The organism is Bacteroides xylanisolvens (assembly GCF_018289135.1).
Lineage (GTDB): Bacteria > Bacteroidota > Bacteroidia > Bacteroidales > Bacteroidaceae > Bacteroides > Bacteroides xylanisolvens.
The window spans coordinates 2,768,225-2,825,895 of record NZ_CP072216.1 but is presented as its reverse complement, the minus strand read 5'-3'; the positions used below and the strand labels follow the sequence as shown (position 1 = coordinate 2,825,895).

Here is a 57,671-nt window from a genome sequence, read left to right as displayed (position 1 = left end):
TCAGGCGGGTAACGTCTCCGTAACCGGAGTTGCGTGCCAGGTTTTGCAGAGCGATGTTTACCGCTTTCTTTTCGCTTTCCTGTCTTTGAGCACCGAATTCCTTGCTCTCTTTCAGGAACTTTTGCAGGTATTGATAACGATCCAGCAGTTCTTTATCCGGCTTCCGTCCCAATGGGATGAGGCCGTAGCTCATCAATAAGTCTTTGTTGCGCTTGGCTATTATTTCTTTCTTTATATCTGCCGCCTTCACTGCACCGTTGGTAGCATCGGCAAACTTACGGGCACGGGTATGGCTGTTGCTGCATGAAATATATTTGGCGGCATTGTAGACCACTTCGAAGCGTTGCTTGCCAATTGTCTTAAATGCATCTTTGAACCAGTCGATGTCAAAAGCACCTTCCCGCAGGTCATCTACGTCGATGGGGGTGTAGCGGGCGATAATCGCTTTCTTCTTGTCGTCACACGTTTCATTGGTGTGGGCGTGGAAATAATAGGCTGCACTTGTCAGTCCTTTCCAGCCTATTGCCTTTTCAGTCAGTTCAATCCATTGTGGGGCGAACATGGCGGCTTCTACCAGTCGCTCGTCGCTGATTTCGGCTTGTTTCGCCAGTTTCTTCAGATTCTCGCTGGTGTCCGTAGGCAGGGGATGGCAAGCATGGAGCAGACTGCTCAATACACCCCGTTTGGTGCTGCCCCAGTTGTAACTGTCACGTATGAAAGTATCTTTGCCAAATGCTTGCAGAATACGGATAAATGTTTCGGCTCCATAGACGTAGCTTAGTTCTTCTGCAAGGGAGGTGACTTGTGTCTCGGAGTCTCCACGTTTTAATTCAATTTCAAGAATCCGGTCTACCACCTTTTGGGCGAGGGAACGGAAGAGGGAGAAGTCGATGTTTTTGATATCGGCGTATCTTTCTTTTTCCTTGTTGAAACGAACGTTGTCGTTCAATACCATGGTGATTGCTTTGATCTGGCTGGGAGAGCTGATGCGTCCCATCATTTCACGGTATACTTCCTCTGTCGGGATGATTCCCAGCATCCAGGCACGGGCGAAGTCTGTGGCATGAAGATAAGAGTCTGTTTCCTCTAGTTCGGGGGTGTGCTCCATGTAGTTGGTGAGCTTATAAAGCTGATAGCGCACTGTGAAGTAACGGATAAATAGATCATCATTCATGGGCTTTTGAGGCATTTCGAGCCAGAAGTTCACGAATTTGTTGTTATGTATCGGATAAACGACCTGTTTTTCTCCGTATTCCAGTTTGTCCCGAAGCCATGCATGCTTACTGGTGTACTGGCGGAAGATGTTTTTGGTATTTAGCAAAGGCAATAGTTGGAGCAGCATATTGACGGCCAGTCGTTGATAGACGGCTTCATCTTTGTATTCGTATGCCAGTGCTTCGATGATGTCACTCATCTGTTCATAGTACGGCATCTTGCGGAGGTCTTTTTGCAATCCGCGGTAAGTGATGCCGGCATACATCCGGTTGACAAGCGGCTCAAAAGTATTACTTGATTTCTGGTCTGCCCTGATGTCTTCTTCATCTTCCTCGTCGGAGTCGTCTTCGTCTTTAGCGGTACCTGTCGATGCAAGCATGAAACTCATCATCAGCAATTTGTCGTAGCTTCCTATTTCTTCTTCGTAGAAGGCTTTCCACAATTCCGGGAATCCGAGTCCGCTCAATCCTCCGTAGTTGCTCCAGTTTATCAGGACACTGTTACCTACCAGACGTGCTTCTCCGTAACCATTTTTGAATTCTTCATTCTTGTAGGTTTCGATGTATTTGCTTAGTTTTTTGAAAACGAGTTTGGCCCTTCCAAAGCAGATGAATTCGAATGCTTTTTTAACGTTGAATCCTTTGTCCTGGGTAATTTCCGGCAGATTGACTTCAAGAGCCGGGTCGTACAGACCGAAGCCGTTATCTTTGGTATAGTGCTGTGCGGTGTTTTCTTCCGTTCCGTCTCCAATCAGAGATTCTATCAACACTTTTTCTTTCGCGTTCGGTTTCTGAATTTCTTTGACGGTGGGGATCAGTTCCTGATAGGTATCTTGCAGAAATTCTATGTTGTGGATAGTCTTCATCATATCCAATCCGGCTAGGCGGCGTTCGGCCACCTTGTCTGTTAGTAAGCGGCGGATACTGCCGGACAATTGTTCTTTCGGCTGTTTCATCAATAGATTGATGGCGTTGATACGCATCTCACTATATTTGAAGCGCAGCAACTCTTCTACTTTCTGATTCTGTTCGGGCGACAAAGTCATCTCGGACAATACTTTGTAGGCTTCGTCACGAACGTCCTGCGAACGGTCGCCCAGTGATTGCAGCACATATTCTTCCTGTAAATGGCTGGTCGGGGGATTTAATACGACGCCGATATAGCCTGCCCGCATATAGGTATCCAAAGAAGGCAGACAGGTGCAAAGATCGTCTTTTAATGCAGAATCGTTGGTCATCCAGGTGATATACGCCATCTTGAGAACGATTTCCGAACGGGTGAGCTCTGTACTTTCCCATGGGAATACGTATGGAGAATAAATCTCTTTGGCAGAGATGGACTGATAGACGTTCTTCAGATAGTCATAATGACGGATCGCTTCTTCTTTGCTATCAAAATAATCATGGAGCGACGGGGCGTCCTTATGTCCTCCGTACCGGCTAAGATAGAGTCCGGACAGATACAGTGGCAGGATAGCCGCCACTACCGACGGTTCGTTATACCATTTTTCAAAAGCATCTTTACTGATGCGGTGGTTCATGCCGGAGTATTGCGTACAGCGTAAAAAGTAAAGTAAGGTCTGCACCTGATATTTGGCACCGTCTTTAATTATTCCCGGAACAAGTGCCTGGATTTCTTCCGTATTGTAGAATCCGATACTCCATAGAGCCAGATAAAGTTCGACCGTATCTTTGCTTTGGAGGGCTTTGCGTGCTTCTTCCCGGTCGTTCAGAAAACGGCGGATCAGTTCCACATATTTGTTGGTGATACGCTCGCTGCTGTCTTGTTCTCCAATACCCGTACAGACTGCAATGCCGCGTTTCACGGAGGCAAATCGTTGCAGGCCGTTGTCGCAGATCACCGAGAACAGATGGAGATAACTTTCGGGGCATCCTTCGTCCATCGTTTCCACGATAGCTTGACGGAGACCTTCCTGCAGTTTGGCTGCCAGCAGTAACTTCCCTTCCAGTTCCAGCAACGGGCGGTAACCGCTCACGGCGATAGCCTGGAGATGTCCCTGGTTGAGGCGGTTGGCATTATTCTCGCTGGTCAATACGTTGTTGAGGTATTCAATGACAGTCTGGTTGCCTTCTGCTATTTGGGCGGCCATCCAGTTTTGGCAGTTCATCGCATCCTTGTATGTCTCTATTTCTTCCGGAGTGTTTCCTCCGTTCAGTATGGCTTGTTCGCTGAATCCGGTGGCACGTAGTTTTAGAAATTCCGTCAGCGCATCTATGATGTGACTGAAATGCAGAAGGGGATTCGCCGACCGCTGTGACCGGCGCGAATATCCATGAGTGTACGGACACCGTGCTTTGAGCTTCAGATAGGTGTGGAACAGGTTGGCATATTCGTCTCCCAATAGATAACGGAGCACTTTGTTCAACTTTCCGTCGAAAAGATTGGCAACACTCTTTATCTTCTCTTCCTGAATAATATGTATGATGCAAGGCTCTAGTTTATCGCTGTATGTGCCATACCGGGTATCCATGTTGAAGTATTGCATAAATACATCCAACAGTGTCATTGTCTCTTTGTCTAAACTGGTTCTCTTTTTCGTTAACCTTTCCAGGTACGGAGCAATCCGTTTGTTTAATGCGTCATTATAAATGAGTCTCATGATTATTTTCGTTTTAAGTGTGTTTATAAGAAAATGATTACCAAAGTCTTCCCGACAGCATAGCCAATCGGATGAAGGTGATGGTAGATTCTTCTTTGAGTCCGGTGGGAGAGGATAAGTCTTCAGTTTCCGTATCGTCAATGAAGATACGGAAAATTCCGTCCTCGTAAGATTGCAGGGCGTTGGTGATTGCTTCTACTTCTGCGGCAGGTTTGCCGTTATAGTTTACTGCAAAACCAACCTTGCCGGAAGCTGTTTTATTTTCCACTTCTTCCTGTGTGAGGTATTTCAGTACTTCGCTTTGTTGCAAGCGTTCATTATATTCACAGACTTGCCAACTGACGATGGCTTCAATCAACCCCTGTACATCGACAGGCGGAACAGGAAAATCGACAGGAATCTTTTCGATATTGCACTTTCGCTTTCCTAATTGTTTGACTTGGACATATACTCTCATATTCTCTTTATTGGGTGATCTGAATGCTTGATGTAATAGCATTCAGATCGGTTTCGGCTTCTTCGTCATAGACAAGCATAACAATGGTAAAAGTTCGCTTCTTGCTTTCTTGGAAATAGTGTAATACAATTTGTTGTATGTCTTCTCCCGGTTCATCAGGAGCTCCGATGTGCAGAGGGTTTGTAGTTCTTGTCATGGATAGCCCGTTGATGTTGACATTGCTCTGCTTATAGTCTTCCGCTGGTTCTCCTTGTGCATTTCGCGGGAGAGTGAGCGATAACTTCTTGATATGTTCAAACTCTTTTTGTGTATCGTAGGTCAGAGCGGTAACCGTCAGTTGGTTGGCGCCGTTGACGAGCCTAAGCAACGGAGGTTCTGCGCTGGGAGTCAATCCTTTCGCTCCTGTTATTTTCCTCCAGTTGGTAGGATACTGGCAACTGAAATTTGTTTCTGCATCGTAATAAGAAAGCCATGTATCGTTATTACCTACCGGAACGTATGGAGGATATTGGCTGGTAGAAGAACTGTTGGCAGTCTTCCTGCCAGCTTGGTTGCCGTTCTCGTTTTCTTCTTCCAGTTCACCATTCAGATAGGCTTCTACAATACCGCTTTCCCATTCGCCGCGTATGTCCTGATAAAGAGGGGGAACGTTCTTGCAAAGCATCAAGAAGCTGAACAGGAAAATGCAAAAGATACCAAGCTCCCCAAGGATTGAAACGGTACGTTGCGCATCTGCCTTTTCAAATTTATAGCTGCATACATAGATGATTCCCAGTAGGAAACCGCTTAATAATCCGCCAATATGTGCGGCGTTATCAATCCCGGCTTTCATGCCATAAACCAGATTGTAACCGACAAAAATAAGGATACTGGTCAATAATGCTTTTCGTTGTTCCTTTGCGATGCGATGGAAGAACAGGAAGGCGAGGAATATACCGTAAAGTCCGAAGATAGCTCCGGAGGCTCCGGCACTGATTGTCTCGCCGTGCATATAAAGACTGAATACTGCCGAACATAGTCCGGTCAGTAAATAGGACATGAACATCCGACGGCTTCCTATCAGATCTTCCAGTAGAAGACCTACATACATGAAGGCATACATATTCATCAGGAGATGAAAAGCACCGATGTGTATGAAGTTGCAGGTCACTGCACGCCACCAGTCGCCTGTAAGGGTCAGCGGTCCGAAGTCGGCTCCCCATTTCAGCAGTGATAAGGTGGAAGGAGACATGATTCCCACTCCGGATGCAATCATCACAATAAATACAAGGATGTTGAGGTCTATCAGGATAGGCGTTGCTATAAAACCTTTGCGGGGAATAAAGAACGACCAGAAAGAGTTCCTCTTCTTTTCTTCTTCCAGATAGGCTTTCTCTTCTTCTGTGAGCGGACGGTTACACTCTTCCTCGAAATCTTTTGCCTTTTGGGTTAGCTCTTCCGGGGTAAGGGATGTTTTTATTTCTTCCATCGTCTCGCGTAGCTTTTGTATATTTTTTCTGTTCTTTCCATAGTCTACAAATTGTACGGAAGAAGATTGGCTGCGCACAGCTACTTCTCCGTCGCTTCCCGGTTCTATGGTAAAGGTTATTTCCTCTCCATGAGAATACATATTGAACGGGACTTCGAATCGTGCTCCTTCCGGAGTCACTTCCTCGATATTCCACTCCAGCTTTTGCGAAGCTTCAAGAGCCAGTATAAGGATTTCTGTTTTTGATAAACCCGGTAAATGCAGTTTGTCGTTATATGAAGGTTTGAGTGCCATATTTCTATTCTTACCTTAATTCCGCAACACTATTATAAATTAAACTTTTTAAGTACCTGAGCAACAAAAAGTTGCTCAGGATTTTGCCATGTCAGAATTTTCACTTATCTTAGTGTTGCAAAAAAAACAAGAGAATCCGACGATAGACATGGCGAAGATACAAATTAAATCTGAGAGACTCACTCCTTTTGGGGGATTATTTTCAATCATGGAGCAATTTGACTCCACATTATCATCTGTAATCGACTCAACCCTCGGTCTAAGGTGTAGATCGTTCGGTTATCAGTACAGCGAAATCATCCGTTCTCTCATGAGTATCTACTTCTGTAGCGGTTCATGTATTGAGGATGTCACTACTCATTTGATGAACCACCTCTCGCTTCATCCGACACTTCGCACTTGTAGCTCTGATACTATCCTCAGGGCGATAAAGGAGTTGACGCAAGAAAACATTTCATACACATCAGATATGGGCAAGACCTACGATTTCAATACGGCTGACACTCTCAATACTTTATTGCTCAATTGTATATTTGCATCTGGCCAACTGAAAGAGGGTGAGATGTATGATGTTGATTTCGACCATCAGTTCATAGAGACAGAGAAGTATGATGCAAAGCCTACATACAAGAAGTTCCTTGGTTATCGCCCTGGCGTGGCGGTTATTGGCGATTTGATAGTCGGTATAGAGAATAGCGATGGTAACACAAATGTTCGTTTCCATCAGAAGGACACGCTGAAGAGGTTCTTTGCGAGATTTGAACAGAATGGGCTCACTATCAATCGCTTCAGAGCTGATTGTGGATCATGTTCCGAGGAAATCGTGGAGGAAATAGAAAAACACTGCAAGTCCTTCTATATCCGTGCTAACCGCTGCAGTTCGATCTACAATGACACCTTTGCTCTCAAAGGCTGGAAAACTGAGGAAATCAATGGCATTGAGTTTGAATTGAACTCTATCCTTGTTGAGAAGTGGAAAGGTAAGGCATATCGACTTGTGATTCAAAGACAGAAACGGATGGATGGTGTGCAGGATTTTTGGGAAGGAGAATACACATACCGTTGTATCCTGACTAACGACTATGATTCTTCCGTAAGAGAAATTGTCGAGTTCTATAACCTTCGTGGAGGAAAGGAACGTATCTTCGATGATATGAACAATGGTTTCGGGTGGGACAGATTGCCCAAATCCTTCATGGCAGAGAACACAGTGTTCCTTCTTCTTACAGCACTTATCCGTAACTTTTACAAGGCCATTATTCAAAGACTTGACGTAAAGAAGTTCGGGCTCAATGCAACAAGTCGCATAAAAGCGTTTGTCTTCAGGTTTATCTCTGTACCAGCCAAGTGGATCAGGACATCAAGGCGGTATGTGCTGAACATCTATACCTGTAATAATGCTTACGCAGATGTTTTCCAGACTGATTTTGGATAATGCCTACAACTTATGGGAATGATATTGTGTATTGCCTCAAGTCACATTGTGGGGTAAGGGGATATTGTAGGCAGAAGTGGGTGCTTCAAGTTCAAATTATCTGCAAATTCAGTAATGAGAGGACGTGTAAACGCAATAAGGACGTTCAAGGGCTTAGTTGCGGATTTGAGGTCTTATATAGAGTCGTCGATTAAAAATTACTTATCTCACTGACAAATGTATAGAATAATAATGAAAAATAATAGAATGTGACAAATAAAAAAGCATCCACTTCCTAAGAAGGGATGCTTTTATGAGATTTGATAGAGTATTTATTACTTTTTGTAGAATGCCAAGTCTTCTTTATCGAAGTTTTCGATGAAGTTTGAGTGCTTTTCTACTTCCGCTTCTGCATAGTTCAAATATACATGTGCGGATTTGGAGAACAGTTCGGAAGACTTGCTGGCATCTTGAATCAACAGGTGACACATGATAATGTCAGCAGCCATTTCCACCAGTTTGCGAGCGGTGAAGTCAAGCAATTCCTGGTCTTGTACTTCTTTCACTGCATTGGTGCTTGCTTCGAATTTGTCAGCCATCTTTTTCAGACGAGACATCAGCGGTTCCATTTCCGGTGAGCAAGGAATGGTTTCAAACTCGCGAATAGTAGCGATGTACGAACCATTGGTTACGTAACGGATAGCGGCTACTGTCTGCAACTGGGTAGTTCCTTCGTAGATGCTGGTGATGCGTGCGTCGCGATAGATGCGTTGGCAAGCATATTCCATCATGAAACCTGAACCGCCGTGAATCTGAATACAGTCGTAAGCGTTTTGGTTGGCATATTCAGAGTTCATACCTTTAGCCAGCGGAGTAAAGCTGTCTGCTAATTTAGCATATTTCTTTTGTTCCTGGCGTTCTTCCGGAGTCAGTTTACGTTCGCGGGCGATGTCGTCCAATGCTTTGTAGATGTCTACGTAGCGAGATGTTTGATACAGTAAAGCACGTCCGGCATCCAGTTTACCTTTCATGATAGCCAGCATGTCATATACAGCCGGGAATTCGATAATTGCTTTTCCGAACTGCTTACGGTCTTTGGCGTATGCCAAACCTTCATTGTAAGCTGCCTGGCTCAATCCTACAGATTGTGCGGCAATACCCAGACGGGCACCGTTCATCAGAGCCATTACGTATTTAATCAAACCGAGTTTGCGGTCACCGCAAAGTTCAGCTTTTGCATTCTTATATACCAATTCGCAGGTAGGAGAACCGTGGATACCGAGTTTGTTTTCGATACGACGTACGTTCACGCCACCCTGACGCTTGTCATAGATGAACATAGACAAACCACGGCCGTCTCTCGTTCCTTCTTCCGAACGTGCCAGTACGAGGTGAATATCCGCGTCACCATTTGTGATGAAACGTTTCACACCGTTCAGTAACCAGCATCCGTCTTTTTCGCTGTAAGTAGCTTTCAGCATAACAGATTGAAGGTCGGAACCAGCATCCGGTTCTGTCAAGTCCATTGACATCGTTTCACCTTGGCAGATGCGTGGGATAAAGCGGCTGTGTTGGTCGGGATTGCCAAACTCATAAAGAGTTTCGATACAGTCCTGCAATGACCAGATGTTTCCGAAACCTGCATCGGCAGCAGCCACGATTTCTGCACACATGGTGTACGGGGTGATCGGGAAGTTCAGACCGCCGAACTTACGTGGCATGGTCATACCGTTCAAGCCGGCTTTTACCATTGCGTCCAGGTTCTGTTTGGTTCCTGATGCATATTCTACGCGACCATTGGCACAGTGAGGACCTTCTTCGTCTACACCTTCTGCGTTAGGGGCAATGATTTCTCCTGTGATTTCTCCGGTAATCTCCAACACTTTGTCATAAGAGTCTACAGCATCTTCGAAGTCCAGCGGAGCATAATCGAATTCATCTTTATCTCTGTAATTGCGTTCTTTGAGTTCGCAAATACGTTTCATCATCGGATTGTTCAAGTGAAACTTGAGTTCCGGTATGTCTGTATAATAATTAGCCATCTTTCCTTACTTGCTATTTTGTTTATAATACTTAATCATCTTCGGCACAACTTCTTCGATAGTTCCGTTGATTACGTAATCGGCAATCGTGTTGATCGGAGCATCCGGGTCGTTGTTGATGGAGATGATGATACCACTTTCCTGCATACCGGCAATATGCTGAATCTGTCCGGAGATACCGCAAGCGATGTAGAGTTTCGGACGAACCGTTACACCTGTCTGACCGATTTGGCGGTCGTGATCTGCAAAACCTGCGTCAACAGCAGCACGGCTGGCACCTACTTCTGCGTGAAGTTCTTTAGCGAGGTCGAACAACAGGTCGAAGTTCTCTTTCGACCCTACACCGTATCCGCCGGCTACGATGATCGGAGAACCTTTCAGGTTGTTCTTTGCCTTTTCTACGTGGCGTTCGATTACTTTCACTACATAGTCCGTATCGGCTACGTATTTTTTTACATCGTGACAGATCACTTCTCCCTGATAGTTCGGAGAGAGGATTTCTTTCTTCATCACACCTTCGCGAACGGTTGCCATCTGCGGGCGGTGTTCCGGGTTCACAATCGTAGCAACGATGTTACCGCCGAAAGCCGGACGGATCTGATACAACAGGTTCTTGTAAGTCTTGCCTTCTTTCTTGTCTTCGTGGTCACCGATTTCAAGTGAAGTACAGTCGGCAGTCAATCCGCTGGTCAAAGCAGAAGAAACGCGCGGACCGAGGTCACGGCCGATCACAGTAGCACCCATCAGACAGATTTGTGGCTGCTCTTCTTTGAAAAGGTTCACCAGGATAGCTGTGTGAGGAAGTGAAGTATAAGGGTAAAGTCCTTCGCCGTCGAAAACGTGAAGTTTGTCTACTCCGTAAGGAAGGATTTGTTTTTCAATATCTTTGAGGCCGGTTCCGGCAACCACTGCTTCGAGTTGACAGTTCAACTGGTTGGCTAACGAACGACCTTTGGTCAGAAGTTCGAGGCTGACGTCTAAAACGTTACCTTCTTCTATTTCGCAATATACAAATAAGTTATTCATGATTATCCGATGGTGTGGTTAGCTAATAGTTCAACAATCAGGTCTTCCACGTCACGGTCGCTGCCGCTGATGGTTTTGCTCTCTTTAGCCTGGAACACGATGTTCTGGATGGCTTTCACTTTTGTCGGCGAACCGGACAGACCGCATTGTGCGAGGTCACCGTTTACGTCGGCTACGCTCCATTCTGCCAGATTCAGATAATCGCGCTTGTCGTACAGGTCGGTATAATCAAGATTGCCTTGCTGTTTTTCAGTCACAGTTTTGGCATGCTTGTATTTCTGAACCAATTTAGCGTTACGCGGACGGCAAGGAGCTGCAGAACCGTTGACAGTAATCACGATAGGCAGCGGGCCTTCTACAGTTTCAACACCACCGTCGATGTGACGTTTCACCTTAATCTTACCATCGCCTACTTCCAGAATTTCTTCTGCGTATGTGATTTGCGTCAATCCCAGCTTTTCTGCTACCTGCGGACCTACCTGTGCCGTGTCACCGTCGATTGCCTGACGGCCACCGATAATAATGTCATACTCACCGATTTTGCGGATGGCAGTGGCAAGTGCGTAAGACGTAGCCAGTGTGTCTGCACCAGCGAAAGCACGGTCGGTTAATAAGTAACCGTTATCTGCACCACGGAAAAGTCCTTCACGAATAATGTCGGCTGCCCGTCCCGGTCCCATTGTCAGAACGGTTACGGTAGAGCCTGGATGAGCATCTTTCAATCGGAGAGCTTGCTCGAGAGCATTCAGGTCTTCGGGGTTGAAGATGGCGGGGAGTGCCGCACGGTTAATCGTTCCGTCGGCTTTCATGGCATCTTTCCCAACGTTACGTGTGTCGGGAACTTGTTTTGCCAATACAACAATTTTCAAACTCATGCTATAAATTTTAGTATTAGTATTTCTACAAGTTAGCAGCCAGTAGTAAAGTAGTAATCTCTTGCTATCCAAACTATCCGGTTAACTATCAGCGTGCAAATTTACTCAAACACTTGGTTCTGACAAGAAATCCGAGTAAAAAATGCACAGGTTTAAGAATTTTGAGCAAAATAGGAGGGTTTTTATAGGGTTCTTAAAATGGCGGAATAGAAATGGAAGTTACAAATATAACATCCTTTTATTCCTTCAGCAGAACTTCGATGGCTTCAATAAAGTCAGTTGCTTTAGGCAGCAATTCGTCTATTTCTTCCTCACTTGAATAGGCAAAATCATCATAATCACTACTATGCCGACGTTCGAAAAGTAAGGAAAAACAACGTCCCAATTCACGTGACATACGACCGGTAGCGACGAAATGCAATCCTATCATCTGTTTGACACCTGCATGGGTACCAGGATTTATCTCGTGTTTAATAAGCAGAGCGACTGCTGCATAATAACAGGCATAATAAAGACGGTTTACAGCTGTATTATAATAGCCTTGTTGTTTTAGATAGGGTATTTCTTTCAGCGTTTCTTTAGCACGTAGAAAACGGTAAGCTGACAGTGCCTCAATATTTTCCCTGTTTAATTGTTCTTTCATAGTACGATCCCCTCTTTCATTACATTCATACCAAAAGGTGTCTGAAAAGGACGGTTTTCCCAAATCTTTTTCAGCAAGACACGTGCATTTATTTGCACTCCCGTTTCTATTTCTATATCGTAGAGCGGAGTGATGATACGGTCTTCTTCTTTGACGGTCAATTTATTACCGTCAACCAATATCAGTAAATCAATATCGCTATCAGGACGGGCATCCCCACGTGCCTCACTACCATATAAAATGGCTTGAGCTTCCGGTGCCACCTGTGTTAAAGCCTTCCGTATTCGTTCTACAATTTGTGGACGTTTCATATTTATTGCTTTTTATTTACGAACAAAGTTATATAAATTATTCGAGAAGTCAAGAGATACAGCTATTTATTCTCTTTAAGTGTTAAAATGACAGTTACTTATTTTATTGTATACCGATTTCGGCCAGTCCCATTGGTTCACCATCATGTATCATCCGTGTTGCTTTCAGTTGTACATAGCGGGCGTTAACCGGAGTAAAGTAAACCGATTGCAGAATCGGATTATTCTTTATATTGGAAAATTCATCTTTGGCTACTACCTGATTGACAGCATTACTATCCGTTCCGACAGAGATTTCATAAGAGCTGATTATTCCTTATATTATATTCACTCTGGTCGGGAAGATAGTGGAATGAGGTGATTGTGCGTTCCTCTCCCAAATCAATTAATAATGTATTTCTGTTGATGAAGCAGGTGGTCTGATTGTTTTTATCCATACATTTCTGTGCTTCCTCCGCATCTACTCCAATGAGCGTGAACGGATAACTCTTCAACTCTTCTGCTTTTGCAGTATATGTATCGGAAGTCTCTCCTGCATAGTAGGCTTCTATGTTATTGATACAGAGGCAAGCTCGCGAATCTGTAAAACGGACACGGATCTTATCTGTGGTGACTGTCTCGAAACGAAGAAGACGTTTATATCCGATAGTGGTCGTTTCTTCATTCAATTTTACCGGAAGCCATTCGCCTTCCTGGTTGTATTCTACAACGAATGATTTGACACGTTGCCCCAGAGGTATATATTCCTGTAACATCATGCGGTTAATCTTTTCCGTTTGAGGCAGGTCAAACTCGATGGTGGCAGAGTTGACGCCGTCATTGGTAGCCCAATAAGTATCATACTCACCATCGGTCACCGCTTTTGCAGAGAATGTTTTCCCCCGTTCGTCCGATGCTTTGGGAGAAAGTCCCGCCAATAGGTTGTGTGCCAGTTGCTTTTGTACGTTCTGGTGGAAGTTTACGGCGTTGGCAGAGTCTGTCGGATGAATCAGTCCGTCACGATCGACCGGGAAGTTGAGTAACAATGTTGCGTTATGACCTACGCTACGGTAATACAGATCGGTCAATGCATCTGCTGTTTTCACACGGTCGTCTTCTTCCAGATGATAGAACCATCCCGGACGGATGGATACATCACATTCTGCGGCTACCCATTGGTTGCCGTCGGCATGGCCATATTGCAATTCACGATATTTGGGGTAACCCGGATAAACTTCTCCGGCACGGAGAAAAGACCAGTTGGTAGCTCCTGCAAATCCGTTTTCGTTACCTACCCAACGGCAGCCCGGACCTCCATCCGAGAAGATAACAGCCTGTGGCTGCAACTCGTCGATCAACTTATAGGCTCGCGGATAATCGTAATAAGTTTTGCGGTCGATAGTACGACTGTCTTTTGCTCCGCCATACCAGCCGTCTCCGCCATTGGCACCGTCAAACCAGATTTCAAAAACATCACCATAGTTGGTTAATAGCTCGTTGAGCTGTTTATAGAAGTATTCTACGTATTCGGGAGAACCATAGTTGGCTTGATGCCTGTCCCAGGGAGACAGATAAACAGCGAATTTAATGCCGTACTTCTTGCAGGCATCCGATAGTTCGCGAATGATGTCGCCTTTTCCGTCTTTATACGGGGTGTTACGGATGCAATATTCTGTCAGTTGAGTAGGCCACAGGCAGAATCCGTCGTGATGTTTGGCTGTCAGGATCACTCCTTTCATGCCGGATTTCACAAACGTCTGTACCCATTGCTCGCAATCCAGTCGGGTGGGATTGAATGTTTTAGGATCGGAATCACCGTATCCCCATTCGCGGTCGTTGAATGTGTTAAGTCCGAAGTGTACGAAAGCGTATGTTTCCATTTTTTGCCATTCTACCTGCTTGGCTTCGGGAATGGGCAGGATAGCTTCCGGTGCTTTGACCGAATTACAGGCACTTAATAGAAGGAGGCCTGCTCCGAAAATAAGAAAGTGTTTTTTCATGGGGGTAATTTATTAGTTAATAATTGAGTGTAAGAATCATCTACAACGTAATTCCGAATACAAAATAAAGTTGCTCTTCATAGGGGTTGGCTATTAGTTTTCCGAATATGGGCAGAGAGAAGTTGGATGTTATTTTGATTTCTTTCGTTGCGGATAATCCGATATTGACTACATTGAATTTGTCGGAGTACATACTTTCCCAAGGGGTAAAACCAGCTTCGACGCTCATGTTAACATCCTTCACGCTGAACGGATAACTCAATTCGCAATAGCTGGACCAGGCACGTTTTCCGTTTTCACGGTAGTCGTTTCCGGCAAAGGTGGTGTACCAGCTGACTGATAATGGAAATTTCTCGCTAAGCATATATCCGGCTCCTACTTCAAAAGTATGTCCGGTGGAATGTGAACTGTAATTGAAGTATTTGAAAGGTTCTTCTTCTGTTTGGGTAAAATAGTTGTTGGCGTAGAGAGTCAGGTTTTTGTATTCGTACTCCAGTGACAAGTCTATCTCATTATTCTTTTCGCGAAATTCGGTGGAACCCCATGCATAGACGGTCAGGCCTTTCCAGTTGAGGCCGAGTGAGGGTTGCACACTTGCATTGCCGCTGTCCATACCACGCCAGATGTAGCTACTTACAAAATCTGCGGTTATAAAAACTTCTTGTGCCTGTGCAAAGGCTGCGTAACATAAAATAGCAATAAGTACGATTTGTTTTTTCATTATTATTGGTTGTTTTTTTCATTTACAGATGCCAAAGATACAAAAAATGTATGAATCGTAACTGACTAATTATATTCTGTTAAAATGGCAGAAATGAAAAGATTGCTATTTTATCGGCATACATACCAATACTTTACAGCCTTTGGTGTAACAGGTGTCAATACTTATATTACCGCCGAGCCGTTGGATAATGATACGGCAAATGTAAAGTCCAAGTCCTGTACCAGGTTTGAAATCATCTACTTTGGTAAATCGCTCGAATACCCACTCTTGTTTGTCGGTCGGTATGCCTATTCCCGTGTCGGTTACGGAAATAACCACTACTTCTTGATCTTCGTCAATCTGACAGGTTAATGTGATTGTTCCCTTTTCTGTGAATTTTGCTGCATTACTCAATAAGTTACCGATCACTCGTGAGAGGTAAAAAGCGTTAGTCGGTATGATTATTTCTTTCTTATCAGCTTCGGTAATGCATAATATGTCAGAATTTAAGATTTTTTCTTTTAGTATTTCCATTTCTTCTATACAAAGTCCGTATATGTCGGTAGGTTCAACCGGTAGTGGTTCATAAGAACTGACAAGTTCGGATAGTTCCAGTATATTGTTTACTATAGAAAGCAATGTCGTGGAATTGTTTAGTATTAAGTCTTTGAATTCTTCACGAGTCACAGCATCTAGGGATTCATCTGTGATTAGTTCGGAGAATCCGGCTATAGAATTCAATGGAGTCCGTATCTCATGGCAGATAGAATTAAGAAAAGCGGTTTTCATTTTTTCGCTTTCGGTGGCTTTTTCACTTTGTTTTTTGACCTCTTCATTGGCAATCATCAATTTCCTATGCATCTTTTTCAGTCGTTTCACCATATAGCGTTGGTAGATACTCCACGCAATTAGTCCTAGTAATAAAATACAGGAAGCGATGAGCGCTATTTGTTTGTTTTTATAGGCAAGGCTCATTTTATCCAGTTCCAGTTTACTGACATCAAAGCGTGTCTGCATTTCCGCCATTTGTTGTTCTCTCTTTGTTATTTTGTTCTTTGTTTGTAGTTTATTGCCCTCTTTTAAGGCCAGATATGCGTTTTTATAATCTTTTATTTTGTAGTAAAGTCCTGCTTTTACTGCGTAGAGCGGGATAAGGACTTCCGGTTCATAATGTTCCGTAAGGATAGTAGAGTCGATGTAGGTGATGGAGGCTTGGTAGTCTCCAATCGTTTTATAGTATCTTGCTCTGGTTTCGTATGTACTTTTCATCTTGTTTTTCTTTCGGGCTATTCCCATGTATTTTTCATAATACTTTTGGGCTTCCTTTCTGTCAATAAGGTCTCCGAGAAAAATGATTAATGAATATTGCTTCATATAATAGTCTGATTCATCAAGAAACTTTCGCTCGAAAGAGGTATTTTGGCTGTTCCACTTTTTATGAAGTTCAATCATTTTGTTGATTTCATCCGCTGCCTTTTTGTCGTTCACTGCCGTGTATAAGTCCGATAATTCATAACGACATAATATTTCAAAATGGATTCTGTCTTTCATAGGAAATTCTGAGACTTTGTCCAGTGCTCTCTCTATATAAGGTATGGCTTTGCCTATTTCGCTGTATGCATGAGTCAGCAGAGAAAAATAATCCAATGATACTCCTGTGAGGTATTCCCATCTAATTTGTTCTTCGAGTGTCATATCTTGCAAGTTCTCATTTTTCAGTTCATTTAGTTCTTGTTCAATAAGCTCCAATGAATTGTTTTTTCTCATTTCCATCCAGATATTGTAACAATACAGATAGTCGATGAATAGCGCGTTGTGGCTTTCCGGAAGCACCTGTTGGGCGATATTTATATATTTTTTTACTATCTTTTCGTCCTTCGAAGCATATCTTTGGACGAGTGCGTCCAAAGCAAGTTTCGTAATATATTCGTCTTCAGCCTTGACTGCTTCGGTGAGTGCTTCATTCCAATACGTAGTGGCGATATTTATGCTGTCGACATAAATATCAGCCAGATGTACGTATATGATAGCCTTCTTCCCGGCATCCGGGCAATCTTTTAATAAGTTTTGTAAACTATCTGCTGGGGTAGATATGGCCGTAGCAAACAGAATGCATGGAATCATAAGTAAAATTCCGGAGATGAGGCTGATTTGTGCTTTTAGGTTGTTCATAAGCGTATCTGTCTATGAAAATTATCTCGTACGGCATCTTCTGCCGCTGATTTAGAGTAAGGATATGTGATAATAATAGTCGGTTCTTCTTTCAGATTGGAAATAACCGTGTATGTCCCTCCGAAATATTCGATTGTCAGACGATTAATCCGATGGCGGACATCCGTTTTTCGGATCTGAAACTCCGCATCAGCAAGTGGAGTATTGATGATACGGAATACAAGTAACTTTTCCTGTTCATTACAATATAAGGAGAACGTGACGTGTCTTTGCAAGTCACAGGGAACCGGATAAATGAGCGTGCTTACAATGACCTGTGTGAAGCGGGTGATATCCAGTTGGAAAGCCTGCTCTTTGATGGTGGTTTTGAAGTCAATTTGTATCTTTCCCTTATTTCTCATTTGTGCTATGCTGACAATATCCGAACATAGAGGAATAATATCATACTCCTGTACTTGCCATTTTGTTTTTCCGGCTTCCAGTCTCGATAAGTCAAGTATGTCATTCACCAGTTGTATCAATTCGGTCGAATTGGTTTGGACAATTTCAGAGTACTCTTTCCATTGAGCGGTTTCTATGCTGTTAGGGTCCTGGGTCATCAATTGTGAGAAGCCCAGCACGTTATTAAGTGTACTGCGGATGTCATAACTCATATTGGAAAGAAAATGGCTTTTCACTTCATTTGCTTCTTCTGCTATTTGAGTCATTTTTTTGATTTCTTCCTCCTCTTTTTTTAGTCTTTTTTTTACGTAAAAGATGCGGATAGTGGCAGGTATTAGAATGATTAATGCAATAGTGATTAATGCCAGTTCGATTGTTTGAATGATTGACCGATGCTTTTCCTTTTCCAGGAGTAATTCATCTATTTTTTTCATTTCGTAGATCTCTTCCATTTGGCTCGTGGATAAGTGCTGGTAGAAGGTGTCTTTCTTTGCCAACAGATTACGCAATAAGGGAATAGCCTCATCTGTCCGTCCTGCGTCAGCAAGTATCCCTGCCCGTTTTATCCGGTAGTCGAGACCGTTGTTGTCCGATACTCCTGAAAGCAGATTGATGGCGGAGTCTGCATAAATCAGTGCTTTGTCATACATTTGCGTAATCCGGTAATATTGGGCATATACATCGTAATAGAGTCCCCGGCAGGGGATATAGTCCGTTGGAGAGAAATATTCGTTCATCTTCTTGAGGTGAATACGGGCTTCGTCTATATGACCATTTTGCAGATAATAGTTGGCGTATAATGTTTCCAATAAGAGATAACTGGTGTGATGAATCCTTAATTTGAATTTTGCTTCTTGGCGGGACATTTTGTCCAGTACGATTTCAAATTCTTTTAGATATTTCAGCGATTCTTCGCTCTCTATAGATGCACATGCTAGGGATATCTCCTGTAAGATATCCTTTCTTTCTTCTAGGGAAGCGGTGGCAGGTAGCAGGCGGTAGGCTTCGAATCCTGCGTTTTCTCCTTCTTTGTATCGAGCGGACATCAGATAAGCGTTCATCAGACATAATTTTGCATAGCGCATACCTTGTGTATTGTTTGTTTGGGAGGCGAGACGATACATTTCTTCGGCCTGTGTGATGCTGTATTCTATTTTGTGCTCTATGATATGCATCAAAATTTCCGCCCGTTTGGCTGAAAAATAAGTATTATAGTATTTATGCTTCAGGGATATTTCTGTCAGTTTGTCCATCCACAATTTTGTATTTTTCCCGTCTTGGTGGTTGAAATAATAGACAACATACGCATACATGGCAAGACACTGGTACTCTATGTCCTCTTGTACGGCTGCTTCTTTTAGCAGTCGGTCCAGGTAATTGAGGCAGGACGGTGACATAGGGTCTTGGTAAGCTAATAAATACAGGACGTTTAGTCTTGTTTTGTTGGCAGGTATAGTATCCAGTACCTGCACCAGGCTGTCTTTGACAGTCATTGCTTGGGCGGTCTGGATTGTTATTAGTCCCAATAATATGATGCAGAATATGCCGATTCGTTTCATGCTTGTTCCTCCTTTCTTTCTTCCATTGGTCGGACGGGGTGTGTGAAACAGAATCTGCATCCGTCGGTGTATGCCGGATCTATCCATATCTTTCCACCGATGCGTTCAATAATCAGTTGGCAGATAGACAACCCGAGCCCCGATCCCTGCGCTGTTTCGTTTAGTTTTTCGAAGCGGCTGAAGATGTTCGCCTGTTTTTCCGGGGGAATCCCGCAGCCCGTATCTGTTACGGAGAAAAGTGCATATTCATCTGATTGTAATTCTACTTCAAGGGTAATGCTTCCTTCGACAGTGAATTTAGTGGCGTTGATGAGCAGGTTGATGAGCAATTGTTGTAAACGTGAATCATCTGTATACAGTTGCAATGAGGTGAGTGGTGTTTTAAAACGGAGTGCTGCCCGGGTTTGTTTTACTTTGTTAACGGTATCGATTACATTGTTACAGATGGCAATAGCATCGTGGGAGCCGAAACTGAATTTCATTTTGCCTACTTCAAGATTGCTCAGGTCGATTATGTCATTAATCAGTTTGAGTAACAAGTCTGAATTTTGCTGTATGACATCGCTGCATTGCCGGCGAGTTTCCGCATCCAGTCCCTGGTCAGTCAGTAGATTGGAGAAACCGGAAAGGGCACTGAGCGGAGTGCGGATTTCATGACTCATGTTGGAGAGAAAAAGGCTTTTGGCATGCATGGCACTTTCCGCATTTAGTCGTGACTGTTCAAGACATTTCTTTGATTCGGCAATCTTTTTGTTTTGTTTTAATATATGTAGCGCCAGGTAAATAATGACAACCAGAATGATGGTGCCGATAAGGATACCGCTCATGAAAATGCGGTTATGTTCGACCTTGTTCTCCACTTTCATCCGGTTTTCCTGATAAGAAGCGCGTAGATTGTTGATGCGGTGGGTATAACTGGGAGAAGCAATAGAATCTGTGATGCGACTGATCTTTTCGTATAGTCGGGCGGCTTCTTGAGGATCCCCCTTTTTTATCAGCAAGTTTGCTTTTAAGTGAGATACTTGTAAGTAGGTTATCGATTGCATTTTTTGTTTGATACTTTGCAGTACGTTATCATAACATAACAAGGCGAGTTCGTTTTTTCCGATTGTTTCGTTATATAATCCTTGTGAGCAGAGAAAAGGGGAGTAGTAATACGGCTCTTTGCAGGAGTGGTAGATTTTTTCTACTTCGAGGAAACTATCCTGCGCTTTCTGCGACTCTCCTGTCATTATATAATATGCCACATCGGAACAATAATGGAAGAACAAAATGGTTTGGTTGGTATGCATGGCGTCTGATTTTAGCAGCATTTCCCTGTATGATTCCGCTTCTTCCGAGTTGTGTTCTCTGATGAAAATCTCTTTCAGATGTAACATTGCCATTTCTTTGTAATAGTTGCCTTCCGAAGAAGATACAGGATGAAGGATTGCTTCTTTGTAAGCGTTGGCTGCCTCTTCAGTCATATTTGAGCAATAATAGGCATCTCCGATAGCTGTATTGGAGAGTGCTATTCCTAAATCATATTTCAGAGTTTCGGCTTTTTCATACATAAGCCGTGCTTCGTCGATAGCTTGCCCGATGTTGCCGGATAAAGAGTGTGCATGTACTAATAGTTGTTTGATTCGGAAGAAAAGTTCTATTTGGTTCTCTTGTTCAAGTATCGGACTTAGTTGCTGTTCCCATATTATGATACTGTCTATAGAGGCTATCGAATCATAAGCAAGGTTGGCATTGATAAGATGCTGTAAGGCGTACAAATGTTTGGAAGTCCTGTCCTTTGAATGTAATGAAATGCATACAAATAGGTTGATGATAAATGATATGTAAACAGCCTTTTTCATTTTGGGGATGTTTTGTTGCGTGAGTGTTTATTATTTCTCCCCAAAAATAAACAAAAAAAGTAATAATTGTCATAATTAGTAGGACAATTATTACTTTTTCTTTTTATTTAGAAAGTGACGTCCATTTTCAGTACGAAAGTACGTGGAGCGGCAACTGCCATCGGGCGGTAGCTGTATTCTTTGTTAAACAGGTTATTTACCATGAATTGGAAAGCTACTTCTTTCGTTACTTTTACTCCGAAGCGCAAATCAACGGTAGCATAGGGCGTGTTATGTTTGTTCCAGTAAGTAGCAAGTGTTTCTCCTTTAGAATAACCGAAAGCGATGCCGCGAACGTAATCCATCAAGTCGAGTTGTGCTTTCGGACGTTCATCCATCATCAGGTAATCCACTGCGAGGATTTTACTCTTCCAGGCAACGTTCGCACCCAGATTGATACGTTTCCACTGGAAATCTACTGTCGCTTTAAAACTGTGTTTCGGACGATACTTCAGGTACTTTCCGGTGTTAGATTTTTCTTTCATTTGAAGAGGATCAGTATAAAGATCCTCCGCATCATTGCGTTCCTTATAATCCGCATCACGGGGTTCGGTGTATACATACCCTAAATTATAGAACAACTTTGTGTTCTTATTGAAGTTATAAACACCGTTTGTCGATATTTCCACTCCATAGATTTGTGCTTTCGATACGTTATGAAACTGTGCTCCGATTCCGAAACCTTGACCATCGGTTATCATCCGGATGGCATCACTGATGCTGTTAATCATCGTATAGTCCGCATTATTGAATAGTCCGAACTGGAATTCGACCATATCCTTATATTGCGTATAGAATCCTGCAACATCTACAAATCCCTGGAAATTGCCAATCTTATACCCTTGCTTGAATCCCAATTCCGCATTAAACCCTTTTTCCGGTTTGATATCCAGATTCGGGTAAACGCCGACTCCTCCGATATCCTTGCGCAGGTATTTCTCATTGATGGACGGGTTACGGTAGCCTTGTCCGAAGCTGGCACGGATAAAACTGTAATCTGCCAACTGATAGTTCAATCCGGCACGGAACACGGGGCGGAATGGAACTTTAGTTCCGAATATCTTTGTTTCTGCTTCACGATGGTGATTGTTTACACGATAGTATTCGGCACGCACACCGGCAGATACGCTTAGACGGTCCCAGAAACGTTGGTCGTACTGGAAGAAAGCAGCTATGTTATCGCTTTTGTAGACTTCGTCCATGATGGCCGAATTATACCGTACATGCTCATAAGTGGCTCCGGTAGTGATTTGTGCGCCACTGTCCCATTTCTTGTTGAACTGATAATCGAGATAATAGTTAGTGCTTTTATCAGTCTGCGTCTTAGGAGTATTTCGTGAAGGATTGAGTACGTCGGACACCCAGGGAATCAGATCACCAGGCAATTGTCCGTTTGTCAGTCCTCCCAAATCACTGGGTAGCCCGCTGTCCATCACCCAGGAAATCAGATCACAATAATCGGCAGTCGTCGCGTTAGGGAAGATATTGCCTAATGAAGTGAATACTCCATTCATGGCGTCTTCCAGATTACCATTGATTAGTCCTGAACCGATTCCCACCAATGCCGGATAGAGCGAGCTGTAATCACCGCCTGCAATATTCTGTATCGTTTGGGCATCTGTCCCCATATTGCCCAGAATATCCATGATGGATGCTCCCTGGTTAGGACGTACGATATTGTCGGCACTATAATAGAAACGTCCCTTGATCTTATGTGACGTACCGTTTTCCGGATTCACATAGTTGACAAACGGGTCGATATGGAAATTATTATCTTCCCTGCCCATGTTGGTGAAAGGAGAGGGCTTGTACACCTCTGTCGGTGAACGCCAGATAAAAAAGTCACCATATTGATTAGACAGGAAATCGATATTAAAACCATAGTTCAACAGTTTCATTCCCATGTCCGGTTGGTGATAGGTTAGGTTACCTCCCATGCGGAAACGTTTGTTATATCCTTGCTGGCGGTATCCTTCATCGGTGAAAAGATTAAGGCTGCCACTGACGTCGAAATTACCGATACGACGGGCGTGGGAGAGATCGAATCCTTCGTAAATCGGATTACGCACACCACTAAGAAGATTTCCGCGCAGAATCGGTTTGACCGAATATTTATCTTCTTTCCAGAAACTCTTGTCACTCCATTGGTATTCGTCATTCTCCGCGTCGCCATAGATACCGAGATATGCGCTGAAACGTGTTTTCGGAGCTAACCCCGGACGTGCGGTGCGGATATTGATGATACCATTCAAAGCCGATGAACCATATAAAACGGAAGAGGCTCCTTTGATTACTTCAATCTGCTCGATATTCTCCAAAGGTACGGTGTTCCAGTTGATTTCGCCTGTCTTGGGATTCAGGGTACTCATACCATCCACCAGAATCTGACTACGTGCACCTACTCCGTATGTCCATCCGCTACCACCACGTATGGAAGGTTGTTTGTCTACAATATCCACTCCCGGAAGAGTGCGGAGGGTAGACGATATATCTGTTGGTGCCTGGCGGGCAATGTCACCGGCTTTCACTACATCCATGGAAACTGTGACATTACTCAATTTCTGTTCAAAACGTCCGGCGCTGACCACGACTTCCTCCAACAGTTTGGTGCTTTCTTTCATGTAGACGTTTTTGGTGATTACCTCACGTCTGTCGATTACGATCGGCATCAGTACATCTTCGTAGCCCACATAACTGAATACGAGATCGACACCCCCTTCGGGCAGTTTGATTTCATAAGCCCCATGGATGTCGGACACTACTCCCTGGTTACCCTGTAACTTATACGTAACGGCTGCTCCCACCAATGGCTCATTGGTATTTGCATCATATATATGTCCTTTCAGCGTTTGGGCAAAACTACTCCCAAGGCTGGTGAAGCATAGTAGCAAAGTTAGAATATATATTTTCTTCATTGTTTTCTTTTTTGATATTCATAGTTGATGTTTATTCTTGTGGCAGAAGATCCAATCCTAAGTCAATAGTATTGGCTGCATTCCATAAAACCGGCAGACCGTTTTCGTCATTTCCCATGAGAAGTCCGAGCAGGTTTTTAAATACAGTATTGTTGGCCATGCTTTCCGGCAACATTCCTTCCACTATTGGTTGCAGTCCGGGCAATAATTGAATGAAAGCAGTTGTCGACTCTTTGGTTAAGTAAAGATGGGTATGTCCGTCTTCCTCTTCTATATGAAAGATAATTCCTTCAGTCAGTAAGTAGAATACCTGCTGGAAGCTCGCCGTATCCATGCTGGTTATGATACCGAGCAATGGATTGTCGATCATGGAGTTTACGATTCCGAGCAACAGTTTCAGTTGTACAGGATTGGATTGGGCAAGAGCTTCCATAATTCCGGAAACCAGTCCTGAATCGATAGGAGTTTCACCGTCCTTGGTTGCCAGACTGATAATTGCCGGTAAGTTCAGGTTTATTTTAAGTCTATCGCTCTCCTCTGTCCAGGTGATTAGATTAATTGGTGAAGCGGTCCACGTACGGTCTGTCAATGCATTATTGATATCTTTTTCCGTCAGTAAACCAATCATAAACTTGGTGACAAATGTTGCGATGGTACCGACGTCTTTATCCGGATCTATGTTATTGATCGGTACGCTGCCGATGTAAACGGGACTCGTCGTATAATTGGCTACAAGGTTACCGTCGGGTTGTAGGGTGATTGTCTGAAGAAGTTGCGGTATGAAATAGCAAAGTGCATTTTGAATCAGTTTCATCCTTAAAAACAGTGTACTGCCCGCTTTGGTCAGTTCCACGTCATCCAGATGGACATAAAATCCTCCGGTTAAGATTTCATTCGTTTCTTTCCATACATATTGCCCTCCGCTGTAAGTGACAGTCATTTTCTTTCCTTTAGTGAAATTGGATATGCCATAACTTTTCTTCCATTTACTTTGCGGTATTACTACGTCCAAATCCAGTTTCATTGTTTTTGGAGTGATGGCACCGCTGTATGTCACGGTTGCTCCTCCCATCGTGACGTTTTTGCCGCTAAATGTATAAGAGTCTTCCTGTTCGCACAGACTGATTGGAAGAGGAGTTTGTTTCTCTCCCGGGATAATGTCATTCAGTGTCAAGGTTCCTTTTTCACTGTCTTCTGTTTTAAAGTCGACAGTTTTTCCAACGAGTTTCTCCCCGCTGTAGGTCAGGTTTAAGGTAGCCGGTTTGATGTATGAGCCATACTCCTGGCAGAGTTCACCCGGCCAGAATAGCTTGTCATTATAGGTTTCCTCGCAAGATGTAAGGAGGAAAGCCGTACAAGCTACATAAAAAAGTCTTTTTAAAGTTCTCATTCTCTTCTAGGTTTTATTTCAACATATTTATTAAAACGATGCAAAGTACGGCTAATAGGTGACTGCCGTCAAGCTCCATTCTTGGGATTCAATATTCTATATTTGCTATTTTCTTAAATACAATCCTAATAAAGAAGAAAATAATGTTCTATTTGTAGGATATAATATACCATTTTTGAACTTGTTGCCCGGAATCCGGATGAAATGGATATTTTTGGTAAATTAAAAAAGAACTGACGATGACAACTAACGAATCCTTTCCTAAATTTGACCTTCCGGTTGATTTTATAGCAGATGACAGTATCACCGGAGATATCTTAAACTACTATGGTAATTTCCCCTGTAAAATAAAAGCCGGTGTCTTTGTGCTTTGTACGGAAGGGATGGTCAGAGCTACCATTAATTTGTTGGAGATTGTCATTCGTAAGAATGATTTCATCGTTGTTCTTCCTAATTCATTCATTCAGATACACGAAGTTTCGTCCGATACCCGTATTTCTTTTGCCGGTTTCTCGTCCGATTTTATGCTTTCGGGCAATTATGTGGAAATCCTGCTGGACTTTATGCCTATGATATTGAACAGTCCGGTCATTTCTCTGCAAGAGGATGTTGCCGGCTTATACCGGAATGTATATCTTTTACTGATTCGTGCTTATACACTCCCACATTCATTAGAAAATAAAGAGATCATACGTTCCGTACTGGCTATTTTTTTGCAGGGAACGAAAGAATTGTATAAACGCTATGGCAAGAAACTCGATGAACCTTTGAGAAGAGAACAGGAGTTGTACAGGCAGTTTATACAGTTGTTGATGGCTCATTATACTAAAGAGCATGAAGTGGCGTTTTATGCGGAGAAGTGTGGGGTTACTGCGGCACATTTCTCAAGTGCCATCCGTCGGGCAAGCGGATACAGTCCGTTGGCAATCATTACAGAAATTATTATTATGAATGCGAAGGCCCAATTGAAAACCACCCGGTTGCCGGTGAAAGAAATAGCTTTCTCGTTAGGCTTTAACAATCATTCTTTTTTCAATAAATACTTTCGTAAAAAGGTGAAGATGACTCCGCTGGAATATCGCGAGAAATAAATCTGCGTCTGCTTAAAATTGGACTATACATAAAAATGGGATGTTTTATACCTTCTCCCTGCTGTCAATCAGAGCCGGTATGCAAGAGGTTGATAAAAAATCGCTTAAATATGTATCAGGGAAATGCGAAAAGACAGCGCTTTGCTGATGGAAGATCTTTTTGGTACTTATTTGCTTTCAGAGTCGGAGTAAATGAATGATTCTTTTCCTATTATATAGCTATTTGCTATATAAAGAATCAATGGATTCTGAAGTGAAATAACTTGGAAATGGCTCTTCTTTCAGCCCAAAAATCCTTTCTCACCGATGAACGCTGGCTTGGTCGGTGAGCAAGGATGCGTTTCTCACCGACCAAGCCTGCGTTTCATTAAAAGCAAGGGTGCATTTATACCATAAAGACCGTCTGTTTTTTCTTGTATTTATGCATAATAAGGGGCTGTATGTGTATAATCTTGCATTAATTTATGCATTTTATTCTCTGCTTGATTTGATTCATAGCCACTGTCAAACGGTAGAATCTTAAAAATAGAACAAAACTGTTTACCGTTGAAATCCGTTCTTTGGTCGATTCTATTTGGAGGAAAAAAGCTGCAGTCTTACTTTTGTTTCGATAACATGGAGTAATCCCGGAAAATAACTGCTTAAAAAAGCCTCAGAAGCTATTCGTAGCTAATGAGGCTTTTTATTTATAAAGGATGGGTACTCGTTTATTTGATTCCCAGTTTTTTAGCAATCTCTTTAGGCAGTGCGTCTTTGTGTACAAGAATATTCATAGTCTTGTAAGCAACGAATGCTTTGGAAGCATACCAGATACCATTGTATTTGCCTGATTTACCCCAAGAATTCTTCACCATGAAGTATTCTTTTCCGTTTTGGTCTTTAGCGATACCGTAGATTACCATTCCGTGGTCGTCCGTAGTTTCCCAATTGTCGAAAGCAACTTGGCGCATTTCTTGAGTGACGTCGATTTCCGGGTATGGTTTGGTTGTCATCATTTGACGTTTGTTAGCAGCAGTCAGGCCGGTCCAGCGAGCCATATCCGAACCGGAAAGTTCAGATTCTTTGTTTACATCTGGCATAACGGCGATACCGTCACGTGTGAATCCCTGTTCGCTGACGTCACTACCCCATGCAAAAGTATAACCTTTCTTTACAGCATTGTCCATTACAGCCATCAGCTCTTCGATAGGCAGGTTGTAGGATAAACCATTGCGCCAATTATCCTGAATCTCGATTGCGAATTGAGAATAGAATGGATGATGTGTATAAGAAGTCAGTGATACATAGTCGTCACAGTTCAATCCCAGTGATTCAGAAAAAGTCTTCGGAGTATATTCTTTGCCTTTGTATGTGAACTTCTCCGGGCATGCTCCCAGATAAGTATCATAAATAGCGCTTAGTCCGTTTTTCCATACCGGAGTCAGTTTGCTCAACTTACCTTTCGCAATAGCATTGATGTAACCGGAAGCAACAGCATCCAGTTCGTTATGCACCGGCAACGTGTCACCGTACATGATACCCGGCATCACCTCTTGAGGAACAATACCATAATTCTTGATGCAGTACATTACATCATAAAAACTTCCGCCCGGGGAGAAAGAACTGTCACCATGATAGCGTACATAGTTTACTCCGCGATCCTGCATCGTTTTGTGTACGACAAACATTTCAGACAGGTCATACTCGCCTTTACCTAAGCGAAGCAATTCTGATTCAATGAATCCGAGAGTTGAGAAACTCCAGCAAGTGCTCGAACGATTTTGATTCTTGATAGAAGTAATCGGGTTTTCTTTCACTGTCGTGAAAACAAAACCTTCTTCAGGTTTTGCATCTTGTGCCATGATGTTTAGGCTGAACAAGCCTAAAGCAGCAATAAGGATTGTCTTTTTCATTCCTATGAAATTAATATTAAATTGTTTTGGCTACAAATATAGGAAAGTTTCACCACAGATTACACAGATTTACACAGATTATTTCACCACAGAGGACGCAGAGGACACAGAGGAAGATAAAGGAAAATTGAGATCAGGACAGACTGCAGGAAGCAGTTACCGCTCTAACTACTGGATTTACGACCCTTTGACAGACCTGTGAGATGGGGAGGATTTGACCGATTTCGAAGGAAGCACACGCTCGAAAGCTGTATGTTTTTCTACCGGAAAACGGGGAATTATAGCTACAGGAGGATCTTCCACTTATTATTACGATGATACCTGGGAGTTGAAACCATACGAATATGAAGAGAAATAAAAAAGTAATAGGTGTTAGTTGCTTTGTCTTACTGCTTTTAGTGGGAATCATGTATGTGTATGTGCATCCGGTAAATAGATACCGTTTGGAAGTGACCCGGGTTGGAGGTAGTGGGTACGGCTATAAAATTTATGAGAGAGAGCGTTTGATAATTGTTCAACCTTTTTTATTGGCACAATCATGCCACCTTACTGGCACGACTGTGTCAATATGGTGGCACTGGAGTGCCAATACGATGGCACAAGGTAAAGCATTAAGTACAGATTATTTGTTCTCTTCTTCTTTGGGTGCTACTACATAATCTTCTTTAATAAACTCATCATACACACGCTTGGGATGATCGAATGGAGCGGTTCCATTCTTCTGTTCATTGAAGTTTTCCCTGCGGAATTGTTTCAGTTTCAGGTTATCTTCTGCATACTCTCTCAATTTCTTATGCTCATTTCCGTAGAGCGAACTTTCAGTCACGTCAGAATTGAGCAGGTTTTCTTTAGGAGTAATAGTAGGTAGGAGCACTTGTTCCAACAGACCACGATAGGCACCGTTATATTCGCACCATACGATATCGTTGGTTACAAATATACGATAGGAGTACTTTGACCATGCGGTTTTGATTTCAATAGATGTAGCATAAATTTCAATGGTAGCTTCTGAACCATACGCTTGGTCACGGATCACAACGGTCGTCCGACCGCTCAGTTCTTCCTTCACGGAAGTTTGCCACTTATCAGAGTGTAAGATTTCTTCGATAATTTCCGGCAAATTTTCTTTAATCTCAAACTGTATTCTCATGGTGCTTGCCTGCGGGCAGGACTTTTTTGATTTTTTCCTCCTTAAACAATTAAGCTAGCCTAAAGTTACATAGATTGAAGCAAAAAAACAAGATTTTGTTTGAGAATTTGTTATTTTCGCCAAACTATCTGCCTTTTTCGTTTGTTTTTACCATAAATATGCACAAATCGTAAAAATAAAGTTTATGCGGAACAGGGCCCGGAAGAATTATGTCATTTATGTACTGATGTTACTCCTGTTTGGAGGGTTGATTTATGTTGCTATTGAAGAGGGTGACCGGTTTTCGCACTATGCGGTAAATGCGCAGAACATGGTACAGGGGAATCCATTCACTATGTTTCTCCAGTTTATACAGGATAATCTTCATCATCCGCTCACTACCTTGTTGATTCAGATTATAGCCGTACTGCTGATGGTGCGTCTTTTTGGCTATTTGTTCAGTCTGATCGGGCAACCGGGAGTGATTGGAGAGATTGTTGCCGGTATTGTGTTAGGACCTTCCGTACTCGGCTTTTTCTTTCCGGATGCTTTTCATTTCCTTTTTCCGGCACACTCGCTTACCAATCTTGAACTGTTGAGTCAGGTGGGACTGATCCTTTTTATGTTTGTCATCGGTATGGAGCTGGATTTCAGTGTACTGAAAAATAAAATCAATGAAACGCTGGTGATTAGCCATGCCGGAATCCTAGTACCCTTCTTTCTGGGCATCTTGTCTTCTTACTGGGTGTACGAAGAATATGCAGCTGCCCAAACTCCGTTTCTTCCATTTGCTTTGTTTATAGGTATTTCTATGAGTATCACCGCTTTTCCGGTATTGGCGCGCATCATTCAGGAGCGGAATATGACGAAGACTCCTTTAGGGACGCTGACCATTGCTTCCGCTGCCAATGATGATGTGACAGCCTGGTGTCTGTTGGCAGTGGTGATTGCTATCTCCAAAGCAGGAAGTTTTGCCAGTGCACTTTATTCAGTGGGGCTGGCAGTTGTCTATATTGCGGTCATGTTTTTGGTCGTTCGCCCATTTCTGAAGAAAGTGGGAGAAGTATATGCCAACCGGGAAGCAATCAATAAAACATTCGTGGCATTTATTCTGCTCATTCTTATTATTTCTTCTTGTCTGACCGAAATTATTGGTATTCATGCACTATTCGGAGCCTTTATGGCAGGGCTAGTGATGCCGTCCAATCTGGGTTTCCGGAAGGTGATGATGGAGAAGGTGGAAGATATTTCATTAGTCTTCTTTTTACCTCTGTTCTTTGCCTTCACCGGATTGCGCACGGAAATCGGTTTGATAAACAGTCCGGAGTTGTGGATGGTATGTTTACTGTTGGTGACGGTTGCTGTTGTCGGCAAACTGGGTGGATGTGCCATTGCCGCCCGTTTGGTGGGTGAGTCGTGGAAGGATAGTCTGACGATAGGGACATTGATGAATACACGGGGATTAATGGAGCTTGTCGCTTTGAATATCGGTTATGAAATGGGAGTTCTTCCTCCTTCTATATTTGTAATTTTGGTCATTATGGCGCTAGTTACGACCTTTATGACTACTCCTTTGCTTCATTTGGTGGAACATATTTTCGTACGTCGGGAAGAAAAATTATCTTTGAAGCACAAATTGATATTTTGTTTCGGGCGTCCGGAATCCGGGCGTGTGTTGCTTTCCATTTATGATTTGTTATTTGGGAAGCAGTTGAAGAAAAATCATTTGATTGCAGCACACTATACGGTGGGCACGGATCTGAATCCGTTGAATGCCGAACATTATGCCAGCGAGAGTTTTGCTTTGCTCAATCAACAGGCAGCGAAATTGAATATCCAGGTAGATAACCATTATCGGGTGACAGACAAACTTGTACAGGAAATCATCCACTTTGTCCGTAACGAACATCCTGATATGCTGCTTTTGGGAGCCGGGAGTCATTATCGTTCGGATATGCCGGGAACTCCGGGAGCAATTTTATGGTTAACGCTCTTCCGGGATAAGATTGATGAGATTATGGAGCAGGTGAAGTGTCCGGTGGCCGTATTTGTCAATCGTCAGTATCGGGAAGGCACGACGGTCAGTTTCGTATTCGGCGGAATGATTGATCTGTTTCTTTTTTCCTATTTGGATAAGATGTTGCAGAACGGACACTCGGTACGTCTTTTCCTTTTTGATACGGACGATGAAGAGTTCCGTGGACGCATTGACGATTTGCAGGTGCGTTATCCGGAACAAACGATGATAGTGTGGTTTGCGGGAGTAGAAGATTTAGTGACTGAAGAGAAAGACGGGTTATTGATAATGAGCCATCTTTCTTATACGAAATTATCCGAGGATGAGGCTGTGATGCGTGAATTGTCATCTTTGCTGGTAATCCGCCGGAATAAGAATACGGGAGATAAAAATGAAGGACTTGAAAATTGATGAATCTACGGGATTAGTGTTGGAAGGCGGGGGAATGCGTGGAGTATTCACCTGCGGTGTGCTTGATTATTTTATGGATCACGATATCCGGTTTCCCTATGCGATAGGAGTGTCTGCCGGTGCGTGCAACGGGTTGTCGTATGCATCACGGCAACGGGGACGTGCCAAGTACAGCAACATTGACTTGTTGGAGAAGTATGATTATATCGGTCTGAAACATTTGCTCAAAAAGCGTAATATACTGGACTTTGATCTGTTATTCAATGAATTCCCCGAACATATTCTTCCTTACGATTATGAAACATATTTTGCTTCACCGGAACGTTTTGTGATGGTGACTACGAATTGCATCACGGGAGAAGCCAACTATTTCGAAGAGAAAAAAGACAGTCGCAGGGTGATTGATATTGTCCGCGCATCCAGCAGTCTCCCTTTTGTATGTCCTATTACTTATGTAGACGGGGTTCCCATGCTCGACGGAGGAATTGTAGATTCCATTCCTTTGCAAAGAGCCATTACGGATGGCTGCACGAGAAATGTTGTGGTACTCACCCGTAACCGAGGGTATCGGAAAGATTCGAAAGACATTCGTATCCCTTCATTTGTATATCGGAAATATCCGAAGTTGCGCGAAGCGTTAAGTCGGCGGTGTGCTGTTTATAATGAGCAGTTGGAAATGGTAGAGCGCATGGAGGATGAAGGACAGATTATTGTTATTCGCCCGTTAAAACCTGTAGCCGTAGACCGCATCGAGAAAGATGTGCAAAAGCTGACAGAGTTTTATCAGGAAGGGTACGAATGTGCGAGAGCCTTACTTGAAGAATAAAGTTTCCATAGTTGAACAATAGACAGGCTCTCCATGCTTTTTTGTTTTTCTTGAATGTCAGATAGGATAATTGGGCGTGTTCCCTTTTCATTTCGAATGGGTATATTGTTCAGCAGCCTTTTTTAGTTTCCTACCCATCAATTCTACCAGAGTCTTCGGATAAAGAACTTGTATTCCCTCGGCATATCCGAAGAATACTCGTTCTAACTCATGGTTGATGACGACTTCAATTTCCAGTATGACACTTCCGTCAGCTAATCTTTCCACCACTTGCTGGCTGCGGTGTATAGGCTTGGTTATGATGTAAGGTGCTTCGGCAGCCGCTACCTTGAAACCGACTTTCTCCGCTACACTTCCAGTGTTTTTAGTGACTCCTACCAGATCATCGAAGAACGTGTTCGGATCGAAGAACGTATTTTTTATGTAATGTTCTTGTGGCAGAACCTCCAATGATTGTATTCTGTCCAAAGCTAAATTTTGCAAGATCCGTCCGTTTCCTCTGACACCATAAACGAACCATCGGTTGCGATACTCTTTTAATAGATAAGGATAAAAAATAAAGCTGTTGGCCGAACGTGCCTTGAACGAACGATATTTGAGCTGTATCGGATGCTCGTTTACAATCGCGTGATAGATCGTATCCAGATAATCCAGTCCTTTCAATGATTCATTCTTTTCAAAGTCAATGACAGGAGTGGTTTTCATCCGGGCAGAAGCAACGTGATCTTCCAGGCGGTTGATAATATCGCTCATTTCCGTAAAATAGGAGAAGCCTTTAAACTGCCTCAACACTTCCACTGCTTCCGACATCGTTTTCAGGTCTTGTTCGTTCAGCGGAGTTTGTGTAATGCTGTATTCCGGATCTTCGTATTTATAGTATTTATTTTCGTACACCACAATCGGAGCGTTATAACCCAGCTTCTCGCTGCGCATCATCTGTATATCCATTTGTACCGTACGTTTGCTTATGCCTTTATCGATGCCTTCGTATTCATAAAGGGCATCCGAGCAAGCATCTACCAAATCTTCCAACGTCCAGCGTCGATAAGGATTACGCAGACAGTTATCAATTGTTTTATAACGGATTAAGGCATTTCTATTTGCTGGCATAAGTAGAAGAATAAAGATTGGCTTCAAAAGTAGAAAAATAAATTCAGGAAAACAAAGAGGTTACAGGTCTTTATTCTTGGATGATAAAAGAAAATTCTTAGGATTTGTATCAAATTTGATACCCTTTGAAACAAAGTTTATAGGCGAAGGCGAAGATACCCCCTATCTTTGCCTTCGTCTATTTTGGATTAAAAGCTTGTATAAACTAGGAATACTTTGTTGCCATGAAAACAAACCCTTGGATGAAACTATGTAAAGGTGCAATACTTGCATTGGCAGTCTCTTACGGACTGACTTATTGCCACACCACTAAAAGCAAGTTGACCTTGGAACAGAAAGGGGATAGCCTGACTGTCATCCACATTACCAATCCGACTAATTATATATTGCTTCCTATAGAAGAGGAAGCTGCGGAAAGTCAGGTTCTGCTTGATACCGGAGAGGCTGCGGATACCGATATGGATATTCGTCTGGCACAGACTCAAGTGGACTATTTTGTTCCCTTTGCTTTGCCTGCCGGAGCGAAGGCTGCCACCGTCCGTGTTCGTAATAAATCAAAGGATGCACTTTGCTGGAAAGAAATCAAGCTATCTGATACTTTTGATACAGCCAATACGGAAAAGTTCCGCCCTGTTTACCATCATACTCCTCTCTATGGCTGGATGAATGATGCCAACGGATTGGTGTATAAAGATGGAGAATATCATTTGTATTTTCAATATAACCCTTACGGTTCTAAATGGGGAAATATGCATTGGGGACATTCTGTCAGTAAGGACCTTGTACATTGGGAACATTTGGCCCCAGCTATTGCCCGTGATACATTGGGACATATCTTTTCCGGCAGCTCTATTGTCGATCAGGAGAATGTAGCGGGGTATGGAGTAGAGAGCATCCTGGTTTTTTATACTTCTGCCAGTGACAAAAACGGGCAGGTCCAATGTCTTGCTTTTAGCAAGGATAATGGACGGACATTTATTAAATATGAGAAGAACCCCATCTTGTGCCCTGCTGATGGTTTGAGAGATTTCCGTGACCCAAAAGTGTTCCGGTATGAACCGGAAGATAAATGGGTGATGATTGTCTCCGCCGATAAAGAAATGCGTTTCTATGACTCTAAGAATCTGAAGGACTGGAACTATATGAGTAATTTCGGAGAAGGATACGGGGTACAACCTTGTCAATTTGAATGTCCGGACATGGTGGAACTTCCGGTGGATGGAGATCTGAACCGTAAGAAATGGGCATTGATAGTGAACGTCAATCCAGGATGTTATTTCGGAGGAAGTGCCACTCAATACTTTACAGGAGACTTTGATGGAAAGAAATTCAGTTGTGACAGTCAGCCGAATGTCACGAAATGGTTGGATTGGGGCAAAGATCACTATGCTACCGTTTGTTTCTCAAACACTGGAGAACGAACGATTGCTGTTCCTTGGATGAGTAACTGGCAATATTGTAATATTGTTCCGACAAAGCAATTCCGTAGTGCTAACGCTTTGCCGCGTGAGTTAAGTCTTTATACACAAGACGGTGAAATTTATCTTTCAGCAGCTCCGGTACCGGAGATAAAGACTCTGCGAAAAGAAAAGAAAGAAATTCCGGCATTTACGGTTGCCAATGATTATCATATTGATTCTTTATTGGCTGATAATGATGGTGCTTATGAACTGGCATTGGAAATTACCGTCGGGGAAGCGGAGATTATGGGATTCAGCCTCTTTAATGATAAAGGGGAAAAGGTGGATATCTACTTCAATCTTCCGGAAAAGAGATTGGTTATGGACCGGACGAAAAGTGGTATCGTGGATTTCGGAAAGAAGAGTGTACCTCATGAAATAGAGGTTCACGACCGTAGAAAGACGACTTCCATCAATTATATAGATGATTTCGCATTAGCTACCTGGGCACCGATAAAGAAAGAGAATAAATATACGTTGGATGTCTTTGTTGATAAATGTTCTGTAGAAATATTCCTGAATGGAGGAAAGGTAGCAATGACTAATCTTATCTTTCCATCGGAACCATACAACCGTATGTGTTTTTATAGCAAAGGAGGTTCATTTCAAGTAGATTCATTCAATGCGTATCGGTTGGGTTTATAATAGAAGTAGAAGTTACACAATAGATGTTTGCATAGATTCAGTGAAAGCAACAAGTATTGATTGCTTTTTAAGGATTCATAGGTTAGATTTATAAGTTAGGTTTTGTAGATTAGAATTAGGTGTTTGGTAGCTGTCAGATGTGAAATCCGGCAGCTACTTTTTATTCATCAATTATTCATCAATTTCAATTGTATATCCTCCTTGGAATATCTCTTCCGGTTGTAAGTGCTGTATCCAGTCTTTATCTTTATATTCACCAGTATAATGTGCGCGGTCGCAACGTCCGTACCAAGGTTCGATGCAGACGAAAGGAGCATTCTTTGCAGGTGGAGACCAAAGACCGACTACCGGAGCGTTAAAATGTAAACTAAGATAAGCCTGTTTCTCTTTATTATATAAGGTAACTTTACGGACCTGTTCATTTTCCAGTATCAAAGCATCTTTATCAAAAGTATGCGTGTCCAGTGGTAATAATCCGTCTGTCAACTCTAAAGAATATTCTGTGGAAGGATCAGCGCATCCCTTTTCTGAAATGAGAATATATTTCAAACCGTTTTCCTTGTCAAATCCGAAGAACCCTCTTTCAGAATTGCTTGCATCGAACTCCGGCCAATAGAAAGCTGGATGTGCCCCAATCTGAAAATACATATCCTTTTCACCGCTATTCTTTACTTCCCACATAACCTCAATTTTCTTTCCCTGGATGCGATAGCCTATTTCCAGACAGAATGAAAAAGGGTATTTATGCAAAGTTTCTTCATTGCTGACAAGGCGGTAACGTACTTCATCCTCTTTTTCAGAAATAAGAGTAAATTCCATGTCACGGGCAAAACCATGTTGAGTAAGCGTATAAGGAATCCCTTCATTCCGATACTCATTTTCCCATACGCTCCCTACAATCGGGAATAGGACAGGAGAGTGTCGCTTCCAAAAAGCAGGATCGGCTTGCCACAGATATTCTTTTCCATTGGCGACGATGCTGCAGAGTTCAGCTCCGTGAGGAGATACTTGAATCGTGAGTTGTTTGTTGGAGATTGTTTTCATATCGTTGATTTTTTCAGTTGACTACAACCAGTAGTTAACTCCATTTTTTAAGTTCTTATCACCTGCAAAGGTAATATTTTCCATACTTACTGGAGAATAGATATTCTATAATTCTTCTATTTCGAAGAATAATGTATAAAACCCTATAAAATAGCGTTCTATGCAACAAATGTTATAGCCTTTGAAACATTTTTTTCAGTCGTTTGATATAAATCAACCGTAATTTGCATCATCGATTTAGTAAAATTCGTACTTTTAATTTAATAACATCAAACTAATGCTTAGTATTATGAAGAACAAAAAACTTCTTTGTAGCGTTTGTTTCCTGTTTACTTTCATGTCAGTCCTTTGGGGGCAAAACATAACAGTGAAAGGAAACGTTACTTCAAAGACTGATGGTCAACCAATTATTGGTGCTTCCGTAGTGCAAAATGATTCTAAATCAACTGGAACTATCACAGATTTGGATGGTAACTTTACTCTTAGTGTACCAACGAATGCATTATTGGCAATTTCTTATATAGGATATAAAGAAGTAATTATTGCCGCTAAACCTTCATTGAAGATAGTGATGGAAGAGGATGCTAAGATGATTGACGAAGTGGTTGTGACAGGTTATATGGCTGAAAAGAAAGCCAGTCTGACAGGTTCGGTAGCTGTAGTGAAGATGAAAGAGGTGGCTGACATACCTACTGGTAATGTGATGTCAGGTTTGCAGGGACGTGTAGCCGGTATGAACGTAACAACTGATGGTAAACCCGGAGGTGGTAACACAGATACTAAGTTACGTGGTATTACTACCATCAACAATTCTTCTCCTCTTTATGTAATAGACGGTGTTCAGACACATGATAATGTGGCTTCTATTATCTCATCCAATGATGTTGAATCCATTCAGGTGTTGAAAGATGCAGCTTCGGCTGCCATTTATGGTGCGCAAGCTGCCAATGGTGTCATTATTATCACCACAAAACGTGCTAAGGAAGGCGATGTAAAAGTAAGTTTTGATATGTCGCTCACTGCCCAGACTTTTACTGGTGGTATTGATATGCTTGACGCTTACCAATGGGGTGATGTGTATTGGCAGGCTTATAAAAATACTTTTGGAACCAATCCCAATAGTGTAGTATATGGAAATGGAGAAAAGGCCCAACTGCAAGAATATTATTTTGACCAGAATGGAGTGAAAATAAAGTCGGGCAACACTGATTGGGCAAAGGAAATATTTGGTACGGCTTTAATGCAAAATTATAATCTTTCTCTTTCTAAAGGGTTTAAGGATGGGAATGTGGCTCTTACCTTAAATTATATGAATCAGGATGGTCTTTGCCGTAATACAGACTACGAACGTTTTAATTCGCGTTTAGCCTCTAATTTTCGCTTTGTAGATGGTAAAGTGCGTGTGGGTGAAAGTATTTCGGTGAATCACTGGTTGGAGCATCTTAATCCTGCCGGTATAGAAGAATTGGTTATTGCCCAGCATCCGGCCATTCCTGTGTATGATGAAAATGGAGGGTATGCCGGTGGCTATGTGGATATATTGGGGGATAAGCCGAATGCCATTCGCTTGACAGACAATGAAGCCAATAATCGTCACAAAAGTTGGCGTATCTTTGGCAATGTTTATTTGGAAGTGGAACCCATTAAAAATCTAGTGTTGAAGAGTCAATTTGGTTTGAACTATACTACCGGTTTCAACTCAACTTTCGTCCCCAAATGGAGTGAAGCCGATCGTAAGGTAGATGTAAATGAACTGACCGTACGACAAGATAATAGCGTGCAATGGGTATGGTCGAACACTGCCAATTATAGCATAGACCTTGGGAAGAACAATATCAGTGCAGTGATAGGAACTGAAGCTAAGAAAGAGAATGGTGAACATTTACAGGGATATGGTCGCGGATTGGTGATAGAAGATCTCGATTATCGTTACTTAGACACTGTAACTGAAGGAAAAAGTGTGAGTAACAATGCGTCTACCTATGCTATGGTCTCTTACTTTGGTAAGGTGAACTATGCGTTCGATGATAAATACCTTATATCAGGAACAGTGCGTCGTGATGCCTCTTCACGTTTCGGTAAAGGGAATAATTCTGCTATCTTTCCTTCAGTATCAGCCGGTTGGAGAGTATCGCGTGAAAAATTTATGGAATGTACGCAAAACTGGCTTTCAGATCTTAAATTGCGTGCATCGTGGGGGATAAATGGTAATGATCAGATTGATAACAATGCTACTTACAACCTCTATTACACTAACATGTCCAATGGCTCATACAATTTCAATGGGGATGGTACAACGGTATTGCCCGGAGTACAGAAAGACCGTTCGGGTAACAACGACCTGAAATGGGAAGAGACCAAACAACTGAACTTTGGTATTGATGCTGCTTTCTTTGACAACCGTTTGGGACTGACACTGGATTATTTTCAAAAAAAGACTACTGGTATGTTAATCCAGAAACCTTATATAGGAGTGATCGGTGAAGGTGGATATAAATGGTACAATGCTGCCAGTATGGATAATAGCGGTGTGGAAGCAACCTTTACTTGGCGAGATGAAATAAAGGATTTCAAGTATGATATTTCGTTCAACCTTTCCTATTATAAAAATGAAATTACCGAACTTCCGGATGTAATCAAATATACTTGGGGAGGTGGTAATGGTGTGGACAAAACTATTGTAGGTCAACCTTACGGATCATGGATGTCCTATAAAGCTGATGGTGTATTCAAAACAAAACAGGAGGTATATGAATACCTAAGTAAATATGATGTACAGATTGGTGCTCCCGGCGTAGGACGTATTCGCTACAAAGACCTTAACGGTGATAACATTATCAATACTGCTGATATGGATTGGCAAGGGAGTGACCAACCTAGATTTATTGGTGGTTTGAACATCGGTGCATCTTACAAAGGATTTGACCTTTCTGTATTCTTCAATGGTATGATTCGCGATGCATGGAACAATTCCAAGTTTTATACCGACCTTTTTCAAGGTTGGACAGGTAATCACTCTGTACGTTTGATGGATGCAATGCATGCTTGGAATGCTTATGAGCAAACCGGAGTTTATAATTGTGATATCCCTGCATTGACTGTGGTTGATAATAATGTAGAAACACGCAGTTCCACTTTCTTTATTGAAGATGGTTCTTATGTGAAGTTGAAAACTTTAACTGTGGGTTATACTTTCCCGGATAAGTGGATTAAGAAAGCGCATCTTTCCAATTTGCGTTTGTATCTGCAAGCACAGAACGTTTTTACGCTGACTAATTATACGGGGGCCGACCCGGAAGGATTGGGCTATTCATATCCCCAACCTCGTACCTATACATTTGGTCTATCACTTGGTTTTTAATTTTTATTCTAAATACAGAACATTATGAAATTGAAATATATCTTTGCAGTAGGTGTGATGGCACTATTGGCAAGTTGCGATGAGAGTCGTTTTCTAGATATTAAACCTCAGGGTACACTCAATGACGATTTGTTATCATCGGCCGATGGTGTAGAGCTTTTGGTTACTTCAGCTTATGCCGGATTGAAAGGTCCTAATCGTGATATGCACTGGGTGCCGATGACCAATTGGACGTATGGTGAAGTACGTTCGGATAATGCCTACAAAGGTGGTGGCGGTGTAAATGATGGAGACTTTTGTACGCTGCTTGAAACCTTTAAAATAGATGCTACATGGAGCAATGCCGACGAAAAATGGTTTCAACTTTATTGTTGCTTGCAACGTTGTAACAGCGCATTGCGGGTAATGAATACGCTTGATGAGAATGCTTTGCCGATGATTAAAAGTCGTAAAGCCGAAATGAAAGTGATTCGTGCACACTTCTTCTTTGAACTGGTTCGCCTTTTCAAGCAAGTACCTTATTTTGATGAGAATGTGGAAAATGATGACTATAAGTACATCCCCAACAATCAGTTTACCCGTGAAGAACTTCTGGGTAAAATAGCACAAGAATTTCTTGATGCTGCTAACGATTTGCCTGATACTCAATCTCAAGTAGGGCGTGTCACTAAGAACATTGCTTATGCTTATGCTGCCAAAGCTAGACTTTATCAGGCTTACCGACAAGATGATAATAACCAAGTGGTTGCTATTGATAAACAATTGTTAGCTGAAGTGGTGACTCTTTGCGACAAAGTAGGTGCGCAAGGAAAGGCATATACTCTTTTGAACGATTTTCAGAAACTTGATCAATTGGAATATGAAAATGGGGTAGAGTCTGTGTTTGCCGTACAATATTCGATGGATGATGAAACCGATGGTGCCGGGAATATAAACTGGAGTAATCTGTTGAATGCTCCTAAAGGTCCTTATGGTGGTGACGGATTTTTCTTACCCAGTCAGAACTTGATCAATGCCTATAAGACAGATAACTATGGATTGCCTTTGTTTGATACTTTCAACGCCGATGACTATGGAATATACGAAGGAAGTGAGCTCACCAACATTGATGCAACTGTGGATCCTCGTTTGGATTTCGTTACCGGTCGTCCTGGTATCACTTGGAAAACATATACCGTTGAGCCTTGTAAAGCAAACTGGATACGTAACAGCGGTGAATATGGCTTTAATTGTACAAAGCGCTTCTACATCTCGCCTGAAAGTGAAGATATGTTCCAAGGTTGGCCTTGGGGAGCTTCTCATCTCAACTGGCAGATAATCCGCTATGCTGATGTATTGTTATGGAAGGCTGAAGCCTTGATAGAGATTGGCGAAGCTACCGGACTGGAAGAGGCTCGCAAAATTATTAACCGTATTCGTCTGCGTGCCAAAAATAGTCCTTATGTAAAAGACTTTAAACATTCCGAACAGGATGCAGCTAATTATCTGATAGGCGAATATCCTGCTGAGGGCTGGAGTCAGGACTTTGCCCGCAAGGCATTACGTTGGGAACGCCGTATGGAGTTTGCTATGGAAGGTGACCGTTTCTTCGACTTGGTACGTTGGGGGATTGCTGCGGAAACCATGAACAGTTACATTAGTGTGGAGCAGAATAAGCGCGTTTATTATCGTGGTGCTCGCTTTGTTCGTGGTAGAGATGAATATTTGCCTATTCCCAATGCACAATATAACTTCTCTGAAGGCAATTATGTGCAGAATCCCGGATATGGTAAGTTTAACTAGTATAAATTCCTTAAATATAAATATGATGAAAATAAAAAGATATTTGCTTAGCACTTTCTGTCTGTGTTTGTTCACGGCTTGCGATAGTGATGATAATCTGTTGTGTTATGGCACTCATACTGAAATCGAAGGCGATGTTACCACATTCGGAGCTGTTGGCGATGGAAAGACGGATTGTTCGAAAGCCATTAATAGTGCTATTGCTTCCTTGCCTTCCGAAGGGGGAGTAGTGGTTATTCCTGAAGGTGATTTTGTGCTCGACGCTCCCATTGTGATTAATAAGCACAATGTGACATTCAAAGGGTTGAATCCCGGTATGCGTAGCAATATTGATGTGAATGGAATAAATGAGTTGTTGGGCCCTGGTGGCGGAAGTAAATTGGTGGCGCGTAATGCCGAAGCTGCTATAAAAGTAGAGACAGGCGTGAAGGGTGTAAAGATTATGAACCTGATGGTGTCCGGTGGTACGGAAGCTAAGAACATCGGCATACACTTTGCCGGTACGAGTGATGATGGAATGCTTTCTAATATTATTGGTATAAATTTGCATACAGGCGTCAAGATAGAACAAGCGAAAAACATGCAGATAATCAATTGCTGGGTATGTGAGCTTCCCAATAGTATGGTGCTGATTGGTGGCGAGAATATTAATATCAAGAATTGCCAACTGGGTGCTCAGCCCACTGGCATAACCTGTAAGGCGCAGGGAGTGAACAAACTTTCGTTTGTTAATAATCAGGTCTATCCTGACGGGCGTGAAAATTTAGTGCTTGATGGTTGTAATAACTGTATTGTTGAAGGTAATAATTTTAAAAGCTACTACAATGGTATTCTCGTGTTGAGTGGTAATGATAATCGGGTAAATAAGAATATTTTTTGGCTTACCGGAGCTCTTCAAAATCAGATGCTTGACCATGGTGATGACTTTGGCATAATCAATGTAAAGGGTAACAACAATATGTTTGTATCCAACAGTTTGTCATGTGAATGGGCTTATACTGATGCTGTGGCCGTAAATGCTACTCAAGGAACAGGAAATGTGTTCAAAAACTGCTTTATAGATAATTTGGAGAGTTATCGGGTATTCCTGGTGAACTCAGGAACTGAAGTTTCTAATTGTGTATCATCTGATAAGGTGAGCATAGTAGAATAACCTCCTCAACATACACCATTATTAATATAGTAACACCATGAAGATAAATAAATTCTTAATAAGCGGAATGCTCCTGATGTTGGGCACATCTTGCAGCAATGACGATACCTATACTCTCTGTGATGAATGTAACGGTCAGAAGATTATAGACATAACCCAATTCGGACTTCCAACCGATGGGTCCACTGATTGTGCTGATCTTATAAATGCTATTATAGCCGATCTTCCGCCCGAGGGAGGAACGATACTTATTCCCGAAGGTACTTTTCGTTTGGATAGTCCCATTCAACTTACGCGTAATTTCGTAACATTGAAAGGTGTGAACGATGAAGCGGTTACTGCTGCTGCCGATACGCGGGAAAGTCGTCTGGTGCTTGGAAATGCCGAATATGCGTTACACGTTGCCCCTGTTGCCGATATAGACGGACGCAAAAACCGCATTAGCGGTGTGGAGGTAAACGGACTTACGCTTGTGGGGAAGGGGGACCATCAGGGAACCGGAATTTATGTAGAACATGATAATGACCGCCTGCACTTCTTCAATATTAAAATGGAAAATATGTACCAGGGCATTAAACTCCAAGGGTGTGACGCCATAACATTAGCTCGGATAGATGCAACCGATGTAGTGAATGGCATTGATATGAATGGTGGCATACAGAATATGGTAACCAATTCTGTATTCGGCTCAACACAGGGCGGTGTAACGGCACGTATTTCCGGAGAAAGTAATCTGATATTTTCTCACAACAAACTAACGGCAAATGATGATCGCTGTGCTAATTTTATAGGTTGTAACCGGGTGAATATCTCGGATAATGAATTTACAGGAAACAAAATGACTTTCTTTGATATAAGCGGACAAAACAATCTGATAAGCGATAACTTGTTCACTGTAAACAGAAGCGAAAATCAACTCAATGGCAAAGAAGCAGACTATGGCGTGATTCATGTGAAAGGCGAATATAATCATTTCACATCGAACACCATTCAGGTGTCTTGGAGTGACAATATAGAAAACCCTGTGACTGTAAATGCTGCGGAAGGTGAAAATAATCGTTTCGCAAGTTTCACGATAGAGAATACGAGCAGCAATCAGGTATTTTATATCAGCGAGTCGTCCGAAGTGATAGATTGTGGAGTGACGGAAGAAAATATAAAGGTGAAACCTTCCGAAGCGCAGGATTTGACAAATGCAGCTTACGTGATAACGTATGATACTCCCGAAGAGATAGAAGATGATGATGAAAAAGCTTCCTATGCGTGGTTCAAGAAGCAATTTGTAAATGGTAAAGTCATTACTTCCGCTACATTGACTGATGAGGACCTTTCTGCTTATGATGTTATTTGGGTACATATAGACCGTGTCGGCATTGGAGCAGGATGGGATAAATTACCTTTGTCTGCTGATGCAATTGCCGCGTTGGCTACTTATTATAAGAATGGCGGAAATCTGTTCTTAAGCAATCATGCGACTCAATTGGTTGTACCATTTGGACGTACCGAACGGCTACCAGGAATATTTGCAGATGGTGAAGGAGGAGATGGGGCAGACATTTGGACAATTAATGCCAATATCGGAATGGAGTATGATCATCGGGCTCATCCGGTTTTTGCTGGTATGGTTACTTCTTCCCAATTCCCCCATGAAACATTCCCGTTGATCGGGCCTGGACGGCGTGAAGACCATAACTGTATGTGGGACTTGAATTCTTATGGCTTCCCCGCTCTTTATCCCAATGCAGGAAATGTGGTGAAAGCGTTTGAAGAAGAAAATAAAGCTACCGTTTTGGCGACTTGGGGACACGTAACGGATTATTGTTGTGCCGGAATGGTAGAGTTTGCTCCGACAGCGGAATATCAAGGTACATGTATAGCTCTCGGTCTGGCTGCTTACGAATGGAATCAGAATAGTAATATAAACGTTTATCAAGATAATATTGTGCTCATGACGAAGAATATATTACATTATCTAAGCGCTAAGAAATAGATCGGTAACATTTTTTTTATCTTTTGAAACAAAAGTGATAGGTGTAACTATCCGTTGCACCTATCTTTGCATGGTGACAAATAGAAGACATTGAATATTAATAATTAACTCTAATACCATCTGACATGAATGTATTATTCTCGTTTAAACAAGTACAGACCTTTTTGACTATTCTGGTTATGATGATTTTCTCATTTTTGGATGCTTCGGCCGATACTTCTTCCTTATTAATAAAAGATTTGGGTGAAGGACATTGCCTGGTACAGATAAATACAAATCAACGTTATTTGCTTTTACCTGTAGAGGAGGTAATGCCTGATGTACGTGTCAGCATGATCGTTAATAATAAAGAGGTGAATGTTGCGGATGTTCGTCTGGCAGTGAACAGAGTGGACTATTTTGTTCCGCTGGATCTTTCGGCTTATGCTGGTAAAAACATACTGTTGAAATTTAAATTAGGCTCGAATGATCCTATACGGGGGAAACTTTCTGCTGTTTGTTGCAAGGAAATGAAATTGTCCGACACGTTCGATACGGGCAACCGTGAAAAGTTCCGTCCTACTTATCATTTCTCACCTCTTTATGGGTGGATGAATGATCCTAATGGAATGGTATATAAAGACGGTGAATACCACCTTTTCTATCAATACAATCCTTATGGTTCCAAATGGGGAAATATGAGTTGGGGACATGCTATCAGCCAAGATCTTGTAAACTGGAAACATCTTCCTGTAGCTATTGCTCCCGATGCATTGGGGACAATTTTCAGTGGCTCGGCAGTTGTCGATTTTGATAATACAGCCGGTTTTGGTGCAGGTGCCATTATCGCCATCTATACACAAAACAGTGACCGACAAGTACAAAGCATTGCTTACAGTACTGACAACGGACGTACTTTCACCAAATATGAGAATAATCCGGTACTGACGTCCGAAGCGCGTGACTTCCGCGACCCGAAAGTATTTTGGTATGAAAACACCAAACGCTGGATCATGGTATTAGCAGTAGGGCAGGAGATGCAGATATTCTCTTCTCCTAATCTGAAAGATTGGACCTTTGAAAGTCGTTTCGGTGAAGGGCAAGGTGCACATGGTGGTGTTTGGGAATGTCCCGATTTGTTTGAACTTCCAGTAGAAGGTACCAATGATAAGAAATGGGTGCTGCTTTGTAATTTGAATCCCGGAGGTCCTTTCGGAGGAAGTGCTACTCAATATTTTGTAGGCTCCTTCAACGGAAAAGAGTTTGTAAACGAATTCCCTTCCAAAACCAAATGGATGGACTGGGGAAAAGACCATTACGCCACCGTAACTTGGAGCGATGCTCCCGACAACCGCCGTATCGCTATCGCATGGATGAGCAACTGGCAATACGCAAACGATGTTCCTACCTCCCAATACCGTAGCCCGAATTCCGTTCCCCGTGACTTGAGCCTGTTTACCGTAGATGGTGAGACTTACCTCCAATCAGCTCCCTCTCCCGAACTGCTGGCTTTGCGTGATGCTTCCAAGAAACGCTCGTTCAAAGTAAACGGAACACGCACAATCAAAGAAATGATTCCCGGCAATGACGGTGCATACGAAATAGAATTGACAATCGAAAATCAACGTGCAGACGTAATCGGCTTCCGTCTCTACAATGACAAAGGCGAAGAAGTGGATATGCAGTATGACATGAAAGAAAAGAAATTCTCAATGGATCGTCGCAAGAGCGGAGAGGTCAGCTTCAATGAGAATTTCCCGATGTTGACCTGGACAGCAATTGAACAAGGTGGAAACGAGGAACAAGGCGGCAAAGAGGCATTGAAACTCCGTCTGTTTGTGGATAAATCCAGTGTGGAAGCCTTTGGAAATGGTGGACGTTTTGTGATGACCAATCAGGTATTCCCTTCGGAACCTTACAATCATATCAACTTTTACAGTAAAGGAGGAGCTTATAAAGTAGATTCGTTTGTGGTTCATAAGTTGAAGCCATAAATATCTCTTGTTCGCCCTATGCGCTCTTTATTTGTTTCCCTATGGATGAATACATCTTTCCTTAAGGGATAGTAGGTGGATAGTAGGGATATACTTGTGTTAAACCTACGGTATTACTGATTCGTCACGGCCGTGACGAATTCCTACCACGGCCGTGGTAAGTTAGTAATACCGTAGCTTCAAGGTTACTATGCCGTAGGTTTAAGATAAAGATACCGTAGGCTTGAGGTATTGATGCAATAAGGAGAGCGTGATTCATATAGGCGACGAACAGATAACTAACGGTAAGTACCCACACGACTAACATCAGATTGTAAATTGAATCATATAACTGCATGATATAAATAGAATAAGTACTCATGCAAAATATAATTTTATATTATTAGGCACGGATTACGCGGATTAGACGGTTGCTATCTGATAGCCATCATTCAAGAAGCCGTGTAATCCGCCTAATCCGTGCCTAAATTTATGATATAAACAAATGATGATAACATATTTAGATAAAAAAAACAATGGAAAACAGTAAAAACTCTTCCCTTTCCAAACTAATCCCGGTGATGCTTTGCTTCTTTGCCATGGGATTTGTTGACCTGGTAGGCATTGCCTCCAATTATGTAAAGGCAGACCTCGGTCTGTCGGACTCGCAGGCGAATATCTTCCCTTCACTGGTATTCTTCTGGTTTCTGATTTTCTCCGTACCCACAGGCATGTTGATGAGCCGCATCGGTCAGAAGAAAACCGTATTGCTTAGTTTGCTTGTGACTTCTGCTTCTTTGTTATTGCCGGTTTTCGGAGACAGCTATATGCTGATGCTGATTTCTTTCTCCCTTCTGGGCATCGGAAACGCGTTGATGCAGACTTCCCTGAATCCGTTGCTTTCTAACATCGTACGTGGCGACCGTTTGGCAAGTAGCCTGACTTTCGGCCAGTTTGTGAAAGCCATTGCCTCTTTCCTTGCTCCTTATATTGCCATGTGGGGAGCGACACAAGCCATTCCGACTTTCGATTTAGGCTGGCGCATCCTGTTCCCGATTTACATGATTGTAGCCGTTATTGCTATCCTGTTGCTCAATGTCACACAGATTAAAGAAGAAAAAGAAGAAGGCAAACCGTCTACTTTCGGACAATGTCTCGCTTTGCTTGGCAAACCGTTTATCCTGCTTTCTTTTATCGGTATCATGTGTCACGTTGGAATTGATGTGGGAACAAACACCACTGCCCCCAAGATTTTGATGGAACGTCTCGGCATGGGCCTTGATGATGCGGCTTTTGCAACAAGCCTTTATTTCATCTTCCGTACGGCAGGCTGCTTCCTCGGTTCTTTCATTTTACGTAAGATGTCACCGAAGTCTTTCTTCGGCATTAGTGTTGTGATGATGCTGATAGCGATGGCAGGTTTGTTTATGTTCCATGACAAGACAATGATTTATGTATGCATCGGCCTGATTGGTTTCGGCAATTCCAATGTGTTCTCCGTAGTCTTCTCTCAGGCATTGCTTTACCTACCGGGTAAGAAAAATGAAGTTTCCGGTCTGATGATTATGGGACTGTTCGGCGGCACGGTATTTCCGTTGGCTATGGGAGTAGCATCCGATGCCATGGGACAGAGTGGGGCAGTAGCCGTAATGACAGTGGGCGTGCTTTATCTCTTGTTCTATACATTCCGTATTAAAAAATAATTTTATAACTTTGGAAACAATAAAATCCGTAGATCATGAATAATATAATCGTAGGAATGGGCGAAGCACTTTGGGATGTGTTGCCCGAAGGAAAGAAAATAGGTGGTGCTCCGGCAAACTTTGCCTATCATGTATCACAGTTTGGTTTTGATAGTCGCGTGGTGAGTGCCGTGGGCAAGGATGAGTTGGGAGACGAGATTCTATACGTATTCAACGAGAAGAAACTGAAAACGCAGATTGAACAAGTGGATTATCCTACCGGTACGGTACAGGTAACACTGGATAACGAGGGAGTGCCTTGTTACGAAATCAAAGAAGGCGTGGCATGGGATAACATACCTTTCACGGATGAACTGAAACGTTTGGCATTGAGTACGCGTGCCGTTTGCTTCGGTTCCCTGGCTCAACGTAATGAAGTGAGCCGTGCCACTATCAACCGTTTTCTGGATACGATGCCCGACATAGACGGACAACTGAAAATCTTTGATATTAATCTCCGCCAGGACTTCTACACCAAAGAGGTATTGCGCGAATCTTTCCGCCGTTGCAACATTCTGAAGATAAACGACGAAGAACTGGTGACCATCAGCCGTATGTTTGGCTATCCCGGCATCGACTTACAGGATAAATGTTGGATTCTGTTGGCAAAATACAACCTGAAGATGTTGATTCTGACTTGCGGAATTAATGGCAGTTATGTGTTTACCCCGGGTGTTGTCTCTTTCCAGGAGACGCCGAGAGTTCCGGTTGCCGATACGGTGGGGGCAGGTGATTCCTTTACGGCTGCTTTCTGTGCTTCCATTCTCAATGGAAAACCGGTACCAGAAGCTCACAAACTTGCCGTTGAAGTTTCTGCTTATGTCTGCACGCAAAGCGGTGCAATGCCCGAACTTCCGCAGGTTTTGAAAGACAGGCTGATGTAATTTCTCTATTGATGTAAATGTAGGGACGAAAAGAATCCAAAAGTGAAAATCCTTCTTACTACGGTATGTTGTAGTAAGGAGGATTTTTTTAATTCAAATCTTTTCGGATATCACCTCTTTTCTTCTCTTTTTATTGTTGGATTTTTAGCTAATTGTATATCTTTGCACGATTCACAAGATAATAACTAAAAAGAGAATGGTTCTTCGTCAAATTTGGTGGTACTTCTTCTATTGTGAATAAAGAATCTTGGCTCTCAGTAGTTTACTTCCTGCCCTATTGTACATCTGCCTTTTTACCGCTTTAATTTTATTCACTGTCCCCTCCAGTAATCCGTTATTAAAGGGGATATCAATAGCTGCCTGTACTGCCTCCCAGTCTTTTTCAATACCATATGCAAAGTTCGTCAGTGCCATATTCCGTGTTGCCTTCGCTTTTTCAATCCACTTTCTAATATCCTTATCATAAGTGTTCCCATTAATCATATCTCTGAAATTCTGACACACGCTTAAGAGTTCTTTTATCTGTGGTGAGGACTTATACAGTTCCGCTAGTTTAGGATTATCCGATTCTCCCTTTAGAATGTATTTGCGTATCTGATTCTGTGAAACTCTCTGTGTTTTACTTCCGTTTTCAATGCTCTCATTATGCTCCTTGACTTCTTTCCTCTTTTGTTGATACATTTTTCGCAAGCTGGATGTTATCCTTCCAATAAGTGCGCCACTGATTTTACTTCCCATTTTTTGTGCCAATATATTTCGGGTAATACAGCCCGCACTAATGATTGTAGCCAGTTCGGATACATATTTAAGAGCTGTCTTCTGTTGCTCATTCAAGTATGCCCCTATTCTCCTGTTGTGAATGAGCTTATAAATGTAGCGACTTTTCTTGCCTAAATGTGCGGCTGTCTGCTCAATGGTCATCCCCTGCATTTTTAAGTTCAGGCTTTCCCTGTATATCTTCAATTTTTCTCTGTGTCGGACATCTCCCATGTTAAATATGTCCTGAAGAATTAACGAAGAAGCCGTGTCTCTGTCAGGATATTCGTATTTGAGCTTTTGCTTAGTCTGACGAATCATTTTCTCTATTTCCGGTATCATTGTGTCCGTCATATTCTTGGTTAGATGGAACCGGTCGCAGATTTGTGTAACACCAGGGATTATTCTGTTTATAGCCTCTGTGAAACATCTTCCACGGTCTCTCGTTATATATTGTATTTGAGGATTCCGGGCGAGCCAGTTATCAAGCGCTTCTCCGCTTCTATCCTCTAACAAAGTAATAGGCATGTGTGTCATCTGGTCTACGACCACACTCATATAATCCTTACCTTTTTTATAGGCAAAATCATCAATACCTACATAAATACTTTTATTATGCATAGGATTATGTTGCCCGCACTGTTGTAGGATGCGTAAGCAGGAAGAGCTACTGGCCGTTATATGGAACAGCTGCAAAAGAGAAGAGGCCTTTCGGGAAGTAAGTTCCAAGCTTATCGATCTGATGCGTTCCTCAACAAGATAGCTCCGTCTACCATACCGACGAGCCAGAAAAGACAACGGTTCGCAGAATATTTTTTGCGGACAAGAAACATTGTCACAATAATATTTACCAACCTTTATGACTAACTCCAAAGTATGACCGTAAACTTCAAGATCCTGAATATGACGGGAGTAGTAACTGTGCAATCGGTGACTGAAATGTCCGCAATAAGGACAGGAAGCCCCCTTGCCAGCCGTATGTAAAAAGACCGTCAATGAGCCAACAGCTTCAGAGATACCATCTTGTTGCAGATTATCGTAGCCAAGACTGAATCTGAAATCATGGAATAATCCCCTATTTGTAGGAGTATTTTCTTTTTTTGATGTATATTTGTACGTTGTAGATATGGCTTGTTGCATTGTAACTCTTAATGATGTGGTGTCTTTAAAGTTACTAAAAAGCAAACATATCTACAACTTTTTATAGGATTAAGAAAGAAGAAGAGGGAAACCGTCGAAATAAAAAAGAGATTACCACCAAATTTGACGAAGAACCAAGAGAATGTCACATTATGAAACACGTTTCTATTTTATTCCGCTCGAAATGCTGGAATGTATTTTTGCTTCTATGCATAGCCCTTCCCTCATTAGCACAAAAAGAGTTTAAAATCGATCAGGTATCTGTCGTTAATGTAGGCGACGGAAGATTCTTGTACCGAGACTTGATGACGGAAAAACCGCTCAACGGCGAACATCGTATCATTGACGGTTATCACTCTGCGTATATACTGGCCTCTTTTAAAGATGGTTTTTATGATGGCAAATATGAAGAGCATTTGGATAACATTCTGATAAATGAAGGCGTCTACAAAGATGGACGGAAGAATGGCTTATTTAAAATCTATTCTAAGTTTGACGGTAAACTGAAAGAAGAAAAGTCTTATAAGGAAGGAAAGTTGAACGGTACGAGCAAAACGTTCTTTACTGACGGAAAAATAGAAAGTGAGAAAAACTACCGGATGGGCAAGGAGGATGGAAAACATTTGTCGTATGATTATGACGGAACTCTGCGGATGGACCATAATTATAAGGATGGTAAACAAGTAGGGAAACAATATACTTTCATGAAGGGTACTTATGAACTATACGAAACGGTTTATTATAATAACGAAGGGTTGAAGGATGGAGAATATTCGTCCATCTTTACTTTTTGAGCTCCTCATGTATTGGGTAGTTACAAGAATGGGCAGAAGAACGGTCGTTGGACAGAGATTGCAGAGAGTGGCGATACCATTGTAATTGAAACTTATCTGAATGGAAAAGAAGAAGGCCTGCACGTTTCATACAGTGGTGAGACAGGGATGCGTACCAAAGAATATTATCTGAAAAATGACCGCAAGGACGGAATCTATCGTGAATATGACTTGAAAAATGGCGAATTGAAGTACGAGGCAACCTATCAGTTTGGCAGACTGCACGGAAAAGCACGCCAGTTAGTGGTGGACAATCGCTTTGATTATTGGGAAACTTCTACATACGTCAACGGACGGCAAAACGGTCCTTTTGAATCTCGTTATGTGAAGAATAACAAGCTCCGCGAATGTGGAGAATATAAGAACGGTCACCGGGTAGGACGTTGGAAACTTTATACCATTGATGGCAAACTGGAAAGGGAATGGGATGAAAACTAGGTCTTATCAACTGTCATATAGGTTGTAGGTGTTATACAGAGTGCAAGGCGTAGCCGTACAGACATAAAAAAAGGAGCAACGCCTTGCTCCAACCTTTGTTAACCTTAAATCTAATACTATGAAAAACACATTGCAAAGATACGGACTTCTGTTAAATCTGCAAATAATCCAAATAAAAAGAGATGTTTTATAACATTTATTGAGTGTTTGTCTTACGCTTTATACTTTTGTTAATAGTTTCCGGTTGAATATTGGGAACTGTTTTGCATTTCTTTGGAGGGTAATGATGAGAATAATTGGGTGATAGATAGCATACTCACAGTTTTATTTCTTATTTTTGTTCTCAATCGTCCATTTGGGTCATAGAAAGAAATACGAAAAAAATGAGAATGATGGGATATACAAAGTGGATAGCAGTCTTGCTCTGTCTTCTTGGCATGACGGCTTGTCGGCAGGACACACACCGCTTCCGTATCGGGGTGGCGCAATGTAGTGATGACTCCTGGCGGCATAAGATGAATGATGAAATTCTTCGCGAAGCAATGTTCTACGATGGGGTATCGGTTGAAATCCGGTCGGCTGCGGATGATAATCGCAAACAGGCGGAGGACGTTCATTATTTTATAGATGAAGGGGTTGACTTATTGATTATTTCTGCCAACGAAGCGGCCCCCATGACTCCGATTGTAGAGGAAGCCTATCAAAAGGGAATACCTGTCATCCTGGTAGACCGGAAGATTCTTTCTGATAAATATACTGCCTATATCGGTGCCGACAATTATGAAATAGGACGTGCGGTAGGCAATTATATTGCGTCAAGCCTGAAAGGAAAAGGGAATGTGGTGGAACTTACTGGACTGGGTGGCTCAACTCCTGCCATGGAACGCCATCAAGGATTTATGGCTGCTATCAGTAACTTTCCGGATATCAAACTGATTGATAAAGCGGATGCTGCGTGGGAGCGTGAACCGGCGGAAGTGGAAATGGATAGTATGCTCCGTCGGCATCCGAAGATAGACGCCGTGTATGCGCATAATGACCGTATCGCTCCGGGAGCTTATCAGGCTGCAAAGAAAGTGGGACGGGAGAAGGAAATGATTTTTGTCGGTATCGATGCTCTCCCCGGCAAAGGCAACGGATTGGAAATGGTGCTCGACAGTGTGTTGAATGCTACTTTTATTTATCCGACCAATGGCGACAAAGTGATGCAACTGGCAATGAATATCCTTGAGAAAAAGCCTTATCCCCGGGAAACGGTCATGAACACTGCGGTGGTCGACCGTACGAATGCGCATGTCATGCAACTTCAGACAACTCACATCTCGGAACTGGATCAGAAGATTGAAACATTGAACGGACGTATCGGCGGATATCTGTCTCGGGTTGCTACACAGCAGGTGGTGATGTATGGCGGTTTGGTTATTCTTCTATTGGTGGCAGGCTTATTATTGGTAGTCTATAAATCTCTCCGTGCTAAAAATCGTCTGAATAAGGAACTTTCCGAGCAGAAGAAACAGCTGGAAGAGCAACGGGACAAGTTAGAGGAACAACGTGACCAATTAGAAGAACAGCGGGACAAACTGGAAGAGCAACGGGATCAGCTCATCCAGCTTTCTCATCAACTGGAAGAGGCAACGCATGCCAAACTGGTGTTCTTCACAAATATATCTCACGATTTCCGTACTCCGCTTACATTGGTTGCCGATCCGGTAGAACATTTATTGGCCGATCATACACTAAGTGGAGATCAGCATCGAATGTTGATGCTGATTCAACGAAACGTGAATATCCTCTTACGTCTTGTCAATCAGATTCTGGATTTCCGTAAATACGAGAACGGTAAGATGGAATATACACCTGTTCAGATAGATGTTCTTTCCTCTTTTGAGGGCTGGAACGAATCATTCCTTGCAGCGGCCCGGAAGAAACACATTCATTTCTCTTTTGATAATATGCCGGATACGGATTACCATACATTGGCGGATATGGAAAAGTTGGAACGTATTTATTTTAATCTGCTTTCCAACGCGTTCAAGTTCACACCGGAAAATGGAAAGATAACGGTTCGTTTATCTTCCTTAACGAAAGAGGATACTCGCTGGATTCGTTTTACTGTTGCCAATACCGGTTCAATGATTTCCGCCGAACATATTCGGAGCATTTTCGATCGTTTTTATAAAATAGACATGCACCATGCCGGTTCGGGAATCGGGCTTGCATTGGTCAAAGCTTTCGTTGAATTGCATAAAGGTACAATTTCTGTGGAAAGTGATGAAAAGCAGGGCACTGTTTTTACCGTTGATTTACCGGTACAGACTTGTGAAACTATTCTGGCCGAAGATTCTCTAAAGTCATCAATCTCTGCAGTTCCTTTAAATCCTGCTTCTCCCGGATCTCCCGCCTCTTCCGACCTGAATGGAACTTTAGCTGCCGAAGAAGAGGAACTGGAAAAAGGCTATGATTCTTCCAAACCTTCCGTTTTGGTAATTGATGATAATGCAGATATCCGTTCGTATGTACGCGGATTACTCCATACCGATTATACTGTAATTGAAGCAGCAGACGGTTCGGAGGGCATCCGCAAAGCAATGAAATATGTTCCGGACTTGATAATCTCTGATGTGATGATGCCTGGTATTGATGGAATAGAGTGCTGTCGTCGGCTGAAAAGCGAACTGCAAACCTGCCATATCCCTGTCATCTTATTGACAGCCTGTTCTTTGGATGAACAACGGATTCAGGGATATGACGGAGGTGCGGATTCTTATATCTCCAAGCCCTTCAGTTCGCAATTGCTGTTGGCACGCGTTCGTAATCTGATAGATTCACATCGCCGCCTGAAACAGTTCTTTGGTGACGGACAAACGTTGGCGAAAGAGGATGTCTGTGATATGGATAAAGATTTTGTGGAAAAATTCAAGGCTTTGATTGAAGCAAAGATGGGAGACTCAAATTTGAATGTAGAAGATTTGGGTAAGGATATGGGATTAAGTCGTGTGCAGCTCTATCGCAAAATAAAATCCTTGACTAATTATTCTCCGAATGAATTGCTTCGTATCGCTCGTTTAAAGAAAGCTGCTTCCCTGCTTGCTTCGTCGGATATGACAGTGGCAGAGATTGGTTATGAAGTCGGTTTCAGCTCTCCTTCTTATTTTACCAAATGTTATAGAGAGCAGTTTGGAGAAAGTCCGACAGATTTGCTGAAGAGGAAAGGATAGAATCAAAACTATTCACGTTAGAATACAATAAATCCCGGTAACTTGAATTTTCAATGTTTGCCGGGATTTATTGATATGTGTTAGTTATGAATCAATAAACTTTTATCTGCGTTTCCTTGATTATACCAGTTTTGTTCGTTTTTGCCACTACTTTGCGCCCATTTTGCAAATCCTTTATAGGCTTCCAAGAAATTAGCTTTTTCAATAGCATGCGCTGCGTTGCCTGGTACTCTTAATCCCCAAATCAGGCGTCCTGCACTAAAATAATAATTATCATCTTCTTCGTCCCCGTTTGTATATATCGGTAGCAGATTTTTATCATTGAATGGATATTGGTAAGTGATCGGTTCAATACCATTCATATGGATTTCTGTTCCGCTATCATTACGTTTTAAATACAAGTCGAATTCATCGCCTTCTAATATTTCCTTTACTTCTTTTCTCTTCTTTAGGGTGATCAGAATATTGATCTCCGGTAAATCACTTGTTGCTACCAAAGCATTCTTTTCTGTATTATAATATTGGCTGCCTGCAGGTTTAGCCAGATTCTTAATTAAAGGGCTGTAATCAATGATAAGATGTTTATTGGGGACAAGTTCTACTCCGTCGATCGCAGGAATCACGTTTTTAGTTTCATAAACTTCTATACTTTCCACTTCGTCAGAATCTATTTCTTTCAGTCTTAAATAAGGGGAATAAGGGAATATTCCTCCGATAGCTTTTAGACGTAACCCTATTTGTATATACTGCGCAGTGTATTTTTTGTCAACCTTTCTAATACCTTGGAACTGCACCTTATAATTGACTACAAAATCATTAAAGTCATAATCTCCTAATGATGGAAATTGGTCTTCAAACATGATTGTTCCCCAACCATCTTTGGGATGAAAAATGACTCCTTTTGACAATTGGATGTCATCTTCTATATCATGCCCACGAGTGATTGACCGGGTGGTGTTAGATTTGGATTTGGCATCATTAGCAATGTTCAGTGAGAAACTTCTATCTGCATTTACAGGTATGGCTACTTTTTTGGTTTCATTGGTGCTGGTTTTGTACTGGGCATACAATGTATTTACGTAGGTTGGGATGCTCAAAGGGAGACTTGAAATTTCTGTATCTACAGGAATGTCGGCTATTTTCTCTTCTTTACTACATGCTTCATCCAAAAAGAAGGAAACCATAGTGGGGGTAGTAGCAGCTACTGTTCCTGCGGCTACTTGAGTTAATTTCCATTGAAAGCCTGCGGGTATATCCAGGTCTTTTACTTGAATTTCTTTTTCAGGTTGCTTGCTTTCATCATAAAGGTTCTTCTCACAGGAGCTGAAAGCGAATACTCCCAATAAACAAGAAGCGAATAGAATTGTCTTCTTTTTCATAACAGCAGTGC

34 protein-coding genes and 4 pseudogenes (2 of these 38 running past the window's edge) are annotated in these 57,671 nt (G+C 42.3%); 17 read left to right on the top strand and 21 right to left on the bottom strand.

The window, feature by feature from the left end; genetic code table 11:
* The 3 genes in view from INE92_RS12060 to INE92_RS12050 are tightly spaced (at most 37 nt apart) and all read right to left on the bottom strand, a layout consistent with a single transcriptional unit that may run on beyond the window.
* Positions 1–3,835, bottom strand: partial view of a DUF4132 domain-containing protein gene (locus tag INE92_RS12060; protein ID WP_195436364.1) — the 5' portion only. The gene continues 1,226 nt to the left of window position 1, outside the view; the window shows 3,835 of its 5,061 coding nt (coding positions 1–3,835); its start codon is at positions 3,833–3,835; the stop codon falls past the left edge of the window.
* Positions 3,836–3,872: 37 nt separating this feature from the next.
* A complete protein-coding gene (locus tag INE92_RS12055; RefSeq protein ID WP_008644787.1) occupies positions 3,873–4,292 on the bottom strand; it encodes a hypothetical protein in 420 nt (139 codons plus the stop codon).
* 7 nt (positions 4,293–4,299) lie between these two features.
* The gene (locus tag INE92_RS12050) at positions 4,300–6,054 is read right to left on the bottom strand and encodes a rhomboid family intramembrane serine protease (RefSeq protein ID WP_015531559.1); all 1,755 of its coding nucleotides are present in this window, start codon (positions 6,052–6,054) and stop codon (positions 4,300–4,302) included.
* Between the two features lie 148 nt (positions 6,055–6,202).
* Between INE92_RS12050 and INE92_RS12045 the strand changes: the two genes are divergently transcribed.
* Positions 6,203–7,489 carry an IS1380-like element ISBf12 family transposase gene (locus tag INE92_RS12045; protein ID WP_009040242.1) on the top strand — a complete coding sequence of 429 codons (1,287 nt, stop codon included), beginning with the start codon at positions 6,203–6,205 and terminating at the stop codon, positions 7,487–7,489.
* A 12-nt stretch (positions 7,490–7,501) separates the two neighbouring features.
* A pseudogene (locus INE92_RS26900) lies at positions 7,502–7,702 on the top strand (hypothetical protein).
* A 101-nt stretch (positions 7,703–7,803) separates the two neighbouring features.
* On the opposite strand, the gene INE92_RS12040 reads toward INE92_RS26900, so the two are convergent.
* From INE92_RS12040 to INE92_RS11985, 12 genes and pseudogenes are all read right to left on the bottom strand, one after another.
* Positions 7,804–9,510 carry an acyl-CoA dehydrogenase family protein gene (locus INE92_RS12040; protein ID WP_008644789.1) on the bottom strand — a complete coding sequence of 569 codons (1,707 nt, stop codon included), beginning with the start codon at positions 9,508–9,510 and terminating at the stop codon, positions 7,804–7,806.
* A gap of 6 nt (positions 9,511–9,516) precedes the next feature.
* A complete protein-coding gene (locus tag INE92_RS12035; RefSeq protein WP_195436363.1) occupies positions 9,517–10,536 on the bottom strand; it encodes an electron transfer flavoprotein subunit alpha/FixB family protein in 1,020 nt (339 codons plus the stop codon).
* Positions 10,537–10,538: 2 nt separating this feature from the next.
* Positions 10,539–11,411, bottom strand: coding sequence for an electron transfer flavoprotein subunit beta/FixA family protein (locus INE92_RS12030; RefSeq protein WP_004314244.1), 873 nt, complete (start codon positions 11,409–11,411; stop codon positions 10,539–10,541).
* Positions 11,412–11,649: 238 nt separating this feature from the next.
* A complete protein-coding gene (locus tag INE92_RS12025; RefSeq protein ID WP_009039294.1) occupies positions 11,650–12,054 on the bottom strand; it encodes a HEPN domain-containing protein in 405 nt (134 codons plus the stop codon).
* On the bottom strand, positions 12,051–12,365 hold the full coding sequence (locus tag INE92_RS12020; RefSeq protein WP_009039295.1) for a nucleotidyltransferase domain-containing protein: 315 nt from the start codon (positions 12,363–12,365) through the stop codon (positions 12,051–12,053). The genes INE92_RS12025 and INE92_RS12020 overlap by 4 nt, the downstream gene beginning before the upstream one ends.
* Positions 12,366–12,468: 103 nt before the next feature.
* Positions 12,469–14,344: pseudogene (locus INE92_RS12015) on the bottom strand (alpha-L-fucosidase).
* 40 nt (positions 14,345–14,384) lie between these two features.
* Positions 14,385–15,065: a hypothetical protein gene (locus tag INE92_RS12010; protein ID WP_015531556.1), complete on the bottom strand. Its 681-nt coding sequence runs from the start codon at positions 15,063–15,065 to the stop codon at positions 14,385–14,387.
* Positions 15,066–15,170: 105 nt separating this feature from the next.
* Positions 15,171–17,219, bottom strand: coding sequence for a sensor histidine kinase (locus INE92_RS12005; RefSeq protein WP_015531555.1), 2,049 nt, complete (start codon positions 17,217–17,219; stop codon positions 15,171–15,173).
* Positions 17,216–19,306 (bottom strand): sensor histidine kinase, encoded by a 2,091-nt coding sequence (locus tag INE92_RS12000; RefSeq protein ID WP_229096954.1) that lies wholly within the window; start codon positions 19,304–19,306, stop codon positions 17,216–17,218. Before INE92_RS12000 ends, INE92_RS12005 begins: the two co-directional genes overlap by 4 nt.
* Positions 19,216–21,063: a tetratricopeptide repeat-containing sensor histidine kinase gene (locus INE92_RS11995; RefSeq protein WP_015531553.1), complete on the bottom strand. Its 1,848-nt coding sequence runs from the start codon at positions 21,061–21,063 to the stop codon at positions 19,216–19,218. Before INE92_RS11995 ends, INE92_RS12000 begins: the two co-directional genes overlap by 91 nt.
* 107 nt (positions 21,064–21,170) lie before the next feature.
* A complete protein-coding gene (locus tag INE92_RS11990) occupies positions 21,171–24,017 on the bottom strand; it encodes a TonB-dependent receptor (RefSeq protein WP_195436362.1) in 2,847 nt (948 codons plus the stop codon).
* A gap of 31 nt (positions 24,018–24,048) precedes the next feature.
* Entirely contained in the window at positions 24,049–25,407 is a 1,359-nt protein-coding gene (locus tag INE92_RS11985; RefSeq protein ID WP_008644796.1) for a DUF4925 domain-containing protein, read from the bottom strand.
* 239 nt (positions 25,408–25,646) lie between these two features.
* Here INE92_RS11985 and INE92_RS11980 point away from each other — a divergent pair, with 239 nt between their 5' ends.
* Positions 25,647–26,498: a helix-turn-helix domain-containing protein gene (locus INE92_RS11980; protein WP_004314250.1), complete on the top strand. Its 852-nt coding sequence runs from the start codon at positions 25,647–25,649 to the stop codon at positions 26,496–26,498.
* 707 nt (positions 26,499–27,205) lie between these two features.
* On the opposite strand, the gene INE92_RS11975 is transcribed toward INE92_RS11980, so the two are convergent.
* On the bottom strand, positions 27,206–28,390 hold the full coding sequence (locus INE92_RS11975; RefSeq protein WP_004314251.1) for a C1 family peptidase: 1,185 nt from the start codon (positions 28,388–28,390) through the stop codon (positions 27,206–27,208).
* 133 nt (positions 28,391–28,523) lie between these two features.
* On the opposite strand from INE92_RS11975, the pseudogene INE92_RS26895 reads away from it, so the two are divergent.
* Positions 28,524–28,748, top strand: a pseudogene (locus tag INE92_RS26895) (hypothetical protein); the annotation flags it as partial.
* Positions 28,735–29,049 (top strand): hypothetical protein, encoded by a 315-nt coding sequence (locus INE92_RS11965; RefSeq protein ID WP_008025926.1) that lies wholly within the window; start codon positions 28,735–28,737, stop codon positions 29,047–29,049. The pseudogene INE92_RS26895 and the gene INE92_RS11965, both read left to right, overlap by 14 nt.
* On the opposite strand, the gene INE92_RS11960 is transcribed toward INE92_RS11965, so the two are convergent.
* Positions 29,013–29,540 carry a hypothetical protein gene (locus tag INE92_RS11960; RefSeq protein ID WP_004314253.1) on the bottom strand — a complete coding sequence of 176 codons (528 nt, stop codon included), beginning with the start codon at positions 29,538–29,540 and terminating at the stop codon, positions 29,013–29,015. The genes INE92_RS11965 and INE92_RS11960 overlap by 37 nt on opposite strands.
* A gap of 184 nt (positions 29,541–29,724) precedes the next feature.
* On the opposite strand from INE92_RS11960, the gene INE92_RS11955 reads away from it, so the two are divergent.
* Together INE92_RS11955 and INE92_RS11950 are read left to right on the top strand one after the other, a co-directional pair.
* On the top strand, positions 29,725–31,947 hold the full coding sequence (locus INE92_RS11955) for a cation:proton antiporter (RefSeq protein ID WP_015531548.1): 2,223 nt from the start codon (positions 29,725–29,727) through the stop codon (positions 31,945–31,947).
* Positions 31,928–32,773 (top strand): patatin-like phospholipase family protein, encoded by an 846-nt coding sequence (locus tag INE92_RS11950; protein WP_004321607.1) that lies wholly within the window; start codon positions 31,928–31,930, stop codon positions 32,771–32,773. The genes INE92_RS11955 and INE92_RS11950 overlap by 20 nt, the downstream gene beginning before the upstream one ends.
* An 87-nt stretch (positions 32,774–32,860) precedes the next feature.
* Here the strand turns inward: INE92_RS11950 and INE92_RS11945 are convergent, their stop codons facing one another.
* Positions 32,861–33,883 carry a helix-turn-helix transcriptional regulator gene (locus tag INE92_RS11945; RefSeq protein WP_015531547.1) on the bottom strand — a complete coding sequence of 341 codons (1,023 nt, stop codon included), beginning with the start codon at positions 33,881–33,883 and terminating at the stop codon, positions 32,861–32,863.
* Positions 33,884–34,107: 224 nt separating this feature from the next.
* Between INE92_RS11945 and INE92_RS11940 the strand changes: the two genes are divergently transcribed.
* Positions 34,108–35,988, top strand: coding sequence for a DUF4980 domain-containing protein (locus tag INE92_RS11940; protein WP_015531546.1), 1,881 nt, complete (start codon positions 34,108–34,110; stop codon positions 35,986–35,988).
* A gap of 171 nt (positions 35,989–36,159) precedes the next feature.
* Here the strand turns inward: INE92_RS11940 and INE92_RS11935 are convergent, their stop codons facing one another.
* Positions 36,160–37,032: an aldose 1-epimerase family protein gene (locus INE92_RS11935; RefSeq protein ID WP_015531545.1), complete on the bottom strand. Its 873-nt coding sequence runs from the start codon at positions 37,030–37,032 to the stop codon at positions 36,160–36,162.
* Positions 37,033–37,309: 277 nt separating this feature from the next.
* Between INE92_RS11935 and INE92_RS11930 the strand changes: the two genes are divergently transcribed.
* The 7 genes from INE92_RS11930 to INE92_RS11900 all read left to right on the top strand — a co-directional run bounded on the left by INE92_RS11930 (position 37,310) and on the right by INE92_RS11900 (position 49,896).
* A complete protein-coding gene (locus tag INE92_RS11930; protein ID WP_134993003.1) occupies positions 37,310–40,393 on the top strand; it encodes a SusC/RagA family TonB-linked outer membrane protein in 3,084 nt (1,027 codons plus the stop codon).
* A 24-nt stretch (positions 40,394–40,417) separates the two neighbouring features.
* Positions 40,418–42,175 carry a RagB/SusD family nutrient uptake outer membrane protein gene (locus INE92_RS11925; protein ID WP_015531543.1) on the top strand — a complete coding sequence of 586 codons (1,758 nt, stop codon included), beginning with the start codon at positions 40,418–40,420 and terminating at the stop codon, positions 42,173–42,175.
* A 22-nt stretch (positions 42,176–42,197) separates the two neighbouring features.
* Positions 42,198–43,328 carry a glycosyl hydrolase family 28-related protein gene (locus tag INE92_RS11920; RefSeq protein ID WP_015531542.1) on the top strand — a complete coding sequence of 377 codons (1,131 nt, stop codon included), beginning with the start codon at positions 42,198–42,200 and terminating at the stop codon, positions 43,326–43,328.
* 37 nt (positions 43,329–43,365) lie between these two features.
* Entirely contained in the window at positions 43,366–45,318 is a 1,953-nt protein-coding gene (locus INE92_RS11915; RefSeq protein ID WP_015531541.1) for a DUF4960 domain-containing protein, read from the top strand.
* Between the two features lie 125 nt (positions 45,319–45,443).
* Positions 45,444–47,291, top strand: coding sequence for a DUF4980 domain-containing protein (locus tag INE92_RS11910; RefSeq protein WP_004300992.1), 1,848 nt, complete (start codon positions 45,444–45,446; stop codon positions 47,289–47,291).
* 515 nt (positions 47,292–47,806) lie between these two features.
* A complete protein-coding gene (locus INE92_RS11905) occupies positions 47,807–48,973 on the top strand; it encodes an MFS transporter (RefSeq protein ID WP_015531540.1) in 1,167 nt (388 codons plus the stop codon).
* A gap of 35 nt (positions 48,974–49,008) precedes the next feature.
* Positions 49,009–49,896, top strand: a complete 888-nt coding sequence (locus INE92_RS11900; RefSeq protein ID WP_015531539.1) for a carbohydrate kinase family protein — start codon at positions 49,009–49,011, stop codon at positions 49,894–49,896.
* A 228-nt stretch (positions 49,897–50,124) separates the two neighbouring features.
* On the opposite strand, the gene INE92_RS11895 is transcribed toward INE92_RS11900, so the two are convergent.
* Positions 50,125–51,792, bottom strand: a complete 1,668-nt coding sequence (locus INE92_RS11895) for an ISL3 family transposase (RefSeq protein WP_212702040.1) — start codon at positions 51,790–51,792, stop codon at positions 50,125–50,127.
* A 152-nt stretch (positions 51,793–51,944) separates the two neighbouring features.
* Here INE92_RS11895 and INE92_RS11890 point away from each other — a divergent pair.
* Positions 51,945–53,063 (top strand): annotated as a pseudogene (locus INE92_RS11890) (toxin-antitoxin system YwqK family antitoxin).
* Between the two features lie 437 nt (positions 53,064–53,500).
* Positions 53,501–56,281, top strand: coding sequence for a substrate-binding domain-containing protein (locus INE92_RS11885; RefSeq protein ID WP_373259582.1), 2,781 nt, complete (start codon positions 53,501–53,503; stop codon positions 56,279–56,281).
* Between the two features lie 80 nt (positions 56,282–56,361).
* On the opposite strand, the gene INE92_RS11880 is transcribed toward INE92_RS11885, so the two are convergent.
* On the bottom strand, positions 56,362–57,671 hold the 3' portion of the coding sequence (locus tag INE92_RS11880; RefSeq protein WP_008025957.1) for an LruC domain-containing protein. It continues 79 nt past the right edge of the window; only the last 1,310 of its 1,389 coding nucleotides appear in the window; the start codon falls outside the window, past its right edge; the stop codon is at positions 56,362–56,364.

Excerpts from the sequence above, each read along its gene's own strand:
- INE92_RS12055 (WP_008644787.1), bottom strand. The coding sequence starts at position 4,292 with ATGAGAGTATATGTCCAAGTCAAACAATTAGGAAAGCGAAAGTGCAAT.
- INE92_RS12050 (WP_015531559.1), bottom strand. The coding sequence starts at position 6,054 with ATGGCACTCAAACCTTCATATAACGACAAACTGCATTTACCGGGTTTA.
- INE92_RS12045 (WP_009040242.1), top strand. The coding sequence starts at position 6,203 with ATGGCGAAGATACAAATTAAATCTGAGAGACTCACTCCTTTTGGGGGA.
- INE92_RS12040 (WP_008644789.1), bottom strand. The coding sequence starts at position 9,510 with ATGGCTAATTATTATACAGACATACCGGAACTCAAGTTTCACTTGAAC.
- INE92_RS12035 (WP_195436363.1), bottom strand. The coding sequence starts at position 10,536 with ATGAATAACTTATTTGTATATTGCGAAATAGAAGAAGGTAACGTTTTA.
- INE92_RS12030 (WP_004314244.1), bottom strand. The coding sequence starts at position 11,411 with ATGAGTTTGAAAATTGTTGTATTGGCAAAACAAGTTCCCGACACACGT.
- INE92_RS12025 (WP_009039294.1), bottom strand. The coding sequence starts at position 12,054 with ATGAAAGAACAATTAAACAGGGAAAATATTGAGGCACTGTCAGCTTAC.
- INE92_RS12020 (WP_009039295.1), bottom strand. The coding sequence starts at position 12,365 with ATGAAACGTCCACAAATTGTAGAACGAATACGGAAGGCTTTAACACAG.
- INE92_RS12010 (WP_015531556.1), bottom strand. The coding sequence starts at position 15,065 with ATGAAAAAACAAATCGTACTTATTGCTATTTTATGTTACGCAGCCTTT.
- INE92_RS12005 (WP_015531555.1), bottom strand. The coding sequence starts at position 17,219 with ATGAACAACCTAAAAGCACAAATCAGCCTCATCTCCGGAATTTTACTT.
- INE92_RS12000 (WP_229096954.1), bottom strand. The coding sequence starts at position 19,306 with ATGGATAGATCCGGCATACACCGACGGATGCAGATTCTGTTTCACACA.
- INE92_RS11995 (WP_015531553.1), bottom strand. The coding sequence starts at position 21,063 with ATGAAAAAGGCTGTTTACATATCATTTATCATCAACCTATTTGTATGC.
- INE92_RS11990 (WP_195436362.1), bottom strand. The coding sequence starts at position 24,017 with ATGAAGAAAATATATATTCTAACTTTGCTACTATGCTTCACCAGCCTT.
- INE92_RS11985 (WP_008644796.1), bottom strand. The coding sequence starts at position 25,407 with ATGAGAACTTTAAAAAGACTTTTTTATGTAGCTTGTACGGCTTTCCTC.
- INE92_RS11980 (WP_004314250.1), top strand. The coding sequence starts at position 25,647 with ATGACAACTAACGAATCCTTTCCTAAATTTGACCTTCCGGTTGATTTT.
- INE92_RS11975 (WP_004314251.1), bottom strand. The coding sequence starts at position 28,390 with ATGAAAAAGACAATCCTTATTGCTGCTTTAGGCTTGTTCAGCCTAAAC.
- INE92_RS11965 (WP_008025926.1), top strand. The coding sequence starts at position 28,735 with ATGAAGAGAAATAAAAAAGTAATAGGTGTTAGTTGCTTTGTCTTACTG.
- INE92_RS11960 (WP_004314253.1), bottom strand. The coding sequence starts at position 29,540 with ATGAGAATACAGTTTGAGATTAAAGAAAATTTGCCGGAAATTATCGAA.
- INE92_RS11955 (WP_015531548.1), top strand. The coding sequence starts at position 29,725 with ATGCGGAACAGGGCCCGGAAGAATTATGTCATTTATGTACTGATGTTA.
- INE92_RS11950 (WP_004321607.1), top strand. The coding sequence starts at position 31,928 with ATGAAGGACTTGAAAATTGATGAATCTACGGGATTAGTGTTGGAAGGC.
- INE92_RS11945 (WP_015531547.1), bottom strand. The coding sequence starts at position 33,883 with ATGCCAGCAAATAGAAATGCCTTAATCCGTTATAAAACAATTGATAAC.
- INE92_RS11940 (WP_015531546.1), top strand. The coding sequence starts at position 34,108 with ATGAAAACAAACCCTTGGATGAAACTATGTAAAGGTGCAATACTTGCA.
- INE92_RS11935 (WP_015531545.1), bottom strand. The coding sequence starts at position 37,032 with ATGAAAACAATCTCCAACAAACAACTCACGATTCAAGTATCTCCTCAC.
- INE92_RS11930 (WP_134993003.1), top strand. The coding sequence starts at position 37,310 with ATGCTTAGTATTATGAAGAACAAAAAACTTCTTTGTAGCGTTTGTTTC.
- INE92_RS11925 (WP_015531543.1), top strand. The coding sequence starts at position 40,418 with ATGAAATTGAAATATATCTTTGCAGTAGGTGTGATGGCACTATTGGCA.
- INE92_RS11920 (WP_015531542.1), top strand. The coding sequence starts at position 42,198 with ATGATGAAAATAAAAAGATATTTGCTTAGCACTTTCTGTCTGTGTTTG.
- INE92_RS11915 (WP_015531541.1), top strand. The coding sequence starts at position 43,366 with ATGAAGATAAATAAATTCTTAATAAGCGGAATGCTCCTGATGTTGGGC.
- INE92_RS11910 (WP_004300992.1), top strand. The coding sequence starts at position 45,444 with ATGAATGTATTATTCTCGTTTAAACAAGTACAGACCTTTTTGACTATT.
- INE92_RS11905 (WP_015531540.1), top strand. The coding sequence starts at position 47,807 with ATGGAAAACAGTAAAAACTCTTCCCTTTCCAAACTAATCCCGGTGATG.
- INE92_RS11900 (WP_015531539.1), top strand. The coding sequence starts at position 49,009 with ATGAATAATATAATCGTAGGAATGGGCGAAGCACTTTGGGATGTGTTG.
- INE92_RS11895 (WP_212702040.1), bottom strand. The coding sequence starts at position 51,792 with ATGCAACAAGCCATATCTACAACGTACAAATATACATCAAAAAAAGAA.
- INE92_RS11885 (WP_373259582.1), top strand. The coding sequence starts at position 53,501 with ATGACGGCTTGTCGGCAGGACACACACCGCTTCCGTATCGGGGTGGCG.